Origin of the sequence: Burkholderia sp. SIMBA_051, assembly GCF_046534915.1 — a bacterium.
Classification (GTDB): Bacteria; Pseudomonadota; Gammaproteobacteria; order Burkholderiales; family Burkholderiaceae; genus Burkholderia; species Burkholderia ambifaria.
In genome coordinates this window covers 115344-171983 of sequence record NZ_JAWRXS010000013.1, presented here as the reverse complement: position 1 = coordinate 171983, position 56640 = coordinate 115344, and the positions used below count along the sequence as shown (strand labels likewise).

51 protein-coding genes and 1 pseudogene (2 of these 52 running past the window's edge) are annotated in these 56640 nt (G+C 67.9%); 16 read left to right on the top strand and 36 right to left on the bottom strand.

Annotated features, from left to right (window positions below; genetic code table 11):
• Positions 1-926: the 3' portion of an S-(hydroxymethyl)glutathione dehydrogenase/class III alcohol dehydrogenase gene (locus SB771_RS28040; protein WP_006753041.1), read on the top strand. 184 nt of this gene lie to the left of the window's left edge; the window shows 926 of its 1110 coding nt (coding positions 185-1110); its start codon lies beyond the left edge, outside the window; the stop codon is at positions 924-926.
• Positions 927-1126: 200 nt separating this feature from the next.
• On the opposite strand, the gene SB771_RS28035 is transcribed toward SB771_RS28040, so the two are convergent.
• Positions 1127-2152, bottom strand: a complete 1026-nt coding sequence (locus SB771_RS28035; RefSeq protein WP_175661612.1) for an AraC family transcriptional regulator — start codon at positions 2150-2152, stop codon at positions 1127-1129.
• Between the two features lie 352 nt (positions 2153-2504).
• Here SB771_RS28035 and SB771_RS28030 point away from each other — a divergent pair, with 352 nt between their 5' ends.
• From SB771_RS28030 to SB771_RS28005, 6 genes and pseudogenes are all read left to right on the top strand, one after another.
• Positions 2505-3734 (top strand): dienelactone hydrolase family protein, encoded by a 1230-nt coding sequence (locus SB771_RS28030; protein WP_175661613.1) that lies wholly within the window; start codon positions 2505-2507, stop codon positions 3732-3734.
• A gap of 78 nt (positions 3735-3812) precedes the next feature.
• Positions 3813-4600, top strand: a pseudogene (locus SB771_RS28025) (SDR family oxidoreductase).
• A 62-nt stretch (positions 4601-4662) separates the two neighbouring features.
• On the top strand, positions 4663-5901 hold the full coding sequence (locus SB771_RS28020) for a styrene monooxygenase/indole monooxygenase family protein (protein WP_175661615.1): 1239 nt from the start codon (positions 4663-4665) through the stop codon (positions 5899-5901).
• Positions 5902-5906: 5 nt separating this feature from the next.
• On the top strand, positions 5907-6434 hold the full coding sequence (locus SB771_RS28015) for a flavin reductase family protein (protein WP_175661616.1): 528 nt from the start codon (positions 5907-5909) through the stop codon (positions 6432-6434).
• Between the two features lie 33 nt (positions 6435-6467).
• Positions 6468-7427: a transporter gene (locus SB771_RS28010; protein ID WP_175661617.1), complete on the top strand. Its 960-nt coding sequence runs from the start codon at positions 6468-6470 to the stop codon at positions 7425-7427.
• Positions 7428-7571: 144 nt separating this feature from the next.
• Positions 7572-8834, top strand: a complete 1263-nt coding sequence (locus SB771_RS28005; RefSeq protein ID WP_175661618.1) for a serine hydrolase domain-containing protein — start codon at positions 7572-7574, stop codon at positions 8832-8834.
• Positions 8835-8862: 28 nt separating this feature from the next.
• Here SB771_RS28005 and SB771_RS28000 read toward each other — a convergent pair whose 3' ends face one another.
• From SB771_RS28000 to SB771_RS27920, 17 genes are all read right to left on the bottom strand, one after another.
• Positions 8863-9864, bottom strand: a complete 1002-nt coding sequence (locus SB771_RS28000) for a hypothetical protein (protein ID WP_138850325.1) — start codon at positions 9862-9864, stop codon at positions 8863-8865.
• The gene (locus SB771_RS27995; RefSeq protein ID WP_105788370.1) at positions 9861-10379 is read right to left on the bottom strand and encodes a (2Fe-2S)-binding protein; all 519 of its coding nucleotides are present in this window, start codon (positions 10377-10379) and stop codon (positions 9861-9863) included. The genes SB771_RS28000 and SB771_RS27995 overlap by 4 nt, the downstream gene beginning before the upstream one ends.
• Positions 10376-13105, bottom strand: a complete 2730-nt coding sequence (locus tag SB771_RS27990) for a xanthine dehydrogenase family protein molybdopterin-binding subunit (RefSeq protein ID WP_175661619.1) — start codon at positions 13103-13105, stop codon at positions 10376-10378. The genes SB771_RS27995 and SB771_RS27990 overlap by 4 nt, the downstream gene beginning before the upstream one ends.
• 735 nt (positions 13106-13840) lie before the next feature.
• Positions 13841-14815 carry a type II secretion system F family protein gene (locus tag SB771_RS27985; RefSeq protein WP_175661620.1) on the bottom strand — a complete coding sequence of 325 codons (975 nt, stop codon included), beginning with the start codon at positions 14813-14815 and terminating at the stop codon, positions 13841-13843.
• Between the two features lie 38 nt (positions 14816-14853).
• On the bottom strand, positions 14854-15831 hold the full coding sequence (locus SB771_RS27980; RefSeq protein WP_175661621.1) for a type II secretion system F family protein: 978 nt from the start codon (positions 15829-15831) through the stop codon (positions 14854-14856).
• 34 nt (positions 15832-15865) lie between these two features.
• Positions 15866-17233, bottom strand: coding sequence for a CpaF family protein (locus tag SB771_RS27975; protein WP_175661622.1), 1368 nt, complete (start codon positions 17231-17233; stop codon positions 15866-15868).
• A 19-nt stretch (positions 17234-17252) separates the two neighbouring features.
• Entirely contained in the window at positions 17253-18461 is a 1209-nt protein-coding gene (locus SB771_RS27970; protein WP_105832139.1) for a CpaE family protein, read from the bottom strand.
• 20 nt (positions 18462-18481) lie between these two features.
• The gene (locus SB771_RS27965; RefSeq protein ID WP_105832140.1) at positions 18482-18925 is read right to left on the bottom strand and encodes a TadE/TadG family type IV pilus assembly protein; all 444 of its coding nucleotides are present in this window, start codon (positions 18923-18925) and stop codon (positions 18482-18484) included.
• The gene (locus SB771_RS27960) at positions 18922-19455 is read right to left on the bottom strand and encodes a TadE/TadG family type IV pilus assembly protein (RefSeq protein WP_011661168.1); all 534 of its coding nucleotides are present in this window, start codon (positions 19453-19455) and stop codon (positions 18922-18924) included. Before SB771_RS27960 ends, SB771_RS27965 begins: the two co-directional genes overlap by 4 nt.
• Before the next feature lie 13 nt (positions 19456-19468).
• Positions 19469-20740: a pilus assembly protein TadG-related protein gene (locus SB771_RS27955; protein ID WP_175661623.1), complete on the bottom strand. Its 1272-nt coding sequence runs from the start codon at positions 20738-20740 to the stop codon at positions 19469-19471.
• Positions 20741-20765: 25 nt separating this feature from the next.
• Positions 20766-21062 (bottom strand): hypothetical protein, encoded by a 297-nt coding sequence (locus tag SB771_RS27950; protein WP_105788361.1) that lies wholly within the window; start codon positions 21060-21062, stop codon positions 20766-20768.
• Between the two features lie 20 nt (positions 21063-21082).
• Positions 21083-23053 (bottom strand): type II and III secretion system protein family protein, encoded by a 1971-nt coding sequence (locus tag SB771_RS27945; protein ID WP_175661624.1) that lies wholly within the window; start codon positions 23051-23053, stop codon positions 21083-21085.
• A gap of 113 nt (positions 23054-23166) precedes the next feature.
• Positions 23167-24012 carry a Flp pilus assembly protein CpaB gene (cpaB, locus tag SB771_RS27940; RefSeq protein ID WP_165754392.1) on the bottom strand — a complete coding sequence of 282 codons (846 nt, stop codon included), beginning with the start codon at positions 24010-24012 and terminating at the stop codon, positions 23167-23169.
• A gap of 35 nt (positions 24013-24047) precedes the next feature.
• On the bottom strand, positions 24048-25448 hold the full coding sequence (locus tag SB771_RS27935) for an ATP-binding protein (protein ID WP_175661625.1): 1401 nt from the start codon (positions 25446-25448) through the stop codon (positions 24048-24050).
• A gap of 32 nt (positions 25449-25480) precedes the next feature.
• Positions 25481-26020 carry a prepilin peptidase gene (locus tag SB771_RS27930; RefSeq protein WP_175661718.1) on the bottom strand — a complete coding sequence of 180 codons (540 nt, stop codon included), beginning with the start codon at positions 26018-26020 and terminating at the stop codon, positions 25481-25483.
• A 34-nt stretch (positions 26021-26054) separates the two neighbouring features.
• Positions 26055-26261 carry a Flp family type IVb pilin gene (locus tag SB771_RS27925; RefSeq protein WP_138850316.1) on the bottom strand — a complete coding sequence of 69 codons (207 nt, stop codon included), beginning with the start codon at positions 26259-26261 and terminating at the stop codon, positions 26055-26057.
• 167 nt (positions 26262-26428) lie between these two features.
• Positions 26429-26611 carry a Flp family type IVb pilin gene (locus SB771_RS27920; protein ID WP_165754388.1) on the bottom strand — a complete coding sequence of 61 codons (183 nt, stop codon included), beginning with the start codon at positions 26609-26611 and terminating at the stop codon, positions 26429-26431.
• A 1034-nt stretch (positions 26612-27645) separates the two neighbouring features.
• Here SB771_RS27920 and SB771_RS27915 point away from each other — a divergent pair.
• Genes SB771_RS27915 through SB771_RS27900 form a run of 4 tightly spaced genes read left to right on the top strand, consistent with a single transcriptional unit; the run spans position 27646 to position 31726 of the window.
• On the top strand, positions 27646-28884 hold the full coding sequence (locus tag SB771_RS27915) for a glycosyltransferase family 87 protein (RefSeq protein WP_175661719.1): 1239 nt from the start codon (positions 27646-27648) through the stop codon (positions 28882-28884).
• Positions 28881-30260 carry a glycosyltransferase family 87 protein gene (locus tag SB771_RS27910; RefSeq protein ID WP_175661626.1) on the top strand — a complete coding sequence of 460 codons (1380 nt, stop codon included), beginning with the start codon at positions 28881-28883 and terminating at the stop codon, positions 30258-30260. The genes SB771_RS27915 and SB771_RS27910 overlap by 4 nt, the downstream gene beginning before the upstream one ends.
• 23 nt (positions 30261-30283) lie before the next feature.
• Entirely contained in the window at positions 30284-31327 is a 1044-nt protein-coding gene (locus tag SB771_RS27905; protein WP_012372329.1) for a glycosyltransferase family 2 protein, read from the top strand.
• Positions 31328-31342: 15 nt separating this feature from the next.
• On the top strand, positions 31343-31726 hold the full coding sequence (locus SB771_RS27900; RefSeq protein ID WP_175661627.1) for a GtrA family protein: 384 nt from the start codon (positions 31343-31345) through the stop codon (positions 31724-31726).
• Between the two features lie 43 nt (positions 31727-31769).
• Here SB771_RS27900 and SB771_RS27895 read toward each other — a convergent pair whose 3' ends face one another.
• The 3 genes from SB771_RS27895 to SB771_RS27885 form a co-directional block, all read right to left on the bottom strand.
• On the bottom strand, positions 31770-33209 hold the full coding sequence (locus tag SB771_RS27895; protein ID WP_175661628.1) for an MFS transporter: 1440 nt from the start codon (positions 33207-33209) through the stop codon (positions 31770-31772).
• Positions 33210-33368: 159 nt separating this feature from the next.
• Positions 33369-34520 carry a CaiB/BaiF CoA transferase family protein gene (locus tag SB771_RS27890; protein WP_175661629.1) on the bottom strand — a complete coding sequence of 384 codons (1152 nt, stop codon included), beginning with the start codon at positions 34518-34520 and terminating at the stop codon, positions 33369-33371.
• A 7-nt stretch (positions 34521-34527) separates the two neighbouring features.
• Positions 34528-35469 (bottom strand): hydroxymethylglutaryl-CoA lyase, encoded by a 942-nt coding sequence (locus tag SB771_RS27885; protein WP_175661630.1) that lies wholly within the window; start codon positions 35467-35469, stop codon positions 34528-34530.
• Positions 35470-35749: 280 nt separating this feature from the next.
• Here SB771_RS27885 and SB771_RS27880 point away from each other — a divergent pair, with 280 nt between their 5' ends.
• On the top strand, positions 35750-36658 hold the full coding sequence (locus SB771_RS27880; protein ID WP_175661631.1) for a LysR family transcriptional regulator: 909 nt from the start codon (positions 35750-35752) through the stop codon (positions 36656-36658).
• A gap of 345 nt (positions 36659-37003) precedes the next feature.
• Positions 37004-38080 carry a PHB depolymerase family esterase gene (locus SB771_RS27875; protein WP_175661632.1) on the top strand — a complete coding sequence of 359 codons (1077 nt, stop codon included), beginning with the start codon at positions 37004-37006 and terminating at the stop codon, positions 38078-38080.
• Between the two features lie 24 nt (positions 38081-38104).
• Here the strand turns inward: SB771_RS27875 and SB771_RS27870 are convergent, their stop codons facing one another.
• The 3 genes from SB771_RS27870 to SB771_RS27860 all read right to left on the bottom strand — a co-directional run bounded on the left by SB771_RS27870 (position 38105) and on the right by SB771_RS27860 (position 41920).
• Complete coding sequence (locus tag SB771_RS27870; protein ID WP_175661633.1) at positions 38105-39889, bottom strand: histidine kinase; 1785 nt, start codon at positions 39887-39889, stop codon at positions 38105-38107.
• 78 nt (positions 39890-39967) lie between these two features.
• Positions 39968-41377, bottom strand: coding sequence for an HD domain-containing phosphohydrolase (locus SB771_RS27865; protein WP_175661634.1), 1410 nt, complete (start codon positions 41375-41377; stop codon positions 39968-39970).
• A gap of 105 nt (positions 41378-41482) precedes the next feature.
• Positions 41483-41920, bottom strand: a complete 438-nt coding sequence (locus SB771_RS27860; protein ID WP_011661148.1) for a tetratricopeptide repeat protein — start codon at positions 41918-41920, stop codon at positions 41483-41485.
• A gap of 20 nt (positions 41921-41940) precedes the next feature.
• On the opposite strand from SB771_RS27860, the gene SB771_RS27855 reads away from it, so the two are divergent.
• From SB771_RS27855 to SB771_RS27845, 3 genes are all read left to right on the top strand, one after another.
• Complete coding sequence (locus tag SB771_RS27855) at positions 41941-42255, top strand: hypothetical protein (protein ID WP_175661635.1); 315 nt, start codon at positions 41941-41943, stop codon at positions 42253-42255.
• Complete coding sequence (locus tag SB771_RS27850; protein WP_006753336.1) at positions 42252-42545, top strand: antibiotic biosynthesis monooxygenase family protein; 294 nt, start codon at positions 42252-42254, stop codon at positions 42543-42545. Before SB771_RS27855 ends, SB771_RS27850 begins: the two co-directional genes overlap by 4 nt.
• A gap of 104 nt (positions 42546-42649) precedes the next feature.
• Positions 42650-43384: an ABC transporter substrate-binding protein gene (locus SB771_RS27845; protein ID WP_175661636.1), complete on the top strand. Its 735-nt coding sequence runs from the start codon at positions 42650-42652 to the stop codon at positions 43382-43384.
• A gap of 67 nt (positions 43385-43451) precedes the next feature.
• Here SB771_RS27845 and SB771_RS27840 read toward each other — a convergent pair whose 3' ends face one another.
• From SB771_RS27840 to SB771_RS27785, 12 genes are all read right to left on the bottom strand, one after another.
• The gene (locus tag SB771_RS27840) at positions 43452-43598 is read right to left on the bottom strand and encodes a helix-turn-helix domain-containing protein (RefSeq protein ID WP_175661637.1); all 147 of its coding nucleotides are present in this window, start codon (positions 43596-43598) and stop codon (positions 43452-43454) included.
• Positions 43599-43682: 84 nt separating this feature from the next.
• Entirely contained in the window at positions 43683-45113 is a 1431-nt protein-coding gene (locus SB771_RS27835; protein WP_175661638.1) for a hypothetical protein, read from the bottom strand.
• Between the two features lie 134 nt (positions 45114-45247).
• Entirely contained in the window at positions 45248-46243 is a 996-nt protein-coding gene (locus tag SB771_RS27830) for a hypothetical protein (RefSeq protein ID WP_175661639.1), read from the bottom strand.
• 3 nt (positions 46244-46246) lie between these two features.
• The gene (locus tag SB771_RS27825) at positions 46247-47548 is read right to left on the bottom strand and encodes a hypothetical protein (protein ID WP_175661640.1); all 1302 of its coding nucleotides are present in this window, start codon (positions 47546-47548) and stop codon (positions 46247-46249) included.
• A gap of 3 nt (positions 47549-47551) precedes the next feature.
• Complete coding sequence (locus SB771_RS27820) at positions 47552-48928, bottom strand: hypothetical protein (protein ID WP_244096841.1); 1377 nt, start codon at positions 48926-48928, stop codon at positions 47552-47554.
• Between the two features lie 33 nt (positions 48929-48961).
• Positions 48962-50014: a hypothetical protein gene (locus SB771_RS27815; protein WP_006755477.1), complete on the bottom strand. Its 1053-nt coding sequence runs from the start codon at positions 50012-50014 to the stop codon at positions 48962-48964.
• A gap of 50 nt (positions 50015-50064) precedes the next feature.
• The gene (locus tag SB771_RS27810) at positions 50065-51867 is read right to left on the bottom strand and encodes a hypothetical protein (RefSeq protein ID WP_175661641.1); all 1803 of its coding nucleotides are present in this window, start codon (positions 51865-51867) and stop codon (positions 50065-50067) included.
• A gap of 57 nt (positions 51868-51924) precedes the next feature.
• Positions 51925-53397, bottom strand: a complete 1473-nt coding sequence (locus tag SB771_RS27805) for a S8 family peptidase (RefSeq protein WP_175661642.1) — start codon at positions 53395-53397, stop codon at positions 51925-51927.
• Positions 53394-54215: a hypothetical protein gene (locus tag SB771_RS27800; protein WP_175661643.1), complete on the bottom strand. Its 822-nt coding sequence runs from the start codon at positions 54213-54215 to the stop codon at positions 53394-53396. Before SB771_RS27800 ends, SB771_RS27805 begins: the two co-directional genes overlap by 4 nt.
• A complete protein-coding gene (locus SB771_RS27795; RefSeq protein ID WP_175661644.1) occupies positions 54212-54475 on the bottom strand; it encodes a hypothetical protein in 264 nt (87 codons plus the stop codon). The genes SB771_RS27800 and SB771_RS27795 overlap by 4 nt, the downstream gene beginning before the upstream one ends.
• Entirely contained in the window at positions 54472-55602 is a 1131-nt protein-coding gene (locus SB771_RS27790; protein ID WP_175661645.1) for a hypothetical protein, read from the bottom strand. Before SB771_RS27790 ends, SB771_RS27795 begins: the two co-directional genes overlap by 4 nt.
• 17 nt (positions 55603-55619) lie before the next feature.
• Positions 55620-56640 carry the final stretch of an N-acetylmuramoyl-L-alanine amidase gene (locus SB771_RS27785; RefSeq protein ID WP_244096840.1) on the bottom strand. 2783 nt of this gene lie beyond the right edge of the window, so 1021 of the gene's 3804 nt are visible here — the last part of the coding sequence; its start codon lies off the right edge, out of view; it ends in the stop codon at positions 55620-55622.

Genomic DNA, 56640 nt, shown 5'->3' with positions numbered 1-56640 from the left:
ACGAAGGCGCCGGCATCGTGGTGGAAGTCGGTGAAGGCGTGACGAGCGTCAAGCCCGGCGACCACGTGATTCCGCTCTACACCGCCGAATGCGGCGAGTGCCTGTTCTGCAAGAGCGGCAAGACCAATCTGTGCGTGTCGGTGCGCGCCACGCAGGGCAAGGGCGTGATGCCCGACGGCACCACGCGTTTCAGCTACAACGGCCAGCCGATCTATCACTACATGGGCTGCTCGACGTTCAGCGAATACACCGTCGTCGCCGAAGTCTCGCTCGCGAAGATCAACCCACAGGCGAATCCCGAGCAGGTCTGCCTGCTGGGCTGCGGCGTCACGACCGGCCTCGGCGCGGTGAAGAACACCGCGAAGGTGCAGCCGGGCGATACGGTGGCCGTGTTCGGCCTCGGCGGCATCGGTCTCGCGGTGATCCAGGGGGCCAAGCTCGCGAAGGCCGGCCGCATCATCGCGATCGACACCAACCCCGGCAAGTTCGACCTCGCCCGCGTGTTCGGCGCCACCGACTGCGTGAACCCGAAGGACTACCAGGAGCCGATCCAGCAGGTGATCGTCGGGATGACCGGCTGGGGCGTCGACCACAGCTTCGAGTGCATCGGCAACGTCAACGTGATGCGCGCGGCGCTCGAATGCGCGCACCGCGGCTGGGGCCAGTCGGTCGTCATCGGCGTCGCGGGCGCCGGCCAGGAAATCTCGACGCGCCCGTTCCAGCTCGTCACCGGTCGCCGCTGGCTGGGCACGGCATTCGGCGGCGTGAAGGGCCGCTCCGAACTGCCGGGCATGGTCGAGGAAGCGATGGCCGGCACGATCCAGCTCGCACCGTTCGTCACGCACACGAAGCCGCTCACCGGCATCAACGAAGCGTTCGACCTGATGCACGAAGGCAAGTCCATCCGGACCGTCGTGCATTTCTGAACCCACGCGCGAGGAGGCCCGCTGCAGCAAGCGGGCTGCTCGCGCGATGTCGCCGGCAAGCCGCGAGGCTTGCCGGCGCGACACATTCTCCGCACCCTCTTCTGTCAGACCGGCAACGATCGCCAGCCAGTCACACACCTACTCCCACGGGCCCGCCGCGCATGCGCGCCGAGCGCGTGATCGCCCCGCCGTTGCGACCGTCAGCACCGCACGCGCCGCATCCGGAGCGTGGCCGACGGCGATTCCCCGAACGCGCGCTTGTAGTCGATCGCGAATCGCCCGAGATGCGCGAAGCCCCACTTCAGCGCAACGTCCGTCACCGACGCGAGCCCCGGTGTCGCATCGTCGAGCAATTCGTCGCGCACATGTTGCAGACGCAACTGACGCACGAAGGCCATCGGCGTGATGCCGTGGCGATTGCGGAATCCCGCGAACAGCGTGCTCGGGCTCACGCCCGCGAGTTCGGCGAGCCGTTCGATCGTCAGCGGCTCGTCGACATGCGTGCGGATGTATTCCTCGACGCGCCTCACATAGAACGGCGCGAGCGGCGCCGGCGCGACGCGCGCGCCATTGCGTGCGCTGTTCGGCTGGCCGTACAGCAACAGATTGAGCAGCGTCGATTCGAGCTGCTCGAACGCGAGCGGATGGCGCAGCGGATGCCCGTCCGTCGCGATCGCGTCGGCGAGCATCGGCAGCATCTGCGCGAGGCACGCGCCCTGCTGCGACGACAGCCTGAATTCCGGCTCGAACTCCACCGGCACGCGCCGGTCGTCGCCGAAATGCCGCTGCGCATGCCGCTCCATCACCTCGCGCTCGATGCGCAGGATCACCTGCGGGCACGCCTCGCCCCACCGCATCCTGAGCGGCAGCGTCGGCGACAGCAGTGACGCGGTGTCGGGCGACGACACGAAACGCGTCGTGCCGCATTCGATCTCGGCGTCGCCGCGCAGCGGAATCTGCAACAGATAGAAGTGCTCGAGCGGCCCGGGTTCGATCGACACCTCGCCGCCGTAATCGAGCAGATTCAGCGACAGGTTGCCCCAGCGCGCATGGTGCATGCGGCTATGCAGCGCGCACGAGTCGCCCGTCAACGTGAGCCGATGCGGCTTGAACACGTCCGCCACGCGCGCCCGCACCTCGTCGAGATCGTTCGACTGCAGCAGCAGCGTGTCGTGATTGAAACAGGCGGCGTCGCCCAGCCAGCCCGTTCCGGCAAATTGCCCCATCGAAGTTCTCCCGTCGTGCCCGATCGCACTTGCGCTGTGCACGCAATCCCGATTCCGGGGAATCCCGTCGCACGAGCCGGATAGCGTCGGCGTATCCGGACAGTCCGCGTCGTTACACTACGCGAGCGCTGCGCCCATGACGCAAGAAGCGGGCCGTTCGCGCATCGTAGAAAACTGTGCGTGACTTCCGCATCCGCACATACCCGCAGTGCACCGCGTGCCGGCCCGGCGCGGCGGGCCGATCCACAGGTTTCCGGAATTCGCGGATACCGGCCGAAGAAAGCGGATAGAAGCGCGCGTTTCGTCCGCCAATACTGGGGCCATGAAAATCACGAACGAATTGGAGGGACACATGAAAGGGCAACACATCGAGATCCCGTCGCCGGACGGCGGTGCGTTTCGCGCGTACCTGAGCACGCCGGCCGGCGGCACGGGGCCGGGCATCGTGCTGTGTCACGAGATCTTCGGCGCGAACGCGACGATGCGCGACGTGGCCGATTATTACGCCGAGGAAGGCTACACGGTGCTCGTGCCCGACTTGTTCTGGCGCCAGGCGCCCGGCATCGAACTCGGCTACACCGCGGCCGACTCCGAGCGCGCGATGGCGCTGTACCGCGAGTACGACGAAAACAAGGGCGTCGAGGACGTCGCCGCCGCGCTGGCCGTGCTGACGCAACGGCCGGAATGCACGGGGCGGGCCGGCGTGCTCGGCTACTGCCTGGGCGGCAAGCTCGCGTATCTCGCCGCGTGCCGGCTGCCGGACGTGGCGGCCGCCGTCTGCTATTACGGCGTGGGGATCGAGCACGCGCTGGACGAAGCCGCTCACCTGCGCGGCCGCCTCGTGCTGCAGATCCCCGCGCAGGACCGCTTCTGCCCGCCCGACGCGCAGCAGCGCATCGCCGCCGCGCTGGCGGGGCGCGATGGCGTCGAGGTATACGTGTACCCGGGCGTCGATCATGCGTTCGCGCGCGTCGGCGGCGATCATTTCGACAAGGCGGCCGCGGTCATGGCGCACCAGCGCGCGATCGCCGCGTTCCGCGCGGCGCTCGGCCCGCACTACGACCTGTCCACCCTGTGGGAAGAACATCTGCGGCACGAGTTCGACACGCGCAACGTCGACGCGACGATGGCCACGATGGTCGCGCAACCCTACGTGAACCATATCCCGACGCTGACGGGCGGTGTCGGCCACGACGAGCTCAAGCGCTTCTACACGCATCACTTCGTGCATGCGAACCCGCCGGACACGACGATCACGCCGATCTCGCGCACGATCGGCGCGAGCCAGATCGTCGACGAGCTGCTGTTCTGCTTCACGCATACGACCGAGATCGACTGGATGCTGCCCGGCGTCGCGCCGACCGGCAAGCGCGTCGAGATTCCGCTCGTCGCGATCGTCAAGTTCCGCGGCGACAAGCTGTATCACGAACACATCTATTGGGACCAGGCGAGCGTACTCGTGCAGATCGGGCTGCTCGACGCGGCCGGGCTGCCCGTCGCCGGCGTCGAAACGGCGCGCAAGCTGCTCGACGAAACCGTGCCGTCGAACGGTCTGATGCAGCGCTGGCACGACAGCGCGTGAGCGACGGCGGATAGGCAGGATGCGCAGGCGGTGCGCCGAACGCGCGCCGCCTTGATTCAATCATTCCAGGAGACACCCATGACTGCCCTTGCTGGCAAAGTCGCGCTCGTCACCGGCGGCGCCACGCTGATCGGTGCCGCCGTCGCGCAGGACCTGAGCCGCGCCGGCGCATGCGTCGCGATCCTCGATCTCGATGCGGAAAACGGCGCGCGCGTGGCCGATACGCTCGGCGAACGCGGGATGTTCATCGCGACCGACATCACCGACGATCGCGCGATCGAACATGCGGTATCGGCCGTCGCCGAACGCTTCGGCGCGATCGATCTGCTGATCAACCTCGCGTGCAGCTACGTCGACAACGGCATCCAGGCGTCGCGTCGCGACTGGCTCGCGGCGATGGACGTCAACGTCGTGTCGGCCGCGATGCTGGTCAAGGCCGTTCATCCGCACCTGACGCGGCGCGGCGGCGGCGCGATTGTGAACTTCAGTTCGATCTCCGCGCAATGCGCGCAGACCGGCCGCTGGCTCTACCCGACCTCGAAGGCCGCGATGCGCCAGCTCACGCGCAGCATGGCGATGGATCTCGCCGCCGACCGGATTCGCGTCAACTCGGTGTCGCCCGGCTGGACTGGTCGCGCGTGATGGACGAACTGACGCACGGCGACCGCGCGAAGACCGATCGCGTGGCCGCGCCGTTTCATCTGCTCGGTCGTGTCGGCGATCCGTCGGAAGTCGCGCAGGTCGTCACGTTCCTGTGCAGCGACGCCGCGAGCTTCGTGACGGGTGCCGACTACGCGGTGGACGGCGGCTATTCCGCGATGGGCCCCGAGCAGGCGGTGCCGGCGATTCCGCGCCTCGCGGGGTAACCGCGAACCGTTTCTATCGTCCTATTCCGATCCAAGTCATTCGCTCTACCAAGGATTTAGTCATGAAACGCATCGCTATCGTCGGCGCCGGCCAGTCCGGCCTGCAACTCGCCTTCACGCTGCTCGACCAGGGCTATCACGTCACGCTCGCGACCAACCGCGACGCGCAACAGATCCGCTCCGGCAAGGTCATGTCGAGCCAGTGCATGTTCCATACCGCGCTGCAGATCGAGCGCGATCTCGGCCTGAACACCTGGGAAGAAGCGTGCCCGTCCGTCGACGGCATCGGCATCGCGGTGCCGCATCCGGACGGCAACGGCCGCAAGGCGATCGACTGGTCGTCGCGGCTGACCCGCTACGCGCAATCGGTCGACCAGCGCGTGAAGATGGCCGACTGGCTCGACGCAATCCAGCGCCGCGGCGCGGACGTGCGCATCTGTGACGTCGGCGTGCCGGAACTCGAGGATCTCGCGCGCAGCCACGATCTCGTGCTGCTCGCGGCCGGCAAGGGCGAAATCGTCAACCTGCTGGGCCGCGACGACGCGCGCAGCGCGTTCGAGCGCCCGCAACGCGCGCTGGCCCTCACCTACGTGAAGGGGATGACGCCGAGCCAGCCGTATTCGCGGGTGCGCTTCAACCTGCTGCCGGGCATTGGCGAATACTTCGTGTTTCCGGCGCTGACCACGACGGGCCCGTGCGAAATCATGGTGTTCGAAGGCATCCCCGGCGGCCCGCTCGACTGCTGGGCCGACGTGAAGACACCCGAGCAGCATCTCGACCGCAGCCTGTCGTTCCTGCAGCAGTACGTGCCGTGGGAATTCGAACGCTGCCGCGACATCGAACTCACCGACGCGAACGGCACGCTGTCCGGGCGGTTCACGCCGACCGTGCGCAAGCCGTTCTTCCGCCTGCCGTCGGGCCGCACCGTGTTCGGCATGGCCGATGCGGTGGTCGTCAACGATCCGATCACCGGCCAGGGCTCGAACAATGCGGCGAAATGCGCGAAGGTGTACGGCGACGCGATCCTCGCGCGCGAAGCCGCGCCGTTCGACGAAGGCTGGATGCACGAAACGTTCGAACGCTACTGGGCATATGCGCAGCACGTCGTGCGCTGGACCAACTCGCTGCTCACCCCGCCGCCGCCGCACATTCTCGAACTGCTCGGCGCGGCCGGCCAGTTGCCGACGCTGGCCGCCACGATCGTCAACGGCTTCGACGATCCGCGCCAGTTCGCGCCGTGGTGGTTCGAGCCGTCGGCCTGCGCGGCGCTGATCCGTGAACATGCCGAGCGTTCGGAGTAAGCGACATGGACACCACCACTTCCTGCGATCCGGCCATTGATCCGCTGCAACTGCGCGCCGCTTTCGGACAGTTTCCGACCGGCGTCACCGTGATCACCACGCGCGCGCCGGACGGGCGCAAGGTCGGCCTCACCGCGAATTCGTTCTCGTCGCTGTCGCTCGACCCGCCGCTCGTGCTGTGGAGCCTGCGCAAGGTGGCGCCGAGCCGCCCCGATTTCGTCGCGGCCACGCACTTCGCGATCAACATCCTCGCGCACGACCAGATCGAACTGTCGCGCCGTTTCGCGACGCCGAGCGCCGACAAGTTCGACGGCGTGCCGCACGTGGACGCCGACGCGGGCGGCGTGCCCTGCCTCGACGGCACGAGCGCGCGTTTCGTGTGCCGCAACGTCGGCCATTACGAAGGCGGCGACCACCTGCTGTTCATCGGCCAGATCGAGGCATTCGATACGAACGGCCATGCGCCGCTCGTGTTCCATGCGGGCCAGTATCGCGCGATCTCGGCGCATCCCGATTTTTCTCGCTCCATTTAATTAGTGATACAGATAAATATCCAGGAGATGGTGATGATGAAATGCGGCTCTCGCCTGCTTGCGATCGCAGGCCTCGTGTTCGCCGGCCTGACCGGCCCCGCGCCGGCCCATGCGACGGACCTGCCGGCGGTCAACCTCGGGATGACCAGCTTCCTCGACGGGATGCCGCCGGCCGGCGCCGGCTGGTACGGCACGCAGTATCTCGAGTACTACACGGCCGGCCGCATCAACGACAATGCCGGCAACAAGGTCGGGCTGCCGAAGCAGGACATCGATCTGTTCGCAGGATTGAGCCAGCTGGTCTACCAGTCGCCGCTGACGTTCGGCGGCATGCATCCGGGGCTCGACGTGATCCTGCCGTGGGTGGCGTCCGTGCATACCAACGACGGGATCGGCAACGTCGCGCTGAATTCCCGTGCCGGGTTCGGCGACCTGCTGGTCGGCCCGTTCATCCAGTTCGATCCGGTGATGGGTGCGCACGGCCCGCGCTTCGCGCAGCGCGTGGAATTCCAGTTCATCACGCCGACCGGTGCCTACGATCCGGCGCGGGCGATCAATCCGGGCAGCCATTTCTGGTCGTTCGATCCGTACTGGGCCGCGACGTTCTGGGTCACGCCGAAGTGGACCGTGTCATGGCGGCTGCACTATTTGTGGAATGCCACCAATCACGAGCCGGCGACCGCGCTCGGGCCCGACGTGACGTCGACGCAGGCCGGTCAGGCCGTGCATGCGAACTTCGCGACGGAGTACGAAGTGCGGCCCGGGCTGCGGCTGGGGCTCAACGGCTACTGGCTGCGCCAGACCACCGACATGAAGGCGAATGGTCAGGATGTTGCCGGCACGCGGGAAGCCGTGCTGGCGATCGGGCCGGGCGCGATGGTCAGCTTCTCGCCGCAGGATCACCTGATGTTCAACGCGTATTTCGAGGTCTATGCGCGCAACCGGCCGCAGGGCACGCGGATGGTGCTGCGGTACGTGCATCACTTTCAGTAGCGCCCAGGCCCCGCCGCCGACGTCGGCCCGGGTCGGTATCGTATGACGAAGTCAACGTACACCTTCGGCGCGTGAATGCGTGTCCTATAGTTCTGGGGATGGCAAGGAGACACCAAGACATCACGAACAGGAAGGGAACACGCGATGGCGACTTCTGCTCCTCCCCGGCTTTTCCCGCGCGCCGCCAAGCGGCTGATGCGTCGCGTGGCGGCGATTGCACCGGCGCTGGCCGTCGGCATCGCGATTTCCTCCTGCGGCGGCGACAGCTCGGTGAGCTCGGGCGAACCCGCCTTCGCGACCGAGGCGCGCCCGCAGATCGACGCATTGCTCGCGGATACGATGACGCCCGGCGCCGTCGTCTATGTGCAATCGCCACAAGGCAACTGGCTCGCGTCGTTCGGCACGGCCGTGCGCGGCACGAACACGCCGATCCCGACCAACGCGCACTTCCGCGTCGGCAGCGTGACGAAGACGTGGACGGGCACGGTGATCCTGCAACTCGTGCAGGAAGGCAGGCTGCACTTGACCGACCACGTCAGCCAGTACGTCGCCAACGTGCCGAACGGCGACTCGATCACGATCGAGCAGTTGCTGACCATGCGCAGCGGCCTCTACAACTACTCGACGAATCTCGCGTTCAACCAGACGCTGGATGCGCAGCCTGACAAGGTGTGGACCACCGATGAGCTGTTGGGCATCGCGGAGAGCCAGCCCGTCTATTTCGCGCCGGGCGCGGATTTCCGCTACTCGAACACGAACACCGTGCTGCTCGGCCTGATCATCCAGCAGCTCACCGGCATGAGCGCCGCCGATGCGATCCGGACGCGGCTGTTCGCACCGTTCGGCCTGACCGAAACCGCCCTGCCGCCGCAGGACCACACGGCGCTGCCCGCGCCGTCGCCGCAGGGCTATCAGTGGGGCACCAATACCGAGACGATCGACAGCGACGCGCTGTCCCCGGCACGCCAGGCGGCCGCGAAAAACGGCACGCTGCAGCCCGCCAACGTGACGACCGTCAATACGTCGTGGGCATGGACGGCCGGCTCCGGCATCTCGACCGCGACCGAACTGGGTGCGTACGTGCAGCGCATGGTCGGGGGCGGCTACCTGAACGCCGACCTGCAAGCGCAACGGCTCGCGAGCTGCACGCCGATCGATCCGTCGAATCCCGCATCGGCCAGCTACTGCATGGGGCTCGCGAAGTTCGGTACGTTCTACGGACACACCGGTGAAATACCGGGCTTCAATACATTCGCCGGCTACGACCCGGCGACGAAGACGACGATTGTCACGTGGGCGAACACGGGCGCCGGCCCCGACGGACGCGCACCGGCCAACGAGATCGCGCGAATCATCATGGCCGAGCTCAGCAAGGCGTCGGACGTGCCGAGCGAGGGGCGGCCGTGACACACCGGCGCCGGCAATCGCGGCCGCCCTATTTCACTGCCTGCGCCGCCTGCGCCGCCGGCGTGAAGCTGCACTTCGGATCGTTCTTGCCCCGCGCCGAACAGCATTCGAGCAGGTCGCTCACCGACTTCGCGTTCGCCGCATTCCATTCGTAGAGGCTCTTGTTGTTGTCGATCGGCATCCAGTGCGTGAGCGGATACCGGCTCGCGCGCGCGTTGCTGCCCTTCGGCGGCGGCAGCATTCCGGCGGCGAGCGGCACGTAGATCTTGCAGCTGTTCTGGTCGCCGATCCGGTGACAGCCGATGCAGGTGTTGCCGGGCGTGCTGATCGCATGCGAGGTCCACGACGCGAAGTCGGCGCCGAGATTCACATACTTGCCCCACGGATCGGTCGGCACCTTGTTCCATACCTGCCCGATCCACGGGCTGTACATGACCGGGCTCGCGTCGTGACACGACACGCAGCGCTTGGTCGCGGTCGCGGCCGGCTTCCACCAGAACTCGGCCGCGGACGGATGGCCGGGCGGCGGCGTCGTCTCGTTCGGCGGCGGCACGCGCGCCGCGTTCATGCCGGCCGTGCCGCCCTTCTCCGCATGAAACCAGCAGGTCTTGCCGTTGCCCGCATGGTGCAGCACGATGTCGACTTCGTCGTAATACGGGCTGCGGTTCGCGCGGATCTGCTTGCGACGGCAAAACGCCGAGATCTGCGTGTCGCCGTGGGACAGGTCGAGGATCTTCGAATAAGGCGTGCACTGCCCGGACGTCGGCGCGTCGTACGGCAGCAGCGCCGGGCGATCGCACGTCATGTGCGCCGCATAGCGCGCGGGCACGCGGCCGTTGACGGTGATCGGCACATCGGTGCCGGCGTTGCAGTCGAACGCGGGAATCTCGCCGATTTCGTCGGTGCACTGCTGCGCATACGCATGCAGCGACGCATCGGCGTTTTCCGCCGCGAGCGCGCCCGACGCGCCGGGCGCCGCCTGCACGGCCAGCAGCATCGCCAGCGCGGCGACGCGGGTTCTCGTCGTCATGCCGCCCCCTTCGTATAGCGCAGCGCCACCTTGCGAATGGCCTCGATGTACTTGACGTAGCCGGTGCAACGGCAGATGTTGCCGCCGACCCAGGTTTCGATCATCGCGTCCAGATCGCGCTCGTGCACCGGCTGCGCGCGCAGATGGTCGAGCATCGCGGTCGCGGCCATCAGGAAGCCCGACGCGCAGTAGCCGCACTGGAACGCGAACGACTCGAGAAAGCTCTGCTGCAGCGGCGACAGCGCGCCGCCCTGCGCGAGCCCTTCGATCGTGTACACGTGCATGTTCGCCATCGCGCTGACCGGCGTCGAGCACGACAGCGTCTTTTCCATCGGCGCATCGGGCGTGTTGCGCACGCCGACCGTGCACGCGCGGCACACGCCGATGCCGCAGCACAGCTTCGTGCCCGTCAGATCCCGCCGCTCGTGCAGGAAGTCGATGAGGTTCATGTCGCCGTCGGCGGCGTCTGCTTCGACGGGTTTGCCGTTGATGGTCATCCGGACCGGATTGCTCATTGCAGTGCCTCCCGAATCTTCTCCGGCGTCACGGGCGTCACCCGGAACCGCCGCCCCGTCGCCATCGCGAGCGCGTTGAGCAGCGCCGGTGCGATCGGACACATCACCGCTTCCGCGATGCCGCGCGCGTTGGCCGGATCGCCGGCCGGCGGCGGCAATGCGATCAGCTCCTGCACGGGAATGTCCGGCAGCCGCGTGACCTCGTAGCGATCGAGATTCCAGCGGCCGCCGCCCGGCCCGTCCGGCCCCAGCGGGCAGGTTTCGGTCAGCACGTTGCCGATCCCCATCGCGACCGCGCCCTGCGACTGTCCTTCGACGAGTTCCGGCGACAACTGCCGGCCGACGCTCACGGCCGTCACCACGTGTTCGACCTTCACGCGCCCGGTCGCCGGATCGACCGCCACCGCGACGAGCGTCGCCGACGGCGCATAGGTCGTGCGCCCGTAGAGTGACGTATTGACCGGTGGCGGCTGCAGCACGCGCTGCAGCCGCGCGAGGCGATACGGGTCGAGGCCGACCGCCACGTAGTCGTAGTCGATCTGCGCACTGCCGGACGCGAACGGATAGGTGCCCTTCCAGAAGTAGCCGGCATAGCTCGCATGCACGGCCGCCACGGTCTGCAGGCCCAGCTTCCCGATCGTGCCCAGCAGCACCGGCCACGGAATCGGCGCGAGGCCGTTGGCGACGAGCGTGCGATCGACCCAGCGCACGTCCGCGGCCTGCACGTTCACGCCCCACCGTGCGCGCGCGGCCGGCAGCACGCTTTGCAGAAACAGCGCCTGCGCGGCCCCCTTCACCGCGTGGTACTGATGGAACGCGCCGAGGCACGCGCTCGAGGAACCGTAGTAGTAGCGCACCCAATTCGGCGCGCTCGACGGGCCTTTAGGAGTGAGCCCGAGCGCGTTGAACGGCGCGATCTCGCTCATCGCAATCGTTTGCGCGTTCTGCCCAAGAAATTCAGACGGTGCGAGACCCAGCGTCGTGGCCGCGCCGTTGCCCATGTCGGTGTACGGCGTGATCACGCGCAGGTTGCCGTCGGGCAGGATCTGCACCATCCCGAACATCCCGTCGCCGGACGTGCCGTACGCCTCGTTCGCCATCGCGAGACCCACGCCATACCGGAGATTGCGCGTGTTGCGCTCGGCACGCGTGTGCTCGCGCTCCAGCCATAGCGGGTGACGCTCGAGCCGGTCGAGCAGCGCGTCGAGCTGCAGGTCGAACAGGATCGGCGCACCGGTGATCGCGCGGCCCTTGCCGGGACCGGGCGCCTTGCCGAGCAGATTGGCGCGCCGGATCTCGAACGGCGACAGCCCGAGCCGGCGCGCGGCCTCGTCCATCAGCGTCTCGATCGCCATGAACGCCTGCGGGCCGCCGAAGCCGCGCTGCGACCCACCGAACACTTCCCGCGTATAGGTGGACGCGGCCTGCGCGCGTGCGCGCGGGATCTCGTAGCAGCTCATCGCGCTCAACGCGGCAAGCTGCGCGACGTACGGCGACAGGTTCTTCTTGCCGCCGCCGTTCAACAGGAAATCGCAGGTGATCGCTTCGAGCTTGCCGCGACGGTCGAACCACAGCGATTCGGAAAACTGCGTCTCGCAGCGTTTCAGGCCGACCTGGAATTGTTCATAGCGCGACTGCTGCCAGCGCAGCGCGCCCTTCGCGAACGGCGCCGCCAGCGCCAGATACAGCGGGAAATAGGACTTGTCGCGTCCGCCGAAACCGCCGCCCGGATAGCACGCGATCACATGCGCCTCCTTGACCGCGATGTCGCTGCCGTCGAACAGCGCGCACGCGCCGGTCGCATCGTCGTTCGCCGACTGCGTGCCGAGCACGAGGCTCATTTTCGCGGCGGACGTGTCGTACCACGCGAGTCCCGACTCGGGCTCCATGAACATCGGGTCGATCGCCGGCGTCTGGAAGCCGTCGTCGCCGGTCGCGCGAACGCCGATCCACGCGCCGGCGGCGGCCTGGCGGGCAATCGTCGCGTCGATGTTGGCGACTGCCGCCTCGCGTTCCTCCAGGTACTTCGCGCTCGGCTTGCCGTTGCTGTCGGTCTGGTAGTTGTCGACGTAGTTGAACCGTCGTTCGTCGTCGCGCACGTAGACGGTCACGGGCAAATACGGCACGACCGGTGCGGCCGGGCCCGCGCCGGTCGATGCGCCGTAGCGGATCACGCCGCGATTGAAGTCGAGCAGCTTCTTCGCGTGGCGATAGACGTCGAAGTTCTCGAAGATCAGCAGCGCGGCCGGTTGCCCGTAGCAGTCCGCCGGATGACCGGGCCGCGCGAGCCAGTAGATGTCCTGGTTCGCGATCGGATCGGGTTCAGGCGCAAGCGGAATCCGCCGCGCGCTCAGCAACGCGCTGTCGACGATCGCGATCGGTCGCAATTCGGGCGGCAGCACGCTGAGATCGTAGCCCTGGTACACGGCGTCGACGCGGTCGCAGCGCAACGCATAGAGCCAGTTTTCCTGCTGCGGCCAGCCGACGAAGTCGCGGGCCTTGAAGTCGCGCGCGTAGATCTTCTGGCCCGTGACCTTCGGCATGCCGTCGATGCGCCAGCGCGCCTTGCCGGGCACCGGCGCCCAGTTCGGGCCGTTCGCGTCGGCCTGCGTGTCGCCCGCGGCGAGCACGACGGCCGGCAAATGGGTGACCGACACGGCGACGACGGCGCCGCTACCGGCGAGCTTCAGAAACGTCCGGCGTGTCACAGGCACATGGATGGCCATGCTGCGTCCCTCGTTCGAATTGTTATGTCGGTCCGTCGACTGCGCGACGCGCGTCGCCACGCCGGCCGCGTGGGGCGCCGATGCGCAGGTGTCGATGAGAAGATGGTGTACGGGCGCGGTTGCGTGCGCCGGTTCTCAGGAGTCGGGACGCAGAGGATGCGCGACGATGCCCGGCGGGTTCGCGGGTTCGCGCCACGCGGATGGGCGCCTGCTCGATGAAGCGTCGGACCGCGTGCGTCGCGCTGTGTGTTCGTTCATGGTTCCCCCGGCCTTGATCGTGGACGACTGGCCTGTTTTCCGTATCGTCGGGCAGACGCTCGATTTTCAGTTGTCGTGTCGATATATCGGGCACGCAGGTCAATCGCCCGTGCGCACCGTCGTTCGAGCCTGATTTTGAATAATCGTAGGAATTCGAAACGGGAATTTCAAGGGGATTTTCGAGCGGCACGCGCGGTGCGCATCGGTCTTGCCAGGCCCGACTTCCAGGCTGGCTGGCGCGCTGCCGCGGCCGCGTTCGCGACTAGCCGCAGGGTGCCACCCGCGCGGGCAGTGGCCTGCGGCTGTGTCCAGGGTCGACCATGGGTCCGGGTTGCATTGACGCCGCTATGATCGGCCCGTCTCGCGGCGCCGCCCGGGGGGGAGGAGGAGCCTCCCATGAAGACCTTACCGTGCCGGCCGACCCGTGCTGCCGGGCCGGCACGCCCATCCGTTTCGCGCGGCCACCCGCGCCGCTGCTCAGTGTCCAATGCTGGCGAGGGACGGCAGCAGCACGCGATACACGTGAATCATCGCCGGCCCGAGCAACACGCACATGAGCGCCGGAAAGATGTTGAAGATCAGCGGGAACAGCAGCTTCAGCGCGATCTTCGCGGCGCGTTCCTCGGCGCGCATCCGCCGCCGCGTGCGCAGCATGTCGGACAGCACGCGCAGCGATTCGGCGATGCTCGTGCCGAAGCGGTCGGCCTGGATCAGCATCGCGCAGAATGATTCGATATCCTCGACGCCGGTGCGCAGCGCGAAATTGCGCAGCGCGGTTTCCTTCGTGAACCCGGAACGCATCTCGAGCAGCAGCAAGTCGAGCTCGCCCGCGACCACTTCGCTGCGAAAGCGCAGCTCGTCGGTCACCCGCATCAACGCCGCATCGAGCCCGAGCCCCGCTTCGACGCAGACGGTCAGCAAGTCGAGCGCATCCGGGAAATCCTCGAAGATCACCCGCTGACGCGTCGCGATCCGCCGCGAGAGGATCACATTCGGCACGTAGTAGCCGATCCCGGCGAGCGCGACGAGAATGAACGACAGCAGCATGCGCTGCTCCGCAAGCCGCGTCGTGGCGAGCGCCAGCAGCGCCGCGCCAGGCAGCACCAGCGCGAGCACCGTCTTCGCCGCGAAGTAAAGCGCGCCCGCGCTCGGATTGCGCCAGCCGGCATTCATCAGCCGGATCCGCAGCGGAGAATTCTCCCACCCCTCTTGCGGCACCGACAACCGGGAGATCGGTTGCGACAGCTCGACGAATTTCGCGATCCAGCGCGACGTTTGCCCGTCGCCGCCGTCCGCACCGCCGCCGATGCCCACGCTTGCTCCGCTCGCCTGTTGAATCCGGCGCTCGATGTTGCGCGGCGCAAACAGCAGCATCGCGACCAGCACGCCGCCGGCGACGAAGATGAACAAGCCGGCCAGCATCACGGTATGTATTACGCTCAGGTTTTGCATGACAGCCTCGAATCGGTTCGTGAAGCCTGAGACACGCGTCAGACGCGAATCCGGATGATGCGGCGAATCCACAGCAGGCCGAGTGCCATCGACCCCAGCATCGCGCCGACCATCTTGATGCCGGCCGGATCCTGCCAGAGCACCGACAGAAACTCGCGGTTCAACATTGCCATCATGGCCGCGGTGCCGAACGGCAGCAGCCCGAGGATCCAGGCCGACAGCCGCCCTTCCGCCGACAGCACGCGGACCTTGTCGAACAGCTTGAAGCGCTCGCGCACCAGCGACGCGATGCTGTCGAGCAGCTCGGCCAGATTGCCGCCGGTCTCGCGCTGGATCAGCACCGCGATCACGAAGTAGCGCAGGTCGTGGGCCGGCACGCGCGTCGCGAGGTTCACCAGCGCATCGTGCAGCGACACGCCGTAGTTGATCTCGTCGAACGTGATCCGGAATTCACCGCCCATCGGATCGGGAAACTCCTCGCCGACCATCCCGAGCGCGCTCGAGAACGAATGGCCGGAGCGCAACGCGCGCGCGATCATGTCGCAGATGTCCGGCAGCTGGCGCTCGAGCTTGACCATCCGCCGGTTGCGATGCCGCATCACGTACATGGCGGGCAGGCACGCGGTCAGCAGCGCGATCGGCAGCACGACGATCAGCGGCAACGGGGTGACGGCCAGGGCGAACGCCGCCGTGACCGGCAATACGGCGCTGATCGTGACCAGCTTTGCGACCGTCCAGTCGAGCCCCGACTGCTGCAGCACCAGGTCCAGCGCCTGAATACGCGGCACCCGCATCAGCAGCCGGTCGAATGGCTTCGACTCGTCGAGCATCCGCTTCTTGAGAATCGACAGTCGCTCCTGCTGCACGCTGCCGCCGGCCGACATCGCGCGCAGGCGCGACTCGATCCGGCGTGCCGCGGCACCATGACGCGCGTTCCACCATTGATAGACGCCCTCGATCGCGAGCACGACCGCGACGAAGGTGAGAATCACAAAACCGTAATAGATCGAGTCCATGAGGCCTCCCCCGGAATCAGACGATGGCGCGTCGTCACTTCGTCTCGTAACGCTGCGCCGGGTCGTACAGCGAATCCGGCAGGTTGATGCCGAATGCCTGCAGCCGCTCGGCGAACTTCGGCCGCACGCCGGTCGCGCAGAAGTGTCCGCGCACCGTACCGTCGCGATCCATGCCGGTGCGCTTGAACGTGAAGATCTCCTGCATGTTGATGATGTCGCCTTCCATCCCGGTCAGCTCCTGGATGCTGACGATCTTGCGCTTGCCGTCGGTGAGCCGCGTCGCCTGGACCACCACCGAGATCGCCGACGCGATCTGCTGGCGCATCGTCTTCGGCGGCAGCGTCAGGCCGCCGACGCTGATCATGTTCTCGAGCCGCGTGAGCGCATCGCGCGGCGTGTTCGCGTGGATCGTCGCGAGCGAGCCTTCGTGGCCGGTGTTCATCGCATTGAGCATGTCGAGCGCTTCCGCGCCGCGCACTTCGCCGAGAATGATCCGGTCCGGCCGCATCCGCAGCGCGTTGCGCACGAGCGTGCGTTGCGTGATCTCGCCCTTGCCTTCGATGTTCGGCGGCCGCGTTTCGAGCCGCAGCACGTGCGGTTGCTGCAGCTGCAGCTCGGCCGCATCCTCGATCGTCACGATCCGCTCCGAGCGCGGAATGAAGCCCGACAGGATGTTGAGCAGCGTCGTCTTGCCGCTGCCGGTGCCGCCCGACACGAGCACGTTCACTTTCGCGCGGGCCAGCGCGTCGAGCAGTTCCGCCATCGGCGGCGTGAGGCTCTGGTAGCTCACGAGGTCGTCCATCTTCAGCGGGTTGACCGCGAAGCGCCGGATCGACATCAGCGGCCCGTCGATCGCCGACGGCGGAATGATCGCGTTCACGCGCGAGCCGTCTGGCAGGCGCGCGTCGACCATCGGGGTCGACTCGTCGATGCGCCGCCCGACCCGCGACACGATCTTCTCGATCACCTTCATCAGATGCGCGTCGTCGTAGAACGTCACGTCGGTCAGCTCGAGCTGGCCGCTGCGCTCGACGTAGACTTGCCGGTACGTGTTCACGAGGATGTCGGAGATGCCGGGGTCGCGCAGCAGCGACTCGAGCGGGCCGAAACCGAACATTTCGTCGTACACATCGATCGCGAGCTGGCGCCGCTCGATGTCGTTCGCGAGCAGCCGCTCCTCGTCGAGAATGCGCGAGATCAGCGACGAGATTTCCTGCCGGACCTGTTCCTGCGGCAGGCGTGACAGGCGCTCGAGCTCGACGCGATCGAGCACCGTCAGGTGAATTTCACGACGCAGCTTCTGGTATGCGTCGCGTACCGACGAATGCGCCGCACCTGCCGGTTCGGTGCCCGCCGCCTGCGGCTGCGTCCGGTACAAGGACATCTGTTCGCGCAATGACATGATGGTTTCCCCGAAAGATTCACATGGATTTGAGCTTCGGCGTGGCCTTGCGGCCGAACAGCCGGGACATCAACGGTTCGCTGCTGGACGTGCCGTGCCGCGTGCGCACGTCCCCTTCGACGATCTGCTTCGCGCAGGCCTGCAATGCCCGCGTCACCGCTGCGCTACGTGCGACGCGCGAGGCCGGATGCCCGAGGTCGAGCGCTTCGCGCACCGTGTCGACATCGTCGGGTATCGTGCAGCTGGCATGCAGGCCGAGCACTTCCTCGAGCGCGGCGCGGGACCGATCGCCCGCGCGCGTCATCCGGTTCACCACCAGCCGCAACTGGTCGAGCGGGTAGCCGAGCGACACGAGAATCTCCAGCAGCCGGCGCCCCGCGCGCACGTGCGGCATCGCGGGCTGCAGCACGAGCTGGATCTGGTCGCTGCGATCCAGCGCGATCATCGACAGTGGATTGATGCTCACGCCGATGTCGAAGATCACGAAGTCGTAGCGCGGCGCGGCGACGCCGAGGATCCATTCGAGCGCATCCTCGCGCATCTCGGCGGCCTTGACCGGGTCGCCCGCGCCCGCCAGCACGTGGAAGGTCGGCGTCACGTGCGCGACGCTCGCGTCGAGAAACGCGCCGTCGAGCCGCTCGATCTGCGCGCAGAGCTGCGGCAGCGTCGACGGCGGCGTCTCGTCGCTGACGAGGAACGCGGCATCCGCGAACTGCTGGTTCAGATCGACCAGCAGCACGCGGCGCTTGTGGGCTTCGGCGATCTCGTACGCGACGTTGCTCGCGGCGAAGCTGGTGCCCGCGCCGCCCTTGCACGACATGAACGACACGAAGCGCGTGTCGCCGCCGTCGCGCCGCGTGCTTTGCGCGGCGGCGCGTTCGAGCGCGCGGGCGAGCGCGGCCGGATCGATCGGCCACTGCAGCACGTCGCGCGCGCCGGCGCGCATCGCGTCCAGCAGCACATGGGGCGCCGCATCCGCGGTCACCAGGATGCCGATCAGGCACGGGTGCAGCCGGCAGATCCGCTCGATCGCCGACAGCTCGGCCGCATCGGTCAATGCGCCGTCAATCAGCAGGATATCGAATGAATCGAGTCCATCGGTGCGATGCTCGATCTGGGACGGCCGACCGTGCGCACGTGTCACGCGATAGTGTCCGCTGTCCGTGACCAGACGCGCGATCTGCATGAGCCGGGCGGTATCGTCGGCGGCTACGAGGATATTGATCATGACTGTGCCTCGTCGGTTCGTTATTGACAGGCGCTTCCGCCCGTCGAGGAGTTCAGGCTTTCCCGCGACAGCGTCGTGGTGAACGACGGCATCGTGATCGCAACGTGCGCGATCGGGATCATCGTGTTGACAGTGACATTGCTGATGCTGACGGTCACGAACGAGCAGGAGCTCACGTCGCAGCCTGACGGCGAGTAGCTCACCGACACGTTCGAATTGGCCAGGATCGGCATGAGCGACCGCACGCGCTTCACGACGCCGGCCGCGTTCACGTCGCAGACGATCGCCGTGCGGGCGCCGAGCCGGATGGCCTCGCTCGCCGTGTTCCAGTAAAACAGCACGCGCCCGAATTCGAAGATGCCGATCAGCAGCATGATCAGGATCGACGCGATCAGCGCGAATTCGACGATCGTGGAGCCGCGTTGGGCGCGACGGCGCGACGGCGGAGTGGGACGCGGGTTCATGACACTTGCCTCATCACGGTGACGATGTTGCCGAAGGTGATCGACGACAGCCCCGGGTAGGCCGGAATCGGCTGGTACTGATAGCCCTTCACCTTCACTTCGACGAGGTTGATGCTGCCGGTCGCCGTGCCGCTTGGCGCGTTGTTGGTCGAGTCGTAGGTCGGCAGGTTCGCGAACTGCGACGGGTCGGACGCGTCGCCGCAATCGGTCGAATGCGTGGCATCGCACACGATCACCATCGACGTCGTGAGCCCCGGCACCAGCTCGGTGCCGGCGGAGCCGCACGTGGTGCTGCCGTACACGACGAGGCACTGCGCCGCCGCGAGCGGATACGCGCTGTCGTTCGGCAAAAACACCGACAGGTAGCGCGCCGCGTTGCGCGTCGCCTTCGTGAGCGTCTCGTACTGGTAGATCGCGCGGCCGAACTCGGCCACGCCGGTCGCGAGCACGATCATCGGCATCAGCACGAGCGCGAATTCGACCGCGGCGACACCGCGCATGCGTGACCGGCGAATCGGGAGCCTTTTCATGATCGTGTGTCCTCTATTGAACGAGCATCGGTACCTTGATACCGACCGAGCTGCCGCTGCCCGGCAGGCCGTGCGTCGCGCACGGCGTGGTGCCGGAGGCCGTGGAGCCGAGGTATTCGAGGTGCGCCACGACCCCGCCGGCTCCCGGGCTGAACGGCAGCGGATCGAGCATCAGCACGCAGTCCCACTGCGTGACGTGCACCTTGCCGCTGCTGCCCGACAGCGTCGAGCAGTCGCCTTCGGGAGCCAGCGCGACCCGGCGGTCGCCGCCATACGTCTGGTAGTTGCTGGCCGTGACGGTCCCGTTGGTCGAGATGCCGCTGCCGGTGGGCGGCGTACCGTCGCCCTGGTAGGCCTTGAAGCTCGCGCGATCGAGCACGAACTGCGTGTACGCGTCGCCGACGATGCCCGCGGTTCCCGGCGGTCCGTATTTCGGGCCGACATACGCGTAGCCGGTGAAGTCAGGCTGGCCGCTCGAGCCGTTGGCGCCGTTCGTGTAGATGCCGAAGCGGGTGTTCCAGGCGCGCAGCGATGCGGCCTTCAGGCCCGTCGAGCCGAGGTCCGGCGGCGACGTGATGTTGCAGGTGTTGCCGGACAGTTCGCTGGCGATGGTCGGCTCGTTCGTCGAGCCGTCGAGCGCCGCCCAGCCGAAGTTGCCGGGCCCGTACGTCGTCGACGAGCCGGACGGCGACGAGATCCAGTCGCCGACCTTGTAGGGCGCGGAGGACGCCGGCTTGCACACGAACACCGGAATCGCACAGGTGGTCTGCCCGGCCCCGACCGTCGCGATCGCGCTGGCCGCGACCTGCGCCGCATTCGCGACCTGCAGGCCGGGAATCGTGTTGAGCACCTCGATGAACCAGTGCGCGATGTTGCTCAACTGCGTGGTGCACTTCACGTACTTGACGTTCGCCGGCGTGGCGACCGCCGTCTTGGTCAGGAACGGGTTGGTCAGCGAATCGCTGAACGTGACGTTCGAGTCCGTCTGCATCTGTACCGCGTTCTGCTGAAAGAACGCGAAATTCGCGTGGCCGGCGGCGATGCCGTCGGCTTCCGCGACCTGCAGGCTGATGGCCGACGTCAGGTCGCGCGCAGCGGACAGCGCGCATGAATCGGCGCTGTTCTGCAGTTCGCTGCGCGTGACGTACAGCTTGCCGAGGTCCAGCGCGAGACCGACGAACCCGATCATCACCGCCAGTGCGAGACCGACGATGATTGCGACGGCGCCTTGCTGACGATGCAGACTGTGACGCGTGAGCTTCGGATGACGAGCTGCGCTGGACATGGCGTTCTCCCTGAGCGTGCCTGTTTTATTGCGCCGACTTGCCGATGCCGATCACGAATGCATTGGCTTTCGGCTCGGGCTGCTTGAACGACTTGTCGTAGCTGTCGAGCGCGGACGCGGCGGCGCGGCCATCGACCCCCGGGTGCGTTGCCGCGTGTTCCCCGGCATGCGGATCGATGATCTGGGCTTGCGTGACGGCGCGGACCGAGTCGCCGAAGCGGCTGTCCCACACCGGGCTCGACGACATGCAACCGGCGAGTGCGAACGCGAGCGGGACGGCAAGCGCCGCGCGGCGCACGAATACGAGGTAGGCGGATTTCATGAGCTTCCCCTTGGATAGCTTCAACGATCGGTGGACTGGGGTGCCGCGCTCGCCCGCGCGATCTGCGCATGGGCGGCCGGCACGCTGGGCGTCGGACGCGGCGCAGGTTTCGCCGGCGTGGCGGAGCCGGCCGCCGCGAGGCGCGCGGCGGTGGCTTCGATGCGCGCGATGCGCGCCGCACCGGCCGCATCGGCCTGCGGTTGCGCCGGCGCTTGCGGCTGCGGCCGCGCGGCAGGCGCCGGCTCGGCGTTCACCGCCCCCGCGGCCTCGGCCGTTGCAGCGCCGGCCTTCTCCGGCTGGGCCGGCACCGGCGCCGGCGCCTGGGCAGGCTGCGGCGCACGCGGTGCGGGCAGTGCGGCGGCAGGGGCGACCGGCGCGGCCGATTGCGGCGCGGGAGCCGGTGCCGAAGCCGGCGTCTGCGGTGCCGCGCCGTTCGACGGTTGCATGGTCGCCTTGCGGACACCCTTGCGGCCTTCCATGTTGCCGGTCGCGTACACGTCGACTTCGTTCGGCTTCGAGAAGCTGTCGGTCGGCAACGGCACGTCGGCGGTCTGCAGCGGCCTCACCAGGTGCGGCGTGATCAGGAAGATCAGTTCGGTGCGGTCCTGCTGGAACGACGTGCTGCGGAACAGCGCGCCGAGCACGGGCACCTCGCCGACGCCCGGGATCGCCTTGAGCGAGCCGGTCGCGTTGTCCTTGATCAGCCCGCCGATCGCGAACGATTCGCCGTCGCTCATCTGGACCGTCGTCGACGCACGCCGGGTCGTGATCAGCGGCAGGATCGACGTGCCGCCGATGTTCGTCGCGCTGAGCGTGACACCCGTCTGCGACAGCTCCGACACTTCCGGCGCGACCTTCAGGCTGATCCGGCCGTTCGCGAGCACCGTCGGCGTGAACTTCAGCGCGACGCCGAACTCCTCCTCCTGCAGCGTGATCGACGACGTGCCGTTGCCGCTGCTCTGCGGGATCGGGATGAAGATCTTGCCGCCGGCAAGGAACGTCGCCTCCTGGCCGCTGATCGTCACGAGGTTGGGCTCCGCGAGGATCTTGACGAGGTTGTCGGTGTTCTGCGCGTCGGCCGCGACGCTGAACGGCTTGTTGTTCGCCTTGTTGAAGATCCCGGCGCTGGCAACGCCCGCGAGCAGGTTGCTGACGAGCGCACCGCTCCACGAACCGAAGCCGCCCTGGATGTTGAATGCGCTGCCCATCTGGTTGATCAGCGTCTTCGACACTTCGGCGACCTTCACCTCGAGCATCACCTGCTGCGGCGACGTGACGGCCAGCATGTTCAGCACCCCGGCGCCCTTGCCGGCGCCGCCGCCGTCCCCGGCGCTGTCGCTGTACGCATGGGCGATCTGCACGGCCTGCTGCGCGGCCTGCGAGTTCGACACGGTGCCGGCCAGCACGATCGTGCCGGCGGCGGTCGACACGTGAATGTCGCGCTCGCCCGGCATCAGCTGCTGCAGTGACGACTGCAGGCCGCCGGCGTCCGCGCCGACCGCCACGTCGATCACGCGGCATGCGCCGCTCCTGCCCTGCACGATCATGTTGGTCGTGCCGACCGACAGCCCGAGGATGTACAGCGTCTGCGGCGACACCATCGTCGCCTGCGCGACGGCCGGATTGCCGATGGTGCGGTTGCGCACCGGCTCCGGCATCGGCACGAGCAGCGACTTGCCGAGCGGCACGGTGACGCTGGTCGCATCACGCACCGCGCCCACGCAGTTCGGTCCGCGCATCGGCGCCGCCGATGCGGCGGCCGCGGTGGCCGGCGCCGGCGCCATGCTGATCGTCATCTGCATCGGCCCCTTCGCGACGGCAGCCGGCGCGCTGGCACCGCCCTTCATCAGCGCAGCCGATTCGACGCCTTCCTGGGCCAGTGCGCTGTACACGGTCAACGTTCCTGCACAGAGGATCGCGGCCATCATCGCGCCCCGGGCGATGCGCGTACGCACCGGGCCGGTACCTGAATATTGCGGATTGATCTTCATTTCGTCTGATCCCCCGAGTGACCGGCGAGACGCCGGTTTTTGCCTTGCAAGGCCGCCGTGCCTTGACGGCGGCCGATCTGGTTAATCTGGTTATCTGGATGTGTGCTGCGTGTTCAGAAACATTCGACGCTGCCGTGCACACCGGTCAGTACACCGACGCAATCGCGGCGCGCTTCCGGTGCGGCGTGCGACGCGACATGCACGCGCACGGTCCGTACGTGCGCGGGTGCCGGTGCGGGCGTCGCGTCGGGTACCGGGGCCTTGCCGAGCAACGTCAGCTTGGTTGCGCCGTCGGTGGTCCGCGTCTTCTGGTCGACCTGGTTGCGCAGCACGAGCGACAGCGTGCCGACGCTGCGCGCGAGATCGAGGCGTTCAGCCTGATCGGGCGTGACTTCGAGCGTCACCGCGTTGACGACCTTCGGCGCGGTGTCGTCGCGGCTGACCTGCTGCGCGACGGCGAGCACGAGGATGTGCTCGAGCACGATCTTCGAGATGCTCTGCCCGTCGGTCTTGCCCTGCTGTTCCTGCGTGTTGACGATCACGTCGACGTAGTTGCCCGGCAGCGCGAAGCCCGCGACGCCGACCACGTCGTTCACCCGCACGGTGATCGCGCGGCTGCCGTCGGCGATTACCGCTGACAACCCGCCCTTCGTGCCAACCGGCGCGAGCTTCGACTCGATCACCGGCTCGCCGCGGGCGAGGCTCGTGCGCACGACGCGTCCTTCGAGCTCCTTCGTGTCGGCGAACGCACCGGTCGGCACGCTGCCCGACGGCCAGCTCACCATATGGATCTGGTTCGGCCCGAGCGGCTCGCCCAGGTTCAGGTCGGTGGTCGCGACCGCGACCGACGTGACCGAGCTGCTGGATGTATGCATCAACCAGCGGGATGCGAACACGACCGCGGCTAGCCCCGCGACCATCGCGATGATCAGCATCATGAGCGCTCGACTGTTTTTCATGGCAATGCTCCTCAACGAATCGTGAAAGAAACGGCTCAACCGGTTATGTACGTGCGCCCGCCGTGATCGACAGGCGGCGGATGCCCGCCGTCGCGTTCGGGCGCCGAGCCGAAATAGCTGGCCCATGCGTCGTACAGCGCGTCATGCGTCACTTCGGGCGGATCGCCGCGATACCGCGCGCCGGCGGCGACGAGGCGCAGCAGATCCATCGGGAAGCATGCGAGATAGGCCTTGCCGCTCGGCAGGTGCAGCCGGTGCAGCAGATAGTCGAATGCGTCGTGCGCCGGCACCAGCCCGAGCGACACGCATGCGGCATCGAACACCGCGCGGTAGTGGTCGATCGACATCGCGCCGACGTGAAGCTTGGAACCGAGCCGGCGCAGGAACGCGTCGTCGGCGAATTGCTCCGGTGCCAGGTTGCTCGAGAACACCGGCCAGACGTCGAACGGCAGCACGAGACGATTGCCGGACTCGAGCGTCAGGAAATCGACGCCGCGGTCGAGCGGGCGCAGCCAGCGGTTGAGCAGGTCGCGCGGCTCGACGCGCTGGCGGCCGAGATCGTCGACGATGTACATGCCCATGTTCGCCTTCATGTGCGGCGGCGCCTGGTAGAACCCCGCTCCTTCGTCGCGGCGCAGGTCGAGCTCGTCGAGCGTCAGCTCGCCGCCCGACATCACGACGGGCCGCTCGCACAGGCGCCAGCGGCGATCGGCCGATTGGCCGTCGGCTTGCGACGGCGCGTCGACATGCACGATCGGGTCGTAGATCTGGATCACTTCGCCGGCGGCGTAAATGGCGTGCGGCACCGGCACGTGGCCGCCCATCAGCGCGCCAAGGCGCTCCGCGAGGAAAGTCTTGCCGCTGCCGGCGGGGCCGTGGATCAGCAGCGGACGGCCGGCGTTGAGCGCGGCGGCCGCCGAATCGAGGACCGCGGTGTCCATGACGACGCCTTCGAATACGGCCCATACGTCGTTCTGGGACACGCGCAGCTTGCGCACCGAATGGTCGGACACGCAGTCGAGATACGCGTCGAGCGTCACCGGCGCGGGGCCGCTGTAGCTGCTGCGCGCACGCTCTTCGAGCGCGAGCACGCGGCCCGCGTCGGTCAGGCGGAACGTCACGTCGAGGTCGGTCTTGCCGCGATGAGTCAGTTCGACCAGATGCTCGCGCACCAGGAACGCGAAGACATCATCGAGCACCGCGAGCGGCAGGCAGTGGCGCTCGATCAAGACACCGTACGACGGACGACCGAGCACCAGCGTCGACTTCAGCACGAGCCCTGCGACGAACGCCTGGGTCAAGCCGGTTTCCTCGAGCGAGCGCGGCGCCAGCGGCAGCAGCGCGCCCGGTTTCGCATGCACCTCCCGCGACGGCGGCGGATACGGCAGGTGTGCAACCTGCGCGTCGCGTTTCGGTTCGGTGGGGATCGTGTTCATGTGCGTTTCATCCTCGTTGCGGGTTCGTCACGCTATACAGACGAAACGAACAGCATGCCCAGCGTGCCGGCTGCAATTGCTACGCCATACGGCAACGCGCCAACCGACGCGAATTCCACGGGGCCGTCGGTTGCCCCTGCATACGCGCCGGTCGAGCGGCGTGCGATCAGCATCCAGACGTTCGCGCACATCTGGCGCATGCGTCCGCGCAGCAGTGCAAAGCCGATCGCGCCGATCCCGCCGACCAGAAAGGTGGCCAGCACGATGTAGAACGTCATCTGCGCGCCGACCCATGCGCCGATCGCGAGCATCAGCTTCACGTCGCCTGCAGCCATTCCGCGCAGCAGATAGAACGGCAGCAGCAGCCCGAAGCCGGTCGCCGCGCCCGCGAGCCACGCAAGCGCACCAGCCTGGATTCCGTGCAGCGCGCACTGTGCGATCAGCGCGCCGACCAGACCGAGCGCGACGAGCCGGTTCGGAATGCGTCGGCTCGTGATGTCGGTGCTGGCCGCGACGATCGCGAGCAGCGTCACGCACAACGGAACCGGGTAAGGCAGCGCGGCAGGCAGCAACATGGCGGACCTCGATTGAACGTAATGTCAGGGATCACTGACCCAGTGCGGTATTGACTGCATCGGTCACGACCGACGCGATCATGTTGTACGTGTCGTCAAGCGAGCCTCCCAGCGTCATTACGCTTGCCAGGACGAGGGTGGCGAACAGCGCACCGATCAACGCATACTCGATCGACGTCACGCCCTGATCGTCGCCGATCCATCGCAATACCGATACCGCGCGTTCCCTGGCCCGCATGGCGGCCTCCGATTCGGTCGATCAAGGAGCGGGGGAGGCTCGAGCACTGCACCGGCCGAGCTATCCGCCGTTCATTCCATCCGACATCCGTGGGTGTTGCGTCCGGCCCTGCACGCGTGACGGGATGGCGACGAACGGGCCGGACCCACCGTTCGCCGCCCCGCCATTCAGATGGCCGCGTTGAGATCGTCTGCAATGGTGTTGAAGACGTCGTTGAGGTCTTTGCCGACCAACGTCAGTGCTGCAACGAGGGTGACTGCGATCAGCGCGGCGATCAGGCCGTATTCGATGGCCGTCACACCTTGTTCGTCTTGGACGAAACCGCGGACCTTCTGGATGAACTTGGACATGGCTCTTCTCCTTTCGCACTACTATGAAAATCCCGTTGTCGGGGATCGACGCGGGGAGCGGGGTACTACCGGCACAACAAAAGAATGCGGATGTAGCGCTCAGCGACGCACACGGCAGGGTACGAGCCTGGCCTGGCGAACGATCGTCGGTGAGCTGATGCGTGCGATATGCATGCATGCTGCGATCGGGCGGAACGCGCGATCGAGCAGAACGGCGAGACCGTTCCGGGCATGAATACGGATTGAGCGGATGACGCCAACGCGTCGATGTTGCTGCAGATCTTCTGCGCGGCATGCAAGCCGCGGCGTGCTCCGGTCTTTCATTTTTATTCCCCAAATGCTGTCATGTGATTCTTGTTGCGCGGACGATGCCGTCGCGTATCGCTCGGTCGACGATTCCGGCGGTTTTCAAGGCCTGGGCCGCGTATTCCCCGATGCGCCCTCGATCCGTTGCTTTCCGCAGGTGATTCAGTCCGGTTCGGTGAGTCCGTTGCTTGAACCGGTCATTCGTCACATCGTCGACTGTCGTGCGGACCTTGACGCAAAGAGCAGGCCAGCCGGAAAGAAAACCAGGCGCAGCAAGGGTTCGGGCGATGCGCCCACCAGTCGGGCTTCGGCCCGATGCGCGAAATGTTTCAGATTTGATATACGCGTGCCGGTCGCCGTGACGTGCCGGCGTGAGCGCCGCCGCGCTGTGCAAGGCATCAAAAAATTTTCTCGGGACTTTCCCGAATCCGCGAGGCCGCTCCCCCGACGCCGGTTCCACGACGTGCCGGACCGGCCAAAAACCCGGAATGTTTCAAGCGAGAAACATCATTTGCGCCGGCGTGGTTTTTTCAGACGTCAAAACGCGGTTTTCAGCCCTGTCGCCGCCAAATCGATATTTCACGATTCAGCCCGCGGTTTGCGTCACGCGATTTTTTCTCCAACAATGCATTCACCGGACAGCGCCATCGAATGCGATTCGCTCCGGATACACGACAACACAAAAAGGCTGCGGCACACCATGCGGCCTTCACTGCAAACGGGGCATCATGTACACAGCCAATCGTGGAGTGGACTATCGCGCCAAACGCTGTGCTCAATGGCTGACAGCGGACCGGATCATTCCGTACAGCTGCATCATGCTGATGCTCTGCGTTGGATTCCTGATCACCTGGGGCGCCGTCACGAATACCTTCACGTCGCAAACCACCGCCCGGCCGGGCGTCGACTTCTCCGTCTTCTGGACCGCATCGCAACTCGTGCTGCAAGGCCATGCCGCGGCGATCTACGATCCGGTCTTCTTCTCCCATGCCGAGGTAGCGCAGTTCGGTGGCTATTTGGGTCGCCAATCGCTGCCCTGGCTCTATCCGCCGACGATGCTGCTGTTCGTCGCGCCGATTGCCCTCGTGCCTTTCCTGCCCGCGTATTTCCTCTTTTTTGCGGGCAGTCTTTTATGCTATGCGTACGCCGTGCTGCGACTATCGGGCCTGCGTGCGCACCTGCCCGTTCCGCGCGCCGCCGCGCTCGTCGTGCTCGCCTATTCAGGCGTGTTCGCGTCCGTCCTGTACGGGCAGAACAGCATCCTGACCGCCGGTCTCGCCGCGCTCGCGCTGCATTTCCTTGGCCCGCGCCCGATCATCGCCGGCATGCTGATCGGGCTGCTCGCCATCAAGCCGCAGATGGCGATGGTGTTTCCGTTCGTGCTGATCGCGGCGCGTGCATGGCGCACCTTCGCGGCGGCGGCGCTCACGACCACGCTGTTCGTGGTGGCCGGCATCGCGCTGACCGGCACCAGCTCGCTGACCGGCCTGGCCCACGCGATGTCGATCGTGCGCGGCATGCATTTCACCCTGCCTGCCTACTGGTTCGTTTCACCGACGACGTTCGCGGCGCTGCGGCTCGCGGGTGCATCGATTCCGATCGCGCTCGCCGCGCAAGCCGCCGTCGGACTGCTCGCCATCGCAGCCGCCATCCATGTCTGGCGCCGCACGGCCGACATGCGGCTGTGCGGCGCGGCGCTGGCGGTCGCCACGCTGTTGACGACACCCTATCTGTGGAGTTACGAGCTGGCATGGCTCGGCATCGCGGTCTTCTGCGTGATCGCTCACGGCCTCGAAGACGGCTGGCTGCCGGGAGATCAGATCGTGATCGTGCTCGCGTGGCTGCTGCCGATATTCGAGGTGTTCAATCGGATAATGAAGCTGCCGCAGATCGGCCCTATCGTGCTGCTCGCCGTCCTGTTCGTCGTCGTGCGTCGCGCAAGCCTTGCGCCGCGGAGCGCGCAATGAAATCGCCGCTCTCCCTCCTGCACGTCGGTTCGGCGGTCGACGCCCATCCCGAGCTGCCAATCGCAGGGCCCCGCCGTTTCCCGCATTGGCTCAATCGTGATCGGGTGCGCCTCTATGCGGCAGCGGTATTGTTTGCCGAACTGCTGTTCATGTTCGTGTATCTCGCGCGCGTACATTGGTCGCAAACATCCCTGCCTGAACCCCTGGCACAGGATGTCGCGCCGATCTGGGGCGCCGCGAGGCTCGCCGCTCACGGCCTCGGGATCAACGCGTGGAACCTGCCGTCGCTGTTCGAGGTCGAGAAGGTCGCGCTCCCGCTGATGAACGCCGGGAACGGCTCGCTGCCGTGGCTCTACCCGCCCACGATGCTGATGTTCGTGCTGCCGCTCGGCTGGCTGCCATACATGTTCGCGCTGGTGCTGTGGCTGGGCGCCACCTACGCGCTGTTCGTGACGACGATCCGCGCAACCGTACAGCGCGAGGGGGCGCTGCTCTGCGCGCTCGCGTTCCCCGGCGCGTTTCTCGCAGTGATCGTCGGGCAGACAAGCCTGCTGACCGCGACGCTCGCAGGCGTCGGGCTGCTGACGCTGAATCGCCGTCCCGTCATCGCCGGCATCTGCTTCGGAATGCTGACGATGAAGCCGCAGATGGCGGTGCTGTTTCCGCTCGCGCTGCTGTGCGCCGGAAAATGGCGTGCGCTGGCCGCTTGGGTCGCGACGATCGCCAGCGGCTTCGCGCTGTCGACGCTGATGTTCGGCTTCGACGCCTGGGTCGCGTTCGCGCACGGCTTGCACGCCGCATACCAGATCGTCGGCGCGGGCCACGCCAAGCTCGCGCGCATGCCGACCGTGTTCGCGCTCGCCACCCTCGCCGGCTGGCCTGCCACCGTCGCGCGCGTGCTGCAGCTGCTGTCGGCCGCGACCGCCGCGATCGCCGTCGTGTACGCGTGGCGCGGCGCGTGTTCGTACGCGCTGCGCGCGGCGACCCTCGCGTGCGCGTGCCTGATCGTCAGCCCTTATCTGTACGACTACGACCTGACCTGGTACGGCCTCGTGATCGCCTGGTACGCACGCTATGCATGGACGCACGGCTGGCGGCGCTTCGATCGCGAATGGCTGCTGGTGCTGTGGGTGATGCCGCTCGCCGGCCTCGTGCTGGTCCCGCACCTGTCGTTCCAGTTCATGCCGCTCGTCACGCTCGCGTCGCTGGCGCTGCTCGTCAGCCGGATCGCACGGGAAAGGCACGACGTGCCGTCGATGCCCGACGCACGCGACGACACGACCGAAACCGGCTTCACGCATCCGTTGCGCTCACATCACCGCCCGGCGCACGGACTGCGCCGCACCGGCCGCCCGACCTTCGGCATCGGCCGCTGACACGCGATCACAGGGGAACCATCATGCGCGAATCACTCTACACGCCACTCGTCTCGCTGGTCGTGCCGTTCTACAACGAAGGCGAAGCCGTCGAACGCTTCTTCGACGTCGTGATTCCGTTGATGGCCGGCCTCGACGCGATCCGCTTCGAGATCGTCTGCGTCAACGACGGCAGCCGCGACGACACGCTCGAACGCCTGATCCGAATCAGCATGAGCGACCGCCGCGTGCGCGTCATCGATCTCACGCGCAACTTCGGCAAGGAAGCGGCGCTGACGGCCGGCCTCGACGAAGCCGCCGGCGACGCCGTGATCCCGCTCGACGCCGACCTGCAGGATCCGCCGAGCCTGATTCCGGTGATGCTCGAACACTGGCGCGACGGTGTCGAAGTCGTCGCCGCGAAGCGCAGCAACCGCGCCTGCGATTCGTTCGCGAAGCGCACTGCCGCCTCGATCTACTACCGCGTCCACAACCTGCTGTCGGACGTGAAGCTGCCGGAGAACGTCGGCGACTTCCGGCTGATGGATCGCAAGGTCGTGAACGCGCTGCGCAGCCTGCCGGAGCGGCATCGTTTCATGAAGGGGCTGTTCGCATGGGTCGGCTACCGGACCGTGATCATCGAGTACCAGCGCGAAGCGCGCAGCGCCGGGCACTCGAAGTTCTCCGGATGGAAGCTGTGGAACTTCGCGCTCGAGGGGATCACGAGCTTCAGCACCGTGCCGCTGCGCAGCTGGACCTACATCGGCCTGGGCATCGCCGCACTCTCCTTCCTGTACGGCGCGTTCATCGTGGGCCGTACGCTGCTGTTCGGCAACCCGGTGCTCGGCTATGCGTCGCTGCTGTCGGTCACGCTGTTCATCGGCGGGATCGAGCTCATCGGCATCGGCGTGGTCGGCGAGTACATCGGGCGCATCTACGACGAGTCGAAGCAACGTCCCGTCTATCTGATTCGCCGCCGCTACGAGGCGCACGCCAAGGTGATCGAGTTGCCGGTCGCGCGCGATGCGCGGCGCACGGCCGCACGCCGCCGCGTCCAGCCGGCCCGCGTGCGGGTCGGCTCGCGCTGACCGGCGGAGATCGCGATGTTCGAACTGCTCTGCGCGGAGCGCGTGCGGCTCGCGCGCTTCGGCCTGTCCGGGCTTTGCTCGACCGCGCTGCACGTGCTGGTCGCATCCGCGATGTATGCGCTGTTCGATGCGACGCAGGTGTTCGCGAATGCCGTCGCGTTCGTGTGCGCGACGGCGTTCTCGTATCTCGCGAATACGCTGTGGAGCTTCTCGTCGACGGTGCAGTCGCGCAACCTGGTGCGCTATCTGACGGTCGCGCTGGCCGGCTTCGCCGAAACGATGCTGCTCGCGCGCGCCGCCGAACTGCTCGACGTGCCGCGCGGCTGGGCCATCGTCGCGATCGCGCTGCTGATCCCGCCGACGATGTTCGTGATGCATCGGGTGTGGACGTATCGGTAAAGCTTTACGGTGGCGGGCGCGCCGCCACCCGCACAACGGCCCGTCAACGGTTCAGCTCCTCGAGGCGCAGGCCGTTGGTCTTCGGGCCAAAGAACCCGATCGATACCGCGACCGCCAGCATGCACGCCGTGATGCCGGCAAATACGCCGGGCAACCCGAAATCGCGAAGCAGGAATGCGATCGCAAAACCCGACATCATCGCGCCGACCCGGCTGGCCGAGTACACGATGCCATTGGCACGGCATCGCACGGCCGTCGGGAACAACTCGGCCTGGTAAGCGTGGTAGCAGACCGAGATGATCTGGCCGGCGAAGCTGATCAACACGCCGAGCAGGATGAGCGGCACCACGGCCCTGACCTGCGCGAACGCCGTCCCGCAGACGATCACGACCAGCGCGCCGCCGACGATCAGGTATTTGCGCTGGATCCGGTCGGCGACGGCCATCGCCAGCAGCGGCCCGACCGGCAACGCGAACGCGATGATGAACGAATAGAGCAGGCTTTTCGTGACCGTGATGCCCTGGCTGATCAACAGCGTCGGCACCCAGTTCGCAAAACCGTAATAGCCGATCGCCTGGCAAAAGTTGAAGACGATCAGCATCACGAGGCGCGAACGATACGGCGGCTGCCACAATTCCGCGAGCGATGCGCGTCGATGCCGCGGCTGTTCGACGATCGGTGACGGCGCCGGCAGCGGCTGCCCCGACTGACGTTCGACGATCGCCTCGATGTGCCGCACGATCGCGTCGCTCCTCGCGACCTGTCCGTGCATCGCGAGCCACCGCGGACTCTCCGGCACGCCGCGCCGGATGAACCACACCAGCAACGCGCCGAGCGCGCCCGCGAGCACCACGACGCGCCATCCGTCGATGCCGAACATCGTGGTCGGCACCAGCCAGTACGACAGGATCGCGGCGACCGGCGCCGCCGCGAACATCACGCTCTGGTTGAACGCCATCGCGCGGCCACGCATCTGCTGCGGGACGAGTTCAGTCACGTAGCTGTCGATCGTGATGATCTCGACCCCGACGCCGATTCCCGTGATGAAGCGCCAGAGGATCATGCCTTCGGCGGTCGTCTGAAACGCCATGATCACCGAGCCGATCGAATACCAGAGCAGCGACACCGTGAACACCGCGCGCCGGCCGTAGCGATCGGGCATCCAGCCGAGCCCGAACGTACCGACGAACAGGCCGGCGAACGTCGCGGCGATGAAGCCGGCGATTCCGGTGAAGCCGAAAAATGCGTGCGTGGTGGTTTGCAGCACGCCGCTCTTCGCCATGCCCGGCGCGATATAGCCGGTGAAGATCAGGTCGTAGACTTCGAAAAAGCCGCCCAGTGAAATCAGCAGCACCAGCATCCACAGATGGCGGGTGATCGGCAGCCGATCCATGCGCGCGGCGATCGCTGCGCCCGGCATGGCGTCGACATCGATGAAGGGCGAATCATGCGGACGCGAATCCGCGGTGACGGTGGGCTGCATGTCTGTCTCCTGATACGGCGATTGTCGACGGCCTTGTTGTTCGATCGTGGTCCGTCTGCCGGTGTTGCGCGCCGCGCACGTCATGCGCGGCGCATGGTTCTCATCGGTTTCGTGCTGCGACACCTCGACGGACCGGATTGCTGCCGAGGCGGTAGAAGGTCATGCGGCCGCGCGGCCGGTCAGTCGCGAAAGAATCTCGTGCGTGTGTTCGCCGACCCGGGCCAGCGCCTGCCGGACGCCCGGCCGACGGCCGCCCATCGTCAGCGGCAGCAGCACGACGTCGGTCGTCGTGCCGTCGTCGGCCTCCATCGGCACGAGGCCGCCGCTCGCCTTCAGATGCGGGTCATCGAGCAATTGCTCCGGTCGCACGATCGGTGCATACGGAATGCCCGCAGCTTCGAGCTTCGGCGTCAGTTCGTCGATCCGGTGCCCCTTCAGGATGTCGCCGAGAACGTCGAGCAACGCCGGCCGGACCGCCACCCGCAACGCGTTGCTGGCAAAGCGCGGTTCGGCGGGCAGATCCGGCCGGCCGAGCACGTCGCACAGCGTGACGAACTGCTTGTCGCTGACGGCGCCGATGAATAGCTGCTCGTCGTCGGCAAGCGTGAACACGTCGTACACGCTCCAGGCGGACACGCGCGCGGGCATCGGCGGCGGCGCTTCATGCGTCATCGCATACTGCTGCATGTGCTGCGCGCAGAGGAACACGCAGTTCTCGAAGAGTGCGCTTTGCACTTCCTGGCCGCGCCCGGTGACGTCCCGTTCGCGCAGCGCGGCGAGCACGCCGATCGCACCGAACATGCCGCCCATGATGTCGTTGACCGACGTTCCCGCGCGCAACGGCCGGCCCACCGGCCCCGTCATGTATGACAGCCCGCCCATCATCTGCACGACTTCGTCGAGCGCGAGCCGCTTCTCGTACGGCCCTGGCAGGAAGCCCTTGTGCGACACATAGACGAGCCGCGGGAATGCCTTCGACAACGTATCGTAGTCCAGACCAAGTTTCGTCATCAGGCCCGGACGAAAATTCTCGAGCATCACGTCGCAGGTGCCGATCAGTTCGACCGCCGCGTCCTTGCCTTCCGGCGTGTTGATGTCGAGGACGACGCTCTTCTTGTTGCGGTTGAAAGTGCGGAAGAAGCCGATGCCGAGGCCCGGCAGCTTGCGGGTCTTGTCGCCGCCGGGCGGCTCGATCTTGATGACCTCCGCGCCGAGATCCGCGAGGATCATCCCGCACGTCGGCCCCATGACCATGTGCGTGAATTCGATCACGCGCACGCCGTCGAGCGGCAGTCTTGCGTTGGTTTCCATGAAGTCCTCAGGCATTGAGCGCGATCGACGCGCGATGGGTTTTCGGCAGGCCGGCCCGCCACAGCGCGCCGTGCAGCAATTCGCCGTCGAGCCAGCACGCGACCTTGGCGCGCAGCGCCAGCAGCGCCGGCAGGTCGATGCCGGTATCGATGCCCATGTCGGCGAGCATGAACGCCAGGTCTTCGCTCGCCGCATTGCCGCTTGCGCCCGGCGCGTGCGGGCAGCCGCCGATGCCGGCGAGTGTCGCGTCGAAACGCGCGACGCCGGTTTCGAGCGCGGCATAGACGTTCGCAAGCGCGAGGCCGCGCGTATCGTGAAAGTGCCCGCAAAAGAAGCGGTCGCCGGCGACGCGACGCGCCCGCTCGAACAGCGCGCGCACGGCGGCCGGCCCCGCGTAGCCGACCGTATCGGCGATGCTGACGCGATCCGCGCCCGCATCGAGCAACGCCTGCATGCAGCGCAGGACCTCGTCCGGTTCGACGCGCCCCTGGATCGTGCAGCCGAATGCCGTGCCGATGCCGCCTTCGATCAGCGTCGTCGACCCGGCGGCATCGCGCTCGGCGCGGATGCGCGCGACCTCGGCGACGACTTCATCGGGTGTCTTGCGCAGGTTCGCGAGGCTATGTTCGCGGCTCGCGGACAGCGGCACGAGCAGCAGGTCGGCGCCGGTTTCGAGTGCGCGCTGCGCGCCTTTCAGGTTCGGCACCAGCACCGACACGGCGAGGCCCGGCAGCGTTTTCGCGTATGCGACGAGTTCGGCGGTATCGGCCAGTTGCGGCAGCAGCCGCGCCGGCACGAACGAGCCGACTTCGATCTCGCGCTGGCCGGCCGCATAGGCGCCGGCGATCCATTCGAGCTTGCGCGCGGTCGGCAGCACGGCCCGGATGCTTTGCAGGCCGTCGCGCAATCCGACCTCGCGAATCACGACGTGGGTGGGAAAAGAACGCATGGCGTGGCTGTCTCCGCAATCGGTGGCCGGTCGTCACACGCCGGCGATAGCCCCACTTTAGAGATTCCCGAAAAAACGTAAAGCATCGGTTTGGAAGCGAAATCGTTCCGAAATGGAATCCCTTCACGCCACGCCATGAAGGCATTTCGAAAGCAATACCGGCGGCGCGACGCGTCCTCGCCATCGTGGTAATTTCTGGCATTCCCGAAGAACCCGGAAACCGGCGGAATCGAGGCGAACGCTTCCGGCCCGGAACGTTCCGACACGCGGAGACTGCACGATGCGCGACATCGACCTCAAGACACTGCGGCTGTTCGTGGCGGTGTGCGATCACGGCAATATCGCGCGTGCCGCGCAAGAAGCGCACATCGAGCCTTCGGCGATCAGCAAGCGCATCGCGCAGCTCGAAAGCGATCTCGGCGTGCCTGCGCTCACGCGGTCACGACGCGGCGTCGCGCCCACGCCAGCCGGCATCGCGCTGCTCGAGCATGCGCGCAGCATGCTGTTCACGATGGAGCGGATCGCGGCCGACGTCGCCGCGATCGGCGATGGACTGCAGGGGCGCGTGAGCATTTGCGCGTCGGCATCGGCGATCGCGGAAGCCTTGCTGGACGACATCGCGTCGTTCATGCGAGACCCCGCCAACCGGAACATCAAGGTCGACGTGGAAGAGCGGCTGTCGCGCGATCTTGTCCGGCAGGTGCGCGAAGGGGCCGCCGCGCTCGGCGTGTGCTGGGACAACGTCGATCTGCAAGGGCTGCAGGAGCGGTCCTATCGCCACGACCAGCTGGCGCTCGCCGTGCATCCCGAGCATCCGCTCGCCGGCCGTCAGTCGATCGGCTTCGACGACACGCTCGAATTCGAGCACGTCGGCCTGCCGCCGGCCACCGCCGTTCATACGATGCTCAAGCGGGCCGCCGCGGACCGCGGCCGGACCGTGTCGTATCGCGTGATCGTGTCGAGTTTCGACGCGGCGTTTCGCGTCGTGGCCGCCGGCCTGGGCATCAGCGTCATTCCGGTCGAAGTCGCGGCGGCTTACCGGCAGTCGCTCGGCGTGCACATGATTCCGCTCACCGACTCATGGGCGAAGCGTCGCTTCATCGTGTGTTTCCAGCGCTTCGATACGCTGCAGCCCGCCGCCCAGCGGATGGTCGACCATCTCGCGAACCGCGCCGTCGGCGGCCGGTAACGTATCGCGCCGCGTCGGCAATCGGCTCGCGCAGCACGGCGGCACCGACGCTCGGCCCAACGACAGGGTCGAAGCATTCACCGATCCGTCACGAAACCGTCGCACCCGATGCGAGCGACCCCTGCTAGCATGCCGGGTGGCCCGTGCGAATCGCCCCCCCGGCTGTAAAGATGTCGCGCGGCATGGCATTTACTTCGCTACCCGCCTACGTGTTCGGCCCTGCGAGGCCGCTGCGACGCGGCCGCTTCCCGCAAGCACGAATCGTGCTCTGCCCGCATTCGACTTCCATCCGACGGCCGGCCGCGCCGCAAGCTGTGGCGCGCGCCGCCGGCACGAGATTCGTCCATGCCCAGGAAAAAAACCAGCCTCTGGCTACGGCCATTCGACCTGTTTTCCGCCGCGACGAGCACGCGACCGAAACGCAAGACAGCCAAACCGGCGGCGACGGTCAAGCGCCCTGCCACGGTACGGACCCCGCGTCGCACCCGCGCGCCGGCGCCGGCCGCCCATCCGTCGCCGCGCCACGCACCGGGCACCTGGCTGCGTTCGTTTCATTCCGCGCGCCCGACCGCCGGCCGCCTCGTCAACCATCTCGCCTACGCGCTGTACCTGCCCGCCGCACCGGTGACGAGCGCGGGCATGCCGGTCGTCGTCATGCTGCATGGCTGCAAGCAGACCGCCGAGTCGTTCGCCGCGGGCACGCGCATATGCCGCGTCGCGGAGCGTGCCGGGTTTGCCGTGCTGTTCCCCGAACAGGCGAAGACCGCGCACGCGCATCGCTGCTGGAACTGGCATGGCGATGCGTCGCAGTCGGAGCTTCCGGCGGTTGCGTCGCTGATCGACGCGATCGTGCAGGAGCGCGGATTCGACCGCGACCGGATCTATCTGGCCGGCATGTCGGCCGGCGCGGGGCTGGCCGCGCAGCTGGCGCTCGCGTATCCCGAGCTGTTCGCGGCCGTCGGCCTGCATTCCGGCCCGGCCATCGCGCCGCCGTTGTCGACGATGGCCGCGATGAGCCTGATGCGCCGCGGCCTGCGCGACGATCCGATACACGTGGTCGACGCATGCGTCGACGTGCGCGCGTATCCGGGCATGCCCGCGCTCGTCATGCATGGCGGGCTCGACACGGTCGTCGCCGAGCAGAACGCGCTGCAGCTCGGCGTCGCGTTCGCGCGGATCAATCGGCTCGTCGACGAACACGGCGAGCTGCGCGTCGGCGAGCGGCAAACCTACATGCATGACGGCACGGATTACACGGACTATCTGCGCGGCGGCCGGGTGATCGTCCGCGTCTGCATCGTGCGACGCCTCGCGCACGCGTGGAGCGGCGGCGATCCGCGCGAAGCGTTCCACTCCGCGACAGGGCCGGACGCCACCGCGATGTTCTGGAATTTCTTTCGAAGGCGGCGGCGCAAGCGGTAACGGGGACGCTGCGCCGCCTCGCGCTCACGCGCGCTGCCCGACTGCCGCCGTCTCGCTCACGGTCGCGCTCTCGCTCGCCTCTGCGCGCCGGATCGGCAGCCGAATGCGGAAGGTCGTGCCGCGCCCCGGCTCGCTCGTCACGTCGATTGTGCCGCGGTGGCGCTCGACGATGCCGTGCGACACCGACAAGCCGAGCCCCGTGCCCTGCCCGACCGGCTTCGTCGTGAAGAACGGATCGAAGATGCGCCGCACGATATCGGGCGTCATGCCGGTGCCGGTGTCGCTGATCGCGATCGACACCTGTTGGTCGTCGCTCGACGTACGGATCGTGATCACGCCGCGCTCGGGAATCGCGTGCGCCGCGTTGACGAGCAGGTTCATGAACACCTGGTTCAATTGCGACGGCAGGCATTCGACGGGCGGCACGTCGCCATACTCGCGCACGATGTCGGCCTTGTACTTGAGTTCGTTGTGGACGACGTTGAGCGTGCTCTCGAGCCCCGCATGGATGTCGGCCACGCACCATTCGCCGCTGCCCGGCCGCGAGAAATCACGCAGGTCCTGCACGATCCGCCGCACCCGCAGCGCGCCGTCGATCGACTCGTCGATCAGCGTCGCGATCTCGTCGCGCACGTAGTCCAGATCGGCGGCGCGCCCCATCGCGGCCAGCGCGTCGCGTTGGGCGGGTTCCAGCTGCGGCAGCGCGGCCTCGTGCGCGGCGATCACGTCGAGCAGGCTGCGCACCCACGTCTTCAGCGTGTTGAGGTTCGCGCTGATGAAGCCGACCGGATTGTTGATCTCGTGCGCGACGCCGGCCGCGAGCTGGCCGATCGATGCGAGCTTTTCCGACTGCAGCAGCTGCACGTGCGTTTCCTCGAGCGCGCGCAGCAGGCGCCGCTGTTCGTCCTTCTCCTGCTCGAGCCGGATCTGCGCCGCCTTGCGCTCGTCGATCTCGGTCGCCATGTTTTCGCGGGTGCGCTGCAGCATCGCGGTCGTCTGCTCGTAGCGTCGCAACGCCGTTTCGAGTTCCGCGGTCCGCAATCGCACCAGCCGCTCGAGCGTATCCGTCATCCCGCGCAGAAACGTTGTACGCGCATCGAAACGGGACACCAGCAGCGTGACGATCAGCGTCGCCATCGTGAACAGCGCGATCGTCGTCGCAAGCCACGGCGCATCGATCCCGTTCGCCGCGCCGCATCGCGCATCCGGCGCGAAATACGCGGCCGCCATCGCCGTGTAGTGCATGCCCGTGATGGCGATGCCCATGATCAGCGCCGCACCGATGCGCAGCGCGGTCGCATGGCGCGCCTGTTGCACGCGCAGCGCCTGCGCCATCCACAGCGCGGCAGTCGACGCGATCACCGCGATGCCGATCGACGCCGCGAACAGCACGGGATCGTAGCGAATGCCGGGCGCCATGCGCATCGCGGCCATCCCCGTGTAATGCATCCCGACGATCCCGGCGCCCATCAGCGCGCCGCCCGCGAGCAGGCGCCGGCGGCTCAACCGCGCACGCGTGACGATGTTCAGCGCGAAATACGACACGAGCACCGCGATGACGAGCGACGCGACGGTATCCGGCAGCGCATAGCCGAGCGGGATCGGCAGCGACAGCGCCAGCATGCCGACGAAATGCATCGACCAGATGCCGGTGCCCATCGCGGCCGCGCCACCGCCCAGCCATGCGCGCTTGAGCTTCGGGTTGTCGAGCAGCGAAATGAACGCGGCCAGGTCGAGCGCCGTATAGGACGCCAGCGTCGCGATGACGAGCGACAGCAGGACAAGCAGCGGATCGTAGGTGCCATGCATGATCGAACCCTCGGTCGAGAGGAACGCGTTACCGCGGCGCACGGACGATCGCGCGCCGCGGCCGTGCGGTACGCGACGTCAGGCCGGCGGCGCGGCGTCGGTCGGCGCCTGCTTCGACGCGGCGGCACCGGTCAGCACCAGAATGTCGAACGATGTCCCTTCGCGCGCCTCGAAGCGACGCACGAGCTCGATCTGGTGCGCCGACATCACGCTGCCCTTCGTCATCAGCAGCACGCCGCGATGCGTGCGCAGATCGTCGGCGAGTTGCATCCCTTCGCGCAGCTGCGCGGACTGAACCTCCGCGACGGATGTCGCGATGCCGAGGCTCGCCGGATGCCGCATCAGTTCGATGAAGCGCGCGACGAGCAGCGGGTCGTAACGCACGCCGGCCTGCGAGTGCAGCACGTCGATCGCCTGCTCGACCGAATGCGGCGCACCGATCTCGCCGTTGCGCAGCCCTTCGAAGTCGCGCGCGATCGCGACGATCCGCGAACCGAGCGGAATCGCATCGCCCGTCAGGCCGTCCGGTGTGCCGCGCCCGTTGTATCGCTCGTACTGGTGCAGCACGATCGACGCGACCTTGTGCAACTGCGCGACCGGCGTGAGCACCATCTGCGCGCGCAGCGGATGCTGCTGGAACAGGCTGTGCTCGTCCGTCGTCATCTTCACGAGCGGCTTGTGCAGCAGTTCGTCGGGCAGCGACAGCTTGCCGATGCCGTGCAGCAGCCCCGCGAAATAGACGTCCTGCGCGTGCAGATTGCTCATCCCGGCCGACAGCGCGAGATGCCGCGCGATTTCGCCGACGCGCATCGCATGGCCGCCGGCGGTCCCGCAGCGCAGCTCGATCATGCTCGCGCACACCTGGACCATCGCGGTGAAACTGCTTTTCAGGTCGGCCTGCGCCGCTTCGAGGAACAGCACGGTTTGCGCGAGCTCCTCGGTGCGCGCGCGCACCTGTGTTTCGAGATCCGTATTGAAGCGGCGCAGCGTTTCGTTCTGCGCTTCGGTCAATGCGGCGAGCCGCGCCGCTTCGGCGCGCAAGCGCCGCTGCTCGAGCGCCTGCTCGATCGTCATCAGCAGATCGTGGTCGTCCCACGGCTTGTTCAAGTAGCGGTACACGCCGCCTTCGTTGACGGCCTCCACGATCGACGCGATGTCGGAATAGCCGGTCAGCAGGATGCGCATCGTGTCCGGGTACAGCGAGCGGGCGCGCGACAGAAACGCCGCGCCGCTCATGTTCGGCATCCGCATGTCGGACACGATCAGGTCGACTTCGGTCGACGCCAGGATCTCGAGCGCCGCCTCGCCGCTGTCGGCGGTCAGGACGCCGTAGCGCGCGGGCCGCAACACGCGCTTGAGCGCGGACAGCACGCTCGGTTCATCGTCGACCAGCAGGATCGACGCAGCGGCGGCGGTGTCGCCGGATGCAGCTTCGGCGATCGTTTCGGGTAGTGCATCGTTCGCTCCGTTCATCGCGGATGTCGTCATAATTGGCCTCGGATCAATTGTCTTCACTACCTCTGTGACATCGGCCTGGGCGGCCGCTTCCACATCGGGGAAAACGCTGATCCGTGCGCGGAGCGAACGTTCGTATCAGGGCGCCTTGATCCCTTCCGCCCGCGTGGCCAGGAACCGCAGGTATTTGTCGTCCTCGTCCTCGAACAGCTCCGGGCCGCCCCCCATGTAGGCGCGCATCAACTCGTCCGCGGCACGGTCGAGATTGCCGAGCTCGAACTGGCACTGACCGAGCCTCAGGTGCAGAAACGGGTTGCCGATCGCATCGGGGAAATGCATCGCATGGCCGAGGTTGTCGCGTCCGGCCTCGTAGTCGGCTTGATGGAAATTCGTGTCGCCGATGGCTGCCATCAGCCAGGTTCCGGCCTCCCAGTTGGTCCTGGGTTCGGGAAGCAGGTCGAATGCTTGCCAGTATTTTTCCAGCGCGCCTGCGTAGTCCCCGTCTTCGACCAACGCATCGCCCGCCTCGCTCAGCGCGCCGATCCGCTCGTAAAGCGCGTCGTCCAGTTCTGCCATGTCGAGCTCCTCTCTCCGAAATGAATGCAGCGTGGCAAGCGGGCGGTCACGATGCCGGACCGCGCACGTCAATCGCCCGTCTTCTCCCGCACCGCATTGTGCACGTGAAGCTTCCTGAAGTCAGCCGCCGCCTCGCGCGGATCGGCAAGCAGCGGTCGATCGGCGTCAAGTGCTCGCGGCACCGCCTCGTCGTGATCGACGGCCTTGCGGTACGCGATCAGGCGGCTCGGCCGAGCGGGATGCCGAATTACGGTATCGTTGCCGGATGCGTCGTGCGCGGCGCGCGTTGCATCCCGATCCGTTCGCATCTTTCAACCTGTATGGAGCATTCATGATTCTGGAAATGGCATCGCTCGAAATCGACCCGTCGCAGGCCGAGCCGTTCGAGGCGGCGGTTCGCCAGGCACTCCCGCTGTTCGCGCGGGCGCGCGGCTGCGGCGGCGCCGAGCTGCACCGCGTGATCGAGCGCAGCGGCGGCTACCTGCTCGTCGTCAAGTGGGACACCGTGGACGATCACATGGTGCATTTCCGGCAATCTGACGACTTCCAGGCGTGGCGGCAATTGGCCGGGCCGTTCTTCAAGAGCCCGCCACAAGTCGTGCATACCGAAGTGGCGGTCAAGTAATCGCTCATCTGCCGCATACGCTCGATGCGCTGTCGCGCATCGGTGCCATTCTGAAACCCCCGAGCGCCCCTGCGACCGGCGCACCGATTCCCCGCGAGGCTTTCATGACCATCGACCCTTCCGTCCTCAGCGCGTTCACGCCGACCGGCAAGCTGCGCGCGTCGATCAATCTCGGCAACCCGATCCTCGCGAATCGCGACCCGGCCACCGGCGAGCCGTTCGGCGTGTCGATCGACCTCGCGCGCGCGTTCGCCGAGCGGCTGTCGGCCGAGCTCGAACTCGTGGTGTTCGACACCGCCGGTAAGTCGGTACAGGCGCTGACCGAAGAGCGCGCCGATTTCGGCTTCTTCGCGGTCGATCCGCTGCGCGGCGAAACGGTCGCGTTCACCGCGCCCTACGTGCTGATCGAGGGCTTCTATCTCGTGCGCGACGATTCGCCGATCCGCGGCAATGCGGACGTCGACCAGCCGCACAACCGCGTGACGGTCGGCAAGGGCAGCGCGTACGACCTGTTCCTCACGCGCGAGCTGAAAGCCGCACAGATCGTGCGCGCGCCGACGTCGCAGGCCGTCGTGCAGACGTTCGTCGAACAGCAGCTCGAAGTCGCGGCGGGCGTGAAGCAGCAACTCGAGGCCGATGCGGCGAAGACGCCCGGCCTGCGCCTGCTCGACGAGCGCTTCATGGTGATCCGCCAGGCGATGGGGGTACCGAAGAGCCGCGGCGAAGCGGCGGCCGCGTTGCTCGGCGCGTTCGTCGAGGAGATGAAGGCGTCGGGATTCGTCGCGGATGCGTTGAAGCGCCACGGGATCACGGGCGCGTCGGTCGCGCCGTTGGCGTGATGGACGCAACCAAGGCGCCGATGTCTCACCGTGCATCGGCGCCGCCCACCCCAAGCATCACGCGGACCTATTCGGTATTGGCTCGCCGCCACTGCATCGGCGACATCTCGTACCGTCCGCGAAACGCGCGGCTGAACGCCGCCTCGGACGTATAGCCGACGCGGTTCGCGATATCGGCGATCGGTGCGCGGCTATCCAGCAAGCGGGAGATCATCGCGGCGGCGACCGCGCGCGGGCTCTGCCGCGTACGGTGCGGTCGCGATGTCCGGACCCGCAAACCACCCGCCGGCGCATGCGTTCATGATGCCGGCCGGTGCCCCGCCAACGTTGCGCCGGCAGGCGATCGCGGTGCGGTCGTCACGGCATACGCGGGCGATGCAGACGCCGCGGCGCCTGACCCGGACGGCGGCTGCGGCGTGGGTGTGGGCAACGGATTCGGCTGCGGCGATGCCGGTTGGCTCGCGTGAGCGCCACCTGCCGCGCCCGAAGCCGCGGGACCGGCGACAGGCGGCGCGCGCAGCCCGCCGTCCAGCGAGGTCCGCCGAGCGGCCATGTCGGCCTGCTCGGCGCCGCGCTGGGCGGTGCGATCGGCGGACAGGCGCGCTGCTTCGGCATCCGGATTGATCGTGTTGACGCGGATGCGTTCGATGTCGCCCACGCCCGCCAGCCGGTTCAATGGTACGTAATCCGTACGAAATACCAGTTCGACGCCACTGCTCAGGTTGACGTCGGCGTGCGAGCGCTCGGTCGTCTGGGTGCGGTCGGTCGACACGTAGCCGATCGTGCTCTGCACATTGGCCTCCGCGCCCCAAGGACCGAAGCGTGCTCCCCCGCTCACGCCCACCGTGTTGCGCGTGTCGAATTGCGAGCCGCGGTCGTTGGCGGCGGCGCTGCTCGCATCGATATGGAAATTCATCGCGGCGTTGAGCCGCCCGCTCTCGATGACGATGCGCTGCAATCCCATCTGCACCATCGTCGCGAGCAACTGCTGGCGGTTGCGGGCCAGCACCTGTTGCGCCAGCGGCACCAGGCGCTCGGGATCGGATGCCGGAACCCCATCGCCCGGCCCCAATCCCAGCGCACTGCGCAGCGCCGCTTCGGCCGGCGGCGTCGCGCCCGGGCGCAACACCAGCCGGGTCGCGGCATCGCGCTCCGCCTGCAGTTCCTGCTGGCGCTGGCGGCGCTCGTCCGGCGGCAGGCCCGCGAGTTCGTCGGCGTCGTCCGCGGCCGCGTCGTCGCCGGTGACCTGGTAGGCAGTGGGGAAATGCTCGGCCAGCCACTGCCGCGCGCCGGCGATGCCGACATTGCTGTCCGCGAAGCCTTCGGTAGTCTGCGCGACATTGCGAATCAGGTCGACGAACGCGGTCAACTGCTGTTGGTTCGAATCGTTCATCGCCTTGAAGACACCCGTGATCAGCTCGGTCACGAAGCGCGGAAACGACACCGCGTCGAGCACCGCCCGGGTGGTGCCGGCCATCCGGTCGATGGCGGTGCCCGAATAATCCGAGCCCGCGTTCTGCGCGACGGCCAGCGGCGTGCGAGGTTGCGCCGCGAGCTCGTCGTGGTCGAGCGCGAGCGAGCCGATCCGTACCAGTCCGGACGCGAGATCGCGGCGCGTGGCCGGATCGAGCGCGTCGAAGCCCTGCTGCCCGGACAGCAGTTCGCGGACACGGTGACGAACGTCGGGCCGCGGCACCGGCGAACGCGCGAGGTAAGCGGTAGCCGCCATCTCAGCGACTCCGCCGCGCGGGGCGCGTCCCGCGACGCGTGACGTGCTGCCGGGAGGGCGACGGCGCATGCGCCGCCCTCGCCACCCCGGTTGTGCCGCCCGCATCGCGAGGGCCTGAGCGACGCGGCTTCACGTCAGTGTCCGAGTGCGGCCCACGCGTTCGCCGGCACGGCCGGACGCGCAGCCGACGGCACGACGCGACCGTCGTCCGGTACGGAAGGCGCCTGGCCATCGGGTTTCTCGCCGAGGCTGAGCGTGGCCTCGATCCAGTCGGCGGCGGAGGCGATCACGGGGTTGTCGAGGGCCACCAGCGGCGACGGGCCGCCCAGCGCATCCGCGACGTCCGCCAGCCACGCGATCACGGTCATCCCGGCTTTGCCGCGCCGGACATAGGCGGCGGGCTGGCGCGGCGGCTGCCGCGAGAGTCTGCCGATGCCGGCGACCACGCCCCAGATGTCGCGCGCGGCGAAGCCTTGACGCAGGTCGGCATGGCCGAGGATCGCGAACGCGTCCCTGAGCATGCCGACGATCTCGCCGGCCATGAACGCGGTCACCCCGGTACAGGCGGCGCCGAGATTCTGCGCGAGCGCGCGCGCGGCGTTGCGGACTCGCGCCTGGTGGCCGAGCTCTCCGCTCGGATCGGCACCGGGCGCCTCGTCGAGCTTGTAGAGCGCCTCGCAAAGCACGAGCATGCATTCCTCGAACTGGACGTTGCGCTCGGCATCCGCCGCCGCCGGGCCGTACGCGGTGCCGAACAACCGCGAATAGAACGCCGCGCGCTCGCCGGCCGCCAGCTTCTCGGCGCGGTGGCGCCACCAGTTGGCGACGAGCGGCTGCGCGCCGCCGAGATCGACGCCGACGGCGCCGCTCGCGGACAGGCCGGCGAGCGTCTCGACCGCGGGGATCACGCCCGCGGACTCGAGGTCGCCCGCCAGATAGAGCGACGCAAGCGCCCGCAGCTGCGCCTTGTCGACGTGTGCGGCGACGGGATCGGGGATCGCGATGTCGCCGAGCTCGTCGAGCGCGAACGCGAGGCCGTGCGCAGTCGCGCGCTCGACGAGCCGCGCCCCCGACCGGATGGCGGCCGCGAGCCCGGCATCCGCGAGCGGAGCGATCAGCATGCGCGCCATGATTCAGTGCTGCCCGGCCGGCAAACCGGCGGCGGGCGCCGGCTTGTTGGGGTTGTACGGCGTCGAGTTGCCCTGGATCACCGACATCATCTCGGGCGTCGCCATCTTGTCGAGCGGCAGGTAGTCGCTCTTGAAGTTGACGCGGACCTCGCCCGACAGTTTCGCTTTCACCTCGGCCCTGGATTCGCTGGTGTCGTCGAGTGCCGACCCGACGGTGGCCACGTGTTCCTGCTGTCCCTCGAAGGCGGCGTCGGCCGAATACGGCGTGTACCAGCTGCCGTAATGGGCGCTGAGCGATTCCTTGTACTTCTGGCTCTCGCGGTCGTGCATCGACGCGGTATAGGTGCGTTTCGCGGTGTCGCTGGCGCGCATGTCGAACACCACCTTGGCGTTGATCGACCCGTCGGTGACGACGATGCGATTGATGCCGAGCATGACCATCGACGACAGCAGCTGCTGGCGCTGCTTCGCCATCTGCAGGCGCGCCGCGGTGACGAGGCGCAGCTCGGACTTGTCGTCGGACAGGTCGGTCACGGGCGGTTCGAGGTTGTAGTTCCGGCTGATCTCCGCCAGCCGCTGCTGCGCGTCGTCGCCCTGCGCCACCAGCCGCGACGGGGCCGCGGCGGCGGCCGCGCCGGCGCTGTCCGCGTCGAACGCGCCGGCGCCGTCCTGCGCCTGCACCGACAGCACGTCCGGGAACGAATCGGCGAGATAGTCGCGGCCGGCCCCCTCGCTGATGTTGTCGCTCATGAACTGGCCGGTGGTCTTGGCGACATTGGCGATCAGCTCGCCATAGGCACGCATCTGCTCGATCGAGCTTTCGACGATCGCCTGGAACACGTTCTTGATGAGGCCGCCGACGAATTTCGGGAAATCGACCTTCTGCACCATCTGGCCGAACTGCTCGACGCCCTGCTTGACCGCGCCGGCCTGGAAGTCCTTGCCGGCGAAGCCGGGGTCCTGCGCGAGCTGGCGCTTGGTCGCGGTGACCGGATCGTCGGCCAGCGCCGTCGCGGCCGGCACCGGATGCGGCGATGCGATCGGGCGCGCGAGGCCCGTGGGCGGCAGTTCGCCGTTCGCCTCGCGCTCGGCGATCTCGGCATGCACGCCGTTCGGATCGGCCAGATAGGCGAGCACCCGCACCGTATCGGCGGCGATGCGGCGGCGCTCGTCGTCGGGCAGGTCGAGGAACGACGGAATCGCGGTCAGCAGGCGGCGCACTTCGGGCCGCGTCGCGTCGAACGCGGCGGCGCTCGTGGGCGGCCGTAGCGGGTGAAGCGCGTCGGGGGGAGCGGACAGGCGCATGGCTCAGTTTCCCTTGGCCGGAGCCGACGCGGCGGCCGGGGCCGAAGCCGAAGCCGGCACCGCGGCGGGTACGGCGGCCGGCGGCGTTTTCGGACTGGGCAGCACGTTGGGATCGGCCGGCGTCGCGTTGCCGGTGATGGTGGCGATCATCTGCGGCGTCGCCATCTTGTCGAGCGGCAGGTAGTCGCTCTTGAAGTTGACGTCGACCGCGCCGGACAGCTGGATCTTGGTCTGCATCGCCGAGTTGCTGGTTTCGGACGCGGCGGTCGACGCGGTGATGATCGGCTTGTTCTCGTACTCGTAGTCGCCCTTCGCGTAGTAGTCGGCGCTGTACTGGCGGCCGTTGTCCTTGTCGTTGCTGGAGTCGTACTTGCCGCCGCGATCGTAGGTGCCCTTGCCGGCGTAGGTCGTCTGCACGTTGCCGTCCTTGTCGCGGGCGAGGTCGACCGCGGTGGCGCTGCGCTGCTTGGAAAGCGTGTCCTGCGCGCGCACGTCGTAGATGATCTTCGCGGAGATCTTGCCGTCGGTGACGACGATGCGGTTGATGCCCATCAGCACGATCGAGGCCAGCATCTGCTGGCGCTGCTTGGCGAGCTGCATCTTGAAGCGGTTGACGACGGCCAGTTCGGACGCCTCGTCCGACAGGTCGAAGGTGTCGCCGTCGCCCATCTGCAAGCGGGCGCGCACGGTCTTCGACGCTTCGTCCGGATCGACCCCGTCGCGCACCTGCACGCGCGGGCTCGGCGCATCGCCGCTGTCGTCCATGCCGATCTCGAACAGGTCGGGAAACTGGCCGACCATATGATCGCGCGCCTGGTTCTCCGTCACGTGTTCGTCGGCGAACTGGCCGAGCGATTTCGCGACCTGCGCGATCATTTCCTGATACGCCTTCATCTGCTCGATCGAGCTGTGCGTGATCGACTGGAACACGCCGCTGATCAGGCTGGCAACGAAGGTCGGAAACTTGACCTGGTTCAGCAATTCGCCCGCGACCGCGGCGCCCTCGTGCGCGGCCGCCGCGTTGAATTTGGACTTGCCGATGCTGTCGACGGCCTGTTTGTGCGTGTTGAAATCCGCCTCGTGCGCCGCATGATCGGTGTCGTCCAGCGCGCGCGCCGGCGCGGTGGCCAGGCCGCCCGGAAGTTCGTGACCGGCGAACCCCTCCGGCCGCGCCAGGTAGTCGGCGATCAGCGCGGTGTTGCGGGCGATGTCGCGGCGATCGGCGTCGGGCATCGCGTTGAAGGCCTGCGATCGGGTCAGCATCTGCGCGACGCCGTGGCGCACTGCGTCGGCCGGCACCGGCGGCGTGTGACGCGGGGCGGCCGCGGCGGCGCGCGGCGGCGGCGCGATCGGCGTGTGACGGGCAGCTTGCGGGAACATGGCGACCTCGCGGGAAACGCGTGACGAAGCGATTCAGTGGGCCTGGGCAGGCACGTCCACCGGCAGTTCGAACTCGATGGGGCGCAGGTAAAGACTCACCCGCGCCGGGCTGGCCGCGTCCGTGCGCAGGCTGACGATCGAGAAGCGGCCCGGCCAGTGCGCGTCCTCCGGCGTGAACGCGCCCATCCATCGCTCGAGCGCGTGCAGCCCGCGTGGCCGCTCGGCGAGCCCCATCGTCAGCAGGCTGAGGAACGCCGGCGGCACGTCGGGGATCGCCGACAGCAGCACGTAGAGCTCGAGATCCGGCCCGTCCGGTCCGAGCCCGAACGCGAGCAGCGCACCGTGCGGCGGCAGATCGAACCGCCCGCCGAGCACCAGCCCCACGAGCTGCATGATGCCGGGCAGGCGATGGCCGATGCCGAGCACATCCATGACCGGCTGCAGATCGGCGAGCCGCAGTGCCTGGGTGCACGCGAACGTGAGCCGCTGGCCGCCGAGATCGCGCTGGGCAGCCATCGTGGTGAAGAGCGGCTTGAGCCCGGGCACCATCCGCAGCGCGGCCTGGACGACGCCGGCCAGGTCGCGAGGCAGGTTCTCGATCGTGCCGGCGTCGCCGGGCAGCTCGTAGTACACCTTGGACGCGTAGAGCCCGTCGCGATCGTAGCTGGAGCCGAAGAACGCGCCATAGTCGAGGTTGCCGCCCGGCCGCGCGAAGCCCCGGAACGGCTCGCTCGCCTGGTCGAACCAGTGCAGCGCCTCGCGGCCGATGAAGTCGCGGATCAGCTTGCGCATTTCGCGCGTCGACTCGTCGCGCCGGTCGATCGCGGACGCCTCCGGCGGCAACGGCTCGATCGTGAAGCGCAGCTTGCCCGGCTGGCTTTCCGAGAAGCTGGGTTCGAACGGTACCGCCATCGGCATCAGCGCGTTGTCGCGGAACCGCAGATCGTCGGCGCCGTCACCGAACGTACGCAGGAACAGGTCGCGCGACGGCGCGAAGGGATCGGCGGTGCCGAGGCTTCGCGCGGCGCTTTTCAGGCGGCGTTCGACCCGGGCGACGACCGGCTCGCGGAATGAGGTCAGGGGCATGGCTCGGCTCCGGCAGGGTTCGGGAATGGCGCAGCGCACGCAACGCCGGTTCAGTTCGGGCGGTTCGAGTAGTAGCTCGCGCCGTTGTGCGCGCCGACGCCGTAGCCCGCCTTCACCGGCACGCCCGCGCCGAGGCCGATGCCGGCGCCGATATCGCCGACGCCGTCCAGCATCTCGCGCGCCATCGCCGGGATCGGCACCGGCTTCGACGTCATCTGCGGCGCCTCGCGCGGCTGCGAGAACTGCTCGATCTGCGTATCGGTGGTCGCGGTATCGGCCAGCCACAGCTCGCACGCGTTGACCAGGTCGTAGTCGGTGGGATCGACGGTCGACTTGTGGTTCGACGAGACGTCGGGATTGGCGATCTGGTCGATGCTGAGCAGCGGGCCGGTCGCCTTGTTGACGCGATCGACGTTGTTGGCCAGCCACGCGGTGATGATCGTGCCGCAGGTCGCCAGCGTGCGATAGCGCGAGCTGGTGCGCGCACCGCCGAGATCGTAGGTCGCGATCTGGTCGATCACCTGCCACATGTCCTTGGCGCCGTAGCAGCCGCGGATCTCGGGATCCTGCAGCAGATCGATCATGAACTTGACCTGCGACTGGATCTCGCGCGCGGCGTAATGCGCCATGCCGTAGCCGTGCAGCGAAAGATTGCCGGCGAGATCCCGGGCGGCCTTGCGCACTTGCTGGTGGTTGATCGGGTTCGGCACGCTCGCGCGCAGCAACGAGTCGACTTCGGTCTGGCGCACGAACGACGAAACCGACGACACGAAGCGGATCCACAGGTCGTTGAACTCGCGGTTGCCCGCGGTGTTCGGATCGCCGCCCGGCACGCCGAGCGTGATGGCCGCGAAGTTCTTGCGCTCCTGCTCGGAGATGCGGTTCGGCGTTTCGCGCCAGTAGCGATAGAGCAGCTTGCCGGCGTTGCCCGGGCCGATCGGCAGCGTGCCGTGCTGGAATTGCTCGACGATGCGGTCGACGACCTGGAACACCTTGAGCTCGTCGAACATCGCGGCGACGATCATCGGGCCCATCACGCGCACGTTGTCGGCGACGATATTCGCGTCCTCCAGATCCTCGAGGTTCGGCAGGTCGATGCCGAGATCGGCGATCGCGTTCTCGCCGCCGATGTTCTGGACCGTGTTCAGCTCCTCGTTGATGCGGCGGCGCAATTGCGGCTCGTCAGCCTGGATCTTGCGGGCCTGCAGGCCGCGCATCACGCGCGCGAATTCGGTGGTGACCACGCCCGGCTTCTCGCCGCCGCGGCCGTCGGGATCGCCCTCGATGCACAGCAGCGCCAGCACCCGCTGCGCGAGCGCCCCGTACGAATTGGCTTCGCCCACCGCCGCGAAGAACTGGCGGGTAAACGTGTTCATCAACCCGCTGGCGTCGTCCGGCACGGTCCTGCCGTCCACGACCTTCACGGGGGGCGGCGTGGCCCCGTCCACCGCGAGGATGCCCAGCACCAGCGCGACGAGCGTGATCGACGCGGGCTCGGTATCCGCGCCGTTCGCGCCGTTCGCGCCATTGGCGCCGCCCTCCTCGCCCGCGCCGAACACCAGTTGGCCGTTCAGCTCGGAAAGCAGCGGCGGGTTGATCAGCGACTTGCGGGCGAGCAGCTCGCGGGTGGCGACGAACAGCGGATCGCATACCTCCGCCACGCCGTCGGACGACTTCGTGTCGTACACGGCCGCGAGGATGGCCTTGCACAGCGCGAGCTGCTCCCGCTCGGCAGCGACCGGAGGCCGCTTCAGCGACTCGAGCCGGTTGACGATATCGACCAGCCCGTCGCGGGCCCGGGTCTCGAGGTCGACGAGGTCGAGGAAGCGGACTTGATGATTGACTTGAAACATTTAACTTCTCCTTGAAATCCGGTCGGTTCGGGGAGTGAACGGGATCCGGCGCGCAAGTCAGCCGTCGTCGGCCGTGCCTTCCTTGCCCGTGCAACCGTCGTCGCCCGCCGCTTCGTACGCGTCGATGCGACCGGACAGCGCCCGCAGCGCGGCCGCCGCGTCGAGAATGCCGGCGCCGCAGCCGTCGGCCGCGCCGGGCGCGAACGGGCGGGCGGTGGCGACGAGCAGATCGCGCACCGTCGCGCCGTCGAGCGGATACGCGCGGCGCTGCGCGTACGCGACGAGCAGCGCCGCGGCGCCCGCGACGAACGGCGCGGCGAAACTGGTGCCGGTCGCCAGCTGATAGGCCTCGATCGCGCTCGTCAGCACCCGTTCGCCCGGTGCGCACAGCGCGACGTGCGGGCCGCGCGTCGAGAACCGGGTCGGCCGTCCGTCGTCGCCCACGGCGCCGACCGCGATCACCTGCGGGTAGGCCGCGGGCCAGTAGCGGGTCACGCTGCCGTTGTTGCCGCTCGCGGCAACGAGGATGCACCCGCGCGCGGCGGCATACGCGATCGTGTCGGCATGCGGTTTCGGCCGGTTCGCGGCGATCGTCGCGTCGTCGGTGCCGAAGCTCATGTTGATGACCTTGGCGCCGAGGTCGACCGCGAGCTTGAGCGCGCGATCGAGATCGGCGATCGCGCCGAGCCCGACCGCATGCGCGTTGCCCGGCAGACGGGCGGCCGCCAGCGCGCGCATCGGCAGGATGCGGCAGTCGCCGCCGAGCCCGCGCGGCATCGCCACGCCCTCCGCGGCGATGATGCCCGCGCAGCCCATGCCGTGACCGACGAAGCGGTCCTCGGGAAAATCGCCGCGATGGCCATGCCCGCTCAGCAATTGCACGCCGGGCGACAAGTCGCCGGGCTCCAGCCGCACCGTGTCGGCGCCCGTGCGGAACGCATGGGCGAATTCGGGATGCCGGCGGGCGATGCCGCTGTCGATGAGACCGATCGTGACGCCGCTGTCGCCCCGCTCGATCGCATGCGCGTCGGCCATGCGCACCAGCGCGCGCGCATCCTGCGCGAACCGCGCGGCCGGCGGCACGGGCGCCAGCCGGCCCGGCACGTCCATCGGAACCATCGCCACGTAGTTGGGCGTCACGCTTTCCACGGTCGACAGCTGGCCGAGCGCGTCGCACAGCTCGCCGATTGCCGTGCCGGCCGGCACGCGCAGCAGCAGCGTGCGGGCCATGCCCGTCGCTTGCTCGATCGCGTCGTATCCGCGGTGCGCGTGCCCGGGCACCCAGCGCCCGGCCGCCGCGCTGAACGGGCGCACCGCCAGAAAGCGGCCGGCGAACGCAACCACGATACGGTCGACCGGACCGCCGTCGATGCGTTGCGCGGCAGCCAGCGCGCCGCGCGTCACGTCGCGAATCGACGGCACGTTCTCGGGCGCTTCGCCGAGCGCCAGCTTGACGAGCAGGCTGGTCGGCAGGCTGAACTGCCGCTCGCCGGGCGAGGCCCACGGCGTGCCGAGTGCGCAGATCGTCATGGCCGCGCCTCCTCCCGACCGGGAATGGCGGCCAGGGTCATCGGCCTGGCCGCGGGCGCCGCCGGCGGCGCGAATGCGCTCAGGTCGAACGCCATGGCGGCCGCATGCCGGCTCGTCGGCGACACGGCAAGTTCGCCGGCCCACTGGTCGCGACCGGGCGCGAGCAGCAACTCGTCGTCCGCCGATTGCAACACGGCGACGGGCCGATTGCCGATCCGCACCAGCGGCGCATGCGTGCCGTTGACCAGATTGCGCCCGATCACACGCAGCAGCGGCGACGCATCGGGCTGTGCGTCGTTGGCGGGCGCCACGGGCTCGACCCGCTCGACGCTCGGCGCGGACGCCCGATCGAGCGCCCGGCGCAGCCGGTCCACGGACAGATTGGTGACGCGGCCGATCGCATGCACCATGTCACGCTGCTCGGCCTGCTGAAATTGCCTGACCGTGCGTACGCCGGCCCATTCCAGCCGCTTGCGGTCCTCGGCCGAGAGTTCGTCGCCCAGCGCGTCGAGCGGCTGGTCCTTGCCGTCCTCGGACAGCGCGATCGCGTTCTCCTCGATCGCCGGACGCGTGATGGTCGTGAAGACGAGATGGAAGGTGCTGCTGTCGGTGTCGGCCGGGCCGGCCGGGCGAATCCAGACCTCGCTTTCGACGAATTCCACATGGGCGCGCAGATCGAGGTTGACGTCCTTGATCGCGAAGGTCAGCGGCAGGTTGAGGTTGCGCGCCTTGATCGCCATCGCCGCCTGCGCGTTGTCGAGCTGGCTCTGGACGGCCTGGATGAAATCCTCGAGGCGCAGGCTGGCGTTGCTGTTCATTGCCCCGCTCCATCGGTCGGCACGGCTTCGAGGACGATCGCGAGCCGTGCCGGCTCCGGATCGAAGGCCGTGCGGGTCAGGAACTGCGGCAGATCGCCGACCAGTTCGATGCCGTCGGCGCCGCGCGCGATGCGCAGGTCGAGCGGCAGCTCCATGACCACCGAGCGCACCCGCAGCCCCTGCGCCGCACCCGCGGTCAGCTGTTCGGCGACGTCGACGAACGCGCCCAGCGTCTCGCCCAGCGGCCGCGGCGAAATCATGCCGGTTCTCCTCGGGTGGGTGCGGGTGCGACCGGTGCAGCGGGTGCGGCCGAGGCAGCAGGCACGGTGGCGGGCGCAGCGGCGGGCGCAGGCGGCGCGGCGGGAGCCGACGCCGCAACGGGCGCCGCAGGCTGGGCGGCCATCGCCGCCGGTGGCGCGATCCGCGCCGCCGGCCGGCTGTGCCGCTCCAGCAGATTGCGCGACGCCTCGTCGACGAAACGGTCGAGCGGCAGCGTCTCCGACGCGAAATTGATGCTCACCTTCCCGGTCAGCGTCGCCTTGAGATCGGTGTCGGTTTGCGCATTGACCGCAACGGTGGAGACCGTGGTGACCACGTCGCCCGACGTCCCCCGTCCGCCCCAGGTCGTCTGTCCCGAGGACGGGTCGTTCGACGTCGCATACTGCACGGCGGCCCGGTCGCGCGCCTTGGCCTGGAAATTGAGGCTGGCGGCGATCGTGCCGTCCTTGACCACGACCCGCTGCATGCCCAGCAGCACCATCGTCGACAGCGTCGACAAGCGATGTTGCGCGACGCGCTCGCGGGCGCGGGGCAGCACCACCGATTCGAGCGTCTGAGAGTCGAACGCGCCGTCGGCGGCGCCGAAATCGGCGAGCCACGCGGGCGCGGGCGCCACGTCGTCGTCGCTTGCCCGGACCGCCGGCGCAAGGCGATATTCACCGCCGTCCTGCACCAGCGTCACGTCGTGCGGATACTGCTCGACCAGCCACGCACGCGCCTGCCCGTCGGTCACGTTCTCCTGCGCGAACTGATCCAGCGGCTTGGCCACCGCGCCGACCAGGTCGGCGAAACTCTCCACCTGCTTGATCGAGCTGTCGACGATCGCGTCGTACGTGCCATGCACGAGACTCGCGACGAAGGTGGGGAAGTCGATCGCGTCGGCCAGCGCCGCCGCACGCCGGCCGATGGCGTCCGTCGCCTTCTCCTTGGGGGGCGCCGAAGCGCCCGGGCCGCCGGCCGGCGCCGCTGGCGGCAACGCGCCGTCCTGCCTGGCCGGGTCAGCCGACCCGGAGCCGTCGACGATCTCGCGGCCGAACGCGTCGCGAGCAAGTGCCACCGCGGGCGTGATCGCGCCGCGGGGTGGCGGAGGGGGAATGTGGCGAGCCATCGCGCGTGTCCCTCGGGTCAGGCAGGTTGCAGTTCGCGCGCCGCCGGCTGCGTGCCGCTCGACGGCAGCGGCGGCGCGCCGTCGGCGCCATGCACGGTCTGGAAGCGGCCGTCGCCGTTCAGCGTCACCTCGGTCACGCCGACCTGATCCTCCTCGCCGGCATGCCGGAACGTGGTGGTGATGCGCAGCGTGACGCTCGCCCGTTCGGGCGTGCCGGCACCGCGGCCGATATCCGCGCGGACGAATGCACTCCAGCCGTCGAGCATCTGTCCGTCGCCCGCGGCGATCGTCACGTCGCCGACCGCGCCGCCCTGCCACGCCCAGTCGATCGATACCGGCGCCGACGTGCGGCCGCTCGGCCCGTCGATGTACGGCCAGTCGTCGAGCGTGATGTGCTGACCGGCCATGCGCGGCTGCCCGGCGCCGCCCGCCAGCGCATTGGCGGGCTGGACCAGCCCGGCCAGCTGCGCAAGGTCGTAGCTGCGCCCGTCGCGGCTCTCGGTGCGCCGGGTCAGGCTCGCGCCGAAGCCGAATTCGCCGCCCGCGGCCGGCGGCGCGACGCCGAGCGCGTAGCCCGCGCCCGCCGCGCTGCCGCGATTGATCAGGTGACCGAACGTGCCGCCCGAATGCATCAGCTGGATCACGCCGATGCCGGCCGCCGCCTCGTACTCCGACACGAAATCCTCGTAGGTCATGATGTAGCGGCTGCCGGTCGTATGGGTCGGCGGCAGCGTACGCGCGCCGGGACGGCCCGGCGTGCCGACCACCCGGTCCAGCGGATCGGTGATCCGCACGAAATACGCGTCGCCGCTGCGATACATGCCCGTCACCACCACCGCATGGAAGAAGTTGACCGGCGCGCGCACGACTTCGGCGACCCAGATCGGCCCGTTCGCTTCCAGCAGCCGCCGAAAGCCTTCGGGCGCGAAGCACGCATTGGGTTCGACCGTGAGCGTCGACGCACCGGCGAACCCCGCCACCTCGGCCGGCGCCAGGCCGTCCCGCATCTGGCGCTCGAGACTGATGCAGCGCGCGAGC

Excerpts from the sequence above, each read along its gene's own strand:
- SB771_RS28035 (WP_175661612.1), bottom strand. The coding sequence starts at position 2,152 with ATGGGGCAATTTGCCGGAACGGGCTGGCTGGGCGACGCCGCCTGTTTC.
- SB771_RS28030 (WP_175661613.1), top strand. The coding sequence starts at position 2,505 with ATGAAAGGGCAACACATCGAGATCCCGTCGCCGGACGGCGGTGCGTTT.
- SB771_RS28020 (WP_175661615.1), top strand. The coding sequence starts at position 4,663 with ATGAAACGCATCGCTATCGTCGGCGCCGGCCAGTCCGGCCTGCAACTC.
- SB771_RS28015 (WP_175661616.1), top strand. The coding sequence starts at position 5,907 with ATGGACACCACCACTTCCTGCGATCCGGCCATTGATCCGCTGCAACTG.
- SB771_RS28010 (WP_175661617.1), top strand. The coding sequence starts at position 6,468 with ATGATGAAATGCGGCTCTCGCCTGCTTGCGATCGCAGGCCTCGTGTTC.
- SB771_RS28005 (WP_175661618.1), top strand. The coding sequence starts at position 7,572 with ATGGCGACTTCTGCTCCTCCCCGGCTTTTCCCGCGCGCCGCCAAGCGG.
- SB771_RS28000 (WP_138850325.1), bottom strand. The coding sequence starts at position 9,864 with ATGACGACGAGAACCCGCGTCGCCGCGCTGGCGATGCTGCTGGCCGTG.
- SB771_RS27995 (WP_105788370.1), bottom strand. The coding sequence starts at position 10,379 with ATGAGCAATCCGGTCCGGATGACCATCAACGGCAAACCCGTCGAAGCA.
- SB771_RS27990 (WP_175661619.1), bottom strand. The coding sequence starts at position 13,105 with ATGGCCATCCATGTGCCTGTGACACGCCGGACGTTTCTGAAGCTCGCC.
- SB771_RS27985 (WP_175661620.1), bottom strand. The coding sequence starts at position 14,815 with ATGCAAAACCTGAGCGTAATACATACCGTGATGCTGGCCGGCTTGTTC.
- SB771_RS27980 (WP_175661621.1), bottom strand. The coding sequence starts at position 15,831 with ATGGACTCGATCTATTACGGTTTTGTGATTCTCACCTTCGTCGCGGTC.
- SB771_RS27975 (WP_175661622.1), bottom strand. The coding sequence starts at position 17,233 with ATGTCATTGCGCGAACAGATGTCCTTGTACCGGACGCAGCCGCAGGCG.
- SB771_RS27970 (WP_105832139.1), bottom strand. The coding sequence starts at position 18,461 with ATGATCAATATCCTCGTAGCCGCCGACGATACCGCCCGGCTCATGCAG.
- SB771_RS27965 (WP_105832140.1), bottom strand. The coding sequence starts at position 18,925 with ATGAACCCGCGTCCCACTCCGCCGTCGCGCCGTCGCGCCCAACGCGGC.
- SB771_RS27960 (WP_011661168.1), bottom strand. The coding sequence starts at position 19,455 with ATGAAAAGGCTCCCGATTCGCCGGTCACGCATGCGCGGTGTCGCCGCG.
- SB771_RS27955 (WP_175661623.1), bottom strand. The coding sequence starts at position 20,740 with ATGTCCAGCGCAGCTCGTCATCCGAAGCTCACGCGTCACAGTCTGCAT.
- SB771_RS27950 (WP_105788361.1), bottom strand. The coding sequence starts at position 21,062 with ATGAAATCCGCCTACCTCGTATTCGTGCGCCGCGCGGCGCTTGCCGTC.
- SB771_RS27945 (WP_175661624.1), bottom strand. The coding sequence starts at position 23,053 with ATGAAGATCAATCCGCAATATTCAGGTACCGGCCCGGTGCGTACGCGC.
- cpaB (WP_165754392.1), bottom strand. The coding sequence starts at position 24,012 with ATGAAAAACAGTCGAGCGCTCATGATGCTGATCATCGCGATGGTCGCG.
- SB771_RS27935 (WP_175661625.1), bottom strand. The coding sequence starts at position 25,448 with ATGAACACGATCCCCACCGAACCGAAACGCGACGCGCAGGTTGCACAC.
- SB771_RS27925 (WP_138850316.1), bottom strand. The coding sequence starts at position 26,261 with ATGCGGGCCAGGGAACGCGCGGTATCGGTATTGCGATGGATCGGCGAC.
- SB771_RS27920 (WP_165754388.1), bottom strand. The coding sequence starts at position 26,611 with ATGTCCAAGTTCATCCAGAAGGTCCGCGGTTTCGTCCAAGACGAACAA.
- SB771_RS27915 (WP_175661719.1), top strand. The coding sequence starts at position 27,646 with ATGTACACAGCCAATCGTGGAGTGGACTATCGCGCCAAACGCTGTGCT.
- SB771_RS27910 (WP_175661626.1), top strand. The coding sequence starts at position 28,881 with ATGAAATCGCCGCTCTCCCTCCTGCACGTCGGTTCGGCGGTCGACGCC.
- SB771_RS27905 (WP_012372329.1), top strand. The coding sequence starts at position 30,284 with ATGCGCGAATCACTCTACACGCCACTCGTCTCGCTGGTCGTGCCGTTC.
- SB771_RS27900 (WP_175661627.1), top strand. The coding sequence starts at position 31,343 with ATGTTCGAACTGCTCTGCGCGGAGCGCGTGCGGCTCGCGCGCTTCGGC.
- SB771_RS27895 (WP_175661628.1), bottom strand. The coding sequence starts at position 33,209 with ATGCAGCCCACCGTCACCGCGGATTCGCGTCCGCATGATTCGCCCTTC.
- SB771_RS27890 (WP_175661629.1), bottom strand. The coding sequence starts at position 34,520 with ATGGAAACCAACGCAAGACTGCCGCTCGACGGCGTGCGCGTGATCGAA.
- SB771_RS27885 (WP_175661630.1), bottom strand. The coding sequence starts at position 35,469 with ATGCGTTCTTTTCCCACCCACGTCGTGATTCGCGAGGTCGGATTGCGC.
- SB771_RS27880 (WP_175661631.1), top strand. The coding sequence starts at position 35,750 with ATGCGCGACATCGACCTCAAGACACTGCGGCTGTTCGTGGCGGTGTGC.
- SB771_RS27875 (WP_175661632.1), top strand. The coding sequence starts at position 37,004 with ATGCCCAGGAAAAAAACCAGCCTCTGGCTACGGCCATTCGACCTGTTT.
- SB771_RS27870 (WP_175661633.1), bottom strand. The coding sequence starts at position 39,889 with ATGCATGGCACCTACGATCCGCTGCTTGTCCTGCTGTCGCTCGTCATC.
- SB771_RS27865 (WP_175661634.1), bottom strand. The coding sequence starts at position 41,377 with ATGACGACATCCGCGATGAACGGAGCGAACGATGCACTACCCGAAACG.
- SB771_RS27860 (WP_011661148.1), bottom strand. The coding sequence starts at position 41,920 with ATGGCAGAACTGGACGACGCGCTTTACGAGCGGATCGGCGCGCTGAGC.
- SB771_RS27855 (WP_175661635.1), top strand. The coding sequence starts at position 41,941 with ATGAATGCAGCGTGGCAAGCGGGCGGTCACGATGCCGGACCGCGCACG.
- SB771_RS27850 (WP_006753336.1), top strand. The coding sequence starts at position 42,252 with ATGATTCTGGAAATGGCATCGCTCGAAATCGACCCGTCGCAGGCCGAG.
- SB771_RS27845 (WP_175661636.1), top strand. The coding sequence starts at position 42,650 with ATGACCATCGACCCTTCCGTCCTCAGCGCGTTCACGCCGACCGGCAAG.
- SB771_RS27840 (WP_175661637.1), bottom strand. The coding sequence starts at position 43,598 with ATGATCTCCCGCTTGCTGGATAGCCGCGCACCGATCGCCGATATCGCG.
- SB771_RS27835 (WP_175661638.1), bottom strand. The coding sequence starts at position 45,113 with ATGGCGGCTACCGCTTACCTCGCGCGTTCGCCGGTGCCGCGGCCCGAC.
- SB771_RS27830 (WP_175661639.1), bottom strand. The coding sequence starts at position 46,243 with ATGGCGCGCATGCTGATCGCTCCGCTCGCGGATGCCGGGCTCGCGGCC.
- SB771_RS27825 (WP_175661640.1), bottom strand. The coding sequence starts at position 47,548 with ATGCGCCTGTCCGCTCCCCCCGACGCGCTTCACCCGCTACGGCCGCCC.
- SB771_RS27820 (WP_244096841.1), bottom strand. The coding sequence starts at position 48,928 with ATGTTCCCGCAAGCTGCCCGTCACACGCCGATCGCGCCGCCGCCGCGC.
- SB771_RS27815 (WP_006755477.1), bottom strand. The coding sequence starts at position 50,014 with ATGCCCCTGACCTCATTCCGCGAGCCGGTCGTCGCCCGGGTCGAACGC.
- SB771_RS27810 (WP_175661641.1), bottom strand. The coding sequence starts at position 51,867 with ATGTTTCAAGTCAATCATCAAGTCCGCTTCCTCGACCTCGTCGACCTC.
- SB771_RS27805 (WP_175661642.1), bottom strand. The coding sequence starts at position 53,397 with ATGACGATCTGCGCACTCGGCACGCCGTGGGCCTCGCCCGGCGAGCGG.
- SB771_RS27800 (WP_175661643.1), bottom strand. The coding sequence starts at position 54,215 with ATGAACAGCAACGCCAGCCTGCGCCTCGAGGATTTCATCCAGGCCGTC.
- SB771_RS27795 (WP_175661644.1), bottom strand. The coding sequence starts at position 54,475 with ATGATTTCGCCGCGGCCGCTGGGCGAGACGCTGGGCGCGTTCGTCGAC.
- SB771_RS27790 (WP_175661645.1), bottom strand. The coding sequence starts at position 55,602 with ATGGCTCGCCACATTCCCCCTCCGCCACCCCGCGGCGCGATCACGCCC.